The 57,671-nt window shown below is 68.7% G+C and carries 45 protein-coding genes (2 of these 45 only partly in view); 23 read left to right on the top strand and 22 right to left on the bottom strand.

Annotated features, from left to right (window positions below; genetic code table 11):
* The 7 genes from RIF23_RS19045 to RIF23_RS19015 form a co-directional block, all read right to left on the bottom strand.
* Positions 1-161, bottom strand: the 5' portion of a protein-coding gene (locus RIF23_RS19045; protein WP_310913962.1) for an alpha/beta fold hydrolase. The gene continues 31 nt to the left of window position 1, outside the view; the window shows 161 of its 192 coding nt (coding positions 1-161); its start codon is at positions 159-161; the stop codon falls past the left edge of the window.
* Positions 162-318: 157 nt separating this feature from the next.
* On the bottom strand, positions 319-2,109 hold the full coding sequence (locus RIF23_RS19040) for an ABC transporter ATP-binding protein (protein ID WP_310913961.1): 1,791 nt from the start codon (positions 2,107-2,109) through the stop codon (positions 319-321).
* Positions 2,110-2,119: 10 nt separating this feature from the next.
* Positions 2,120-4,009, bottom strand: a complete 1,890-nt coding sequence (locus RIF23_RS19035; RefSeq protein ID WP_310913960.1) for an ABC transporter ATP-binding protein — start codon at positions 4,007-4,009, stop codon at positions 2,120-2,122.
* 10 nt (positions 4,010-4,019) lie between these two features.
* Positions 4,020-5,564: an ABC transporter ATP-binding protein gene (locus tag RIF23_RS19030; RefSeq protein ID WP_310913959.1), complete on the bottom strand. Its 1,545-nt coding sequence runs from the start codon at positions 5,562-5,564 to the stop codon at positions 4,020-4,022.
* Positions 5,561-6,412, bottom strand: a complete 852-nt coding sequence (locus tag RIF23_RS19025) for an ABC transporter permease (protein ID WP_310913958.1) — start codon at positions 6,410-6,412, stop codon at positions 5,561-5,563. The genes RIF23_RS19030 and RIF23_RS19025 overlap by 4 nt, the downstream gene beginning before the upstream one ends.
* Entirely contained in the window at positions 6,409-7,398 is a 990-nt protein-coding gene (locus RIF23_RS19020; protein ID WP_310913957.1) for an ABC transporter permease, read from the bottom strand. The genes RIF23_RS19025 and RIF23_RS19020 overlap by 4 nt, the downstream gene beginning before the upstream one ends.
* Positions 7,395-8,954 (bottom strand): ABC transporter substrate-binding protein, encoded by a 1,560-nt coding sequence (locus tag RIF23_RS19015; protein WP_310913956.1) that lies wholly within the window; start codon positions 8,952-8,954, stop codon positions 7,395-7,397. Before RIF23_RS19015 ends, RIF23_RS19020 begins: the two co-directional genes overlap by 4 nt.
* A gap of 527 nt (positions 8,955-9,481) precedes the next feature.
* Between RIF23_RS19015 and RIF23_RS19010 the strand changes: the two genes are divergently transcribed.
* Both RIF23_RS19010 and RIF23_RS19005 read left to right on the top strand, forming a co-directional pair.
* Positions 9,482-9,685, top strand: coding sequence for a cold-shock protein (locus tag RIF23_RS19010; protein WP_310913955.1), 204 nt, complete (start codon positions 9,482-9,484; stop codon positions 9,683-9,685).
* A 282-nt stretch (positions 9,686-9,967) separates the two neighbouring features.
* Positions 9,968-11,383 carry a DEAD/DEAH box helicase gene (locus RIF23_RS19005; RefSeq protein WP_310913954.1) on the top strand — a complete coding sequence of 472 codons (1,416 nt, stop codon included), beginning with the start codon at positions 9,968-9,970 and terminating at the stop codon, positions 11,381-11,383.
* A 75-nt stretch (positions 11,384-11,458) separates the two neighbouring features.
* Here RIF23_RS19005 and RIF23_RS19000 read toward each other — a convergent pair whose 3' ends face one another.
* On the bottom strand, positions 11,459-11,725 hold the full coding sequence (locus RIF23_RS19000) for a MerR family transcriptional regulator (protein ID WP_407659510.1): 267 nt from the start codon (positions 11,723-11,725) through the stop codon (positions 11,459-11,461).
* A gap of 757 nt (positions 11,726-12,482) precedes the next feature.
* Here RIF23_RS19000 and RIF23_RS18995 point away from each other — a divergent pair.
* The 6 genes from RIF23_RS18995 (at position 12,483) to RIF23_RS18970 (ending at position 20,254) form a co-directional block, all read left to right on the top strand.
* Positions 12,483-12,911: a helix-turn-helix transcriptional regulator gene (locus RIF23_RS18995; RefSeq protein WP_310913952.1), complete on the top strand. Its 429-nt coding sequence runs from the start codon at positions 12,483-12,485 to the stop codon at positions 12,909-12,911.
* A 5-nt stretch (positions 12,912-12,916) separates the two neighbouring features.
* Positions 12,917-13,327, top strand: a complete 411-nt coding sequence (locus tag RIF23_RS18990) for a VOC family protein (protein WP_310914010.1) — start codon at positions 12,917-12,919, stop codon at positions 13,325-13,327.
* 2 nt (positions 13,328-13,329) lie between these two features.
* Positions 13,330-15,714, top strand: a complete 2,385-nt coding sequence (locus tag RIF23_RS18985) for an excinuclease ABC subunit UvrA (RefSeq protein WP_310913951.1) — start codon at positions 13,330-13,332, stop codon at positions 15,712-15,714.
* Between the two features lie 244 nt (positions 15,715-15,958).
* A complete protein-coding gene (locus RIF23_RS18980; RefSeq protein WP_310913950.1) occupies positions 15,959-18,475 on the top strand; it encodes a GcvT family protein in 2,517 nt (838 codons plus the stop codon).
* A gap of 19 nt (positions 18,476-18,494) precedes the next feature.
* On the top strand, positions 18,495-19,265 hold the full coding sequence (locus RIF23_RS18975; RefSeq protein WP_310913949.1) for an electron transfer flavoprotein subunit beta/FixA family protein: 771 nt from the start codon (positions 18,495-18,497) through the stop codon (positions 19,263-19,265).
* A gap of 2 nt (positions 19,266-19,267) precedes the next feature.
* Entirely contained in the window at positions 19,268-20,254 is a 987-nt protein-coding gene (locus tag RIF23_RS18970) for an electron transfer flavoprotein subunit alpha/FixB family protein (RefSeq protein WP_310913947.1), read from the top strand.
* A 112-nt stretch (positions 20,255-20,366) separates the two neighbouring features.
* Here the strand turns inward: RIF23_RS18970 and RIF23_RS18965 are convergent, their stop codons facing one another.
* Complete coding sequence (locus RIF23_RS18965; protein ID WP_310913946.1) at positions 20,367-20,963, bottom strand: NADPH-dependent FMN reductase; 597 nt, start codon at positions 20,961-20,963, stop codon at positions 20,367-20,369.
* 528 nt (positions 20,964-21,491) lie between these two features.
* Positions 21,492-22,172 carry a DsbA family oxidoreductase gene (locus RIF23_RS18960; protein WP_310913945.1) on the bottom strand — a complete coding sequence of 227 codons (681 nt, stop codon included), beginning with the start codon at positions 22,170-22,172 and terminating at the stop codon, positions 21,492-21,494.
* Positions 22,173-22,224: 52 nt separating this feature from the next.
* Here RIF23_RS18960 and RIF23_RS18955 point away from each other — a divergent pair, with 52 nt between their 5' ends.
* The 3 genes from RIF23_RS18955 to RIF23_RS18945 all read left to right on the top strand — a co-directional run bounded on the left by RIF23_RS18955 (position 22,225) and on the right by RIF23_RS18945 (position 24,722).
* Positions 22,225-22,605 (top strand): winged helix-turn-helix transcriptional regulator, encoded by a 381-nt coding sequence (locus RIF23_RS18955; RefSeq protein ID WP_310913944.1) that lies wholly within the window; start codon positions 22,225-22,227, stop codon positions 22,603-22,605.
* Positions 22,606-23,008: 403 nt separating this feature from the next.
* Positions 23,009-23,710: a CBS domain-containing protein gene (locus RIF23_RS18950; RefSeq protein WP_310913943.1), complete on the top strand. Its 702-nt coding sequence runs from the start codon at positions 23,009-23,011 to the stop codon at positions 23,708-23,710.
* A gap of 106 nt (positions 23,711-23,816) precedes the next feature.
* Positions 23,817-24,722 carry a universal stress protein gene (locus RIF23_RS18945; RefSeq protein WP_310913942.1) on the top strand — a complete coding sequence of 302 codons (906 nt, stop codon included), beginning with the start codon at positions 23,817-23,819 and terminating at the stop codon, positions 24,720-24,722.
* Between the two features lie 197 nt (positions 24,723-24,919).
* Here the strand turns inward: RIF23_RS18945 and RIF23_RS18940 are convergent, their stop codons facing one another.
* Positions 24,920-27,658, bottom strand: a complete 2,739-nt coding sequence (locus tag RIF23_RS18940; protein ID WP_310913941.1) for a bifunctional acetate--CoA ligase family protein/GNAT family N-acetyltransferase — start codon at positions 27,656-27,658, stop codon at positions 24,920-24,922.
* Positions 27,659-27,953: 295 nt separating this feature from the next.
* On the opposite strand from RIF23_RS18940, the gene RIF23_RS18935 reads away from it, so the two are divergent.
* Both RIF23_RS18935 and RIF23_RS18930 read left to right on the top strand, forming a co-directional pair.
* The gene (locus RIF23_RS18935) at positions 27,954-28,715 is read left to right on the top strand and encodes an HAD family hydrolase (protein ID WP_310913940.1); all 762 of its coding nucleotides are present in this window, start codon (positions 27,954-27,956) and stop codon (positions 28,713-28,715) included.
* Complete coding sequence (locus RIF23_RS18930) at positions 28,712-31,105, top strand: glycoside hydrolase family 65 protein (protein ID WP_310913939.1); 2,394 nt, start codon at positions 28,712-28,714, stop codon at positions 31,103-31,105. Before RIF23_RS18935 ends, RIF23_RS18930 begins: the two co-directional genes overlap by 4 nt.
* A gap of 100 nt (positions 31,106-31,205) precedes the next feature.
* Here RIF23_RS18930 and RIF23_RS18925 read toward each other — a convergent pair whose 3' ends face one another.
* The 4 genes from RIF23_RS18925 to RIF23_RS18910 form a co-directional block, all read right to left on the bottom strand.
* Positions 31,206-32,033 carry a formate/nitrite transporter family protein gene (locus RIF23_RS18925; protein ID WP_310913938.1) on the bottom strand — a complete coding sequence of 276 codons (828 nt, stop codon included), beginning with the start codon at positions 32,031-32,033 and terminating at the stop codon, positions 31,206-31,208.
* Positions 32,034-32,056: 23 nt separating this feature from the next.
* Positions 32,057-32,671: a CBS domain-containing protein gene (locus RIF23_RS18920; RefSeq protein ID WP_310913937.1), complete on the bottom strand. Its 615-nt coding sequence runs from the start codon at positions 32,669-32,671 to the stop codon at positions 32,057-32,059.
* Between the two features lie 456 nt (positions 32,672-33,127).
* The gene (locus RIF23_RS18915; RefSeq protein WP_310913915.1) at positions 33,128-33,688 is read right to left on the bottom strand and encodes a DoxX family membrane protein; all 561 of its coding nucleotides are present in this window, start codon (positions 33,686-33,688) and stop codon (positions 33,128-33,130) included.
* A gap of 430 nt (positions 33,689-34,118) precedes the next feature.
* On the bottom strand, positions 34,119-34,865 hold the full coding sequence (locus RIF23_RS18910; protein ID WP_310913936.1) for an SDR family oxidoreductase: 747 nt from the start codon (positions 34,863-34,865) through the stop codon (positions 34,119-34,121).
* A 484-nt stretch (positions 34,866-35,349) separates the two neighbouring features.
* Between RIF23_RS18910 and RIF23_RS18905 the strand changes: the two genes are divergently transcribed.
* Positions 35,350-35,583, top strand: a complete 234-nt coding sequence (locus tag RIF23_RS18905; RefSeq protein WP_310913935.1) for a hypothetical protein — start codon at positions 35,350-35,352, stop codon at positions 35,581-35,583.
* A 199-nt stretch (positions 35,584-35,782) separates the two neighbouring features.
* Here the strand turns inward: RIF23_RS18905 and RIF23_RS18900 are convergent, their stop codons facing one another.
* Positions 35,783-36,376 (bottom strand): TetR/AcrR family transcriptional regulator, encoded by a 594-nt coding sequence (locus RIF23_RS18900; protein WP_310913934.1) that lies wholly within the window; start codon positions 36,374-36,376, stop codon positions 35,783-35,785.
* An 86-nt stretch (positions 36,377-36,462) separates the two neighbouring features.
* On the opposite strand from RIF23_RS18900, the gene RIF23_RS18895 reads away from it, so the two are divergent.
* Both RIF23_RS18895 and ppsA read left to right on the top strand, forming a co-directional pair.
* The gene (locus tag RIF23_RS18895; protein WP_310913933.1) at positions 36,463-37,137 is read left to right on the top strand and encodes a haloacid dehalogenase type II; all 675 of its coding nucleotides are present in this window, start codon (positions 36,463-36,465) and stop codon (positions 37,135-37,137) included.
* Positions 37,138-37,696: 559 nt separating this feature from the next.
* A complete protein-coding gene (gene ppsA, locus RIF23_RS18890; RefSeq protein ID WP_310913932.1) occupies positions 37,697-40,078 on the top strand; it encodes a phosphoenolpyruvate synthase in 2,382 nt (793 codons plus the stop codon).
* A gap of 181 nt (positions 40,079-40,259) precedes the next feature.
* Here the strand turns inward: ppsA and RIF23_RS18885 are convergent, their stop codons facing one another.
* A complete protein-coding gene (locus RIF23_RS18885) occupies positions 40,260-42,995 on the bottom strand; it encodes a cation-translocating P-type ATPase (protein ID WP_310913931.1) in 2,736 nt (911 codons plus the stop codon).
* Positions 42,996-43,331: 336 nt separating this feature from the next.
* Here RIF23_RS18885 and RIF23_RS18880 point away from each other — a divergent pair, with 336 nt between their 5' ends.
* Positions 43,332-45,734 carry a heavy metal translocating P-type ATPase gene (locus RIF23_RS18880; protein WP_310913929.1) on the top strand — a complete coding sequence of 801 codons (2,403 nt, stop codon included), beginning with the start codon at positions 43,332-43,334 and terminating at the stop codon, positions 45,732-45,734.
* Between the two features lie 429 nt (positions 45,735-46,163).
* Positions 46,164-47,048 carry a universal stress protein gene (locus tag RIF23_RS18875; protein ID WP_310913928.1) on the top strand — a complete coding sequence of 295 codons (885 nt, stop codon included), beginning with the start codon at positions 46,164-46,166 and terminating at the stop codon, positions 47,046-47,048.
* A 263-nt stretch (positions 47,049-47,311) separates the two neighbouring features.
* Here the strand turns inward: RIF23_RS18875 and RIF23_RS18870 are convergent, their stop codons facing one another.
* From RIF23_RS18870 to RIF23_RS18860, 3 genes are all read right to left on the bottom strand, one after another.
* Entirely contained in the window at positions 47,312-48,139 is an 828-nt protein-coding gene (locus RIF23_RS18870; RefSeq protein WP_310913927.1) for an alpha/beta fold hydrolase, read from the bottom strand.
* A gap of 89 nt (positions 48,140-48,228) precedes the next feature.
* Positions 48,229-48,735: a hypothetical protein gene (locus RIF23_RS18865; protein ID WP_310913926.1), complete on the bottom strand. Its 507-nt coding sequence runs from the start codon at positions 48,733-48,735 to the stop codon at positions 48,229-48,231.
* Positions 48,732-48,947 (bottom strand): hypothetical protein, encoded by a 216-nt coding sequence (locus RIF23_RS18860; RefSeq protein ID WP_310913925.1) that lies wholly within the window; start codon positions 48,945-48,947, stop codon positions 48,732-48,734. The genes RIF23_RS18865 and RIF23_RS18860 overlap by 4 nt, the downstream gene beginning before the upstream one ends.
* 92 nt (positions 48,948-49,039) lie before the next feature.
* Between RIF23_RS18860 and RIF23_RS18855 the strand changes: the two genes are divergently transcribed.
* The 3 genes from RIF23_RS18855 to RIF23_RS18845 all read left to right on the top strand — a co-directional run bounded on the left by RIF23_RS18855 (position 49,040) and on the right by RIF23_RS18845 (position 53,762).
* On the top strand, positions 49,040-49,615 hold the full coding sequence (locus RIF23_RS18855; protein WP_310913924.1) for a TetR/AcrR family transcriptional regulator: 576 nt from the start codon (positions 49,040-49,042) through the stop codon (positions 49,613-49,615).
* Positions 49,616-50,032: 417 nt separating this feature from the next.
* Positions 50,033-50,980, top strand: coding sequence for a terpene synthase family protein (locus RIF23_RS18850; protein ID WP_310913923.1), 948 nt, complete (start codon positions 50,033-50,035; stop codon positions 50,978-50,980).
* Positions 50,981-52,397: 1,417 nt separating this feature from the next.
* Entirely contained in the window at positions 52,398-53,762 is a 1,365-nt protein-coding gene (locus RIF23_RS18845) for an acyl-CoA dehydrogenase family protein (protein WP_310913922.1), read from the top strand.
* Between the two features lie 596 nt (positions 53,763-54,358).
* On the opposite strand, the gene RIF23_RS18840 is transcribed toward RIF23_RS18845, so the two are convergent.
* Positions 54,359-54,835 carry a DUF488 domain-containing protein gene (locus tag RIF23_RS18840; protein ID WP_310914009.1) on the bottom strand — a complete coding sequence of 159 codons (477 nt, stop codon included), beginning with the start codon at positions 54,833-54,835 and terminating at the stop codon, positions 54,359-54,361.
* An 83-nt stretch (positions 54,836-54,918) separates the two neighbouring features.
* On the bottom strand, positions 54,919-55,314 hold the full coding sequence (locus RIF23_RS18835) for a RidA family protein (protein WP_310914008.1): 396 nt from the start codon (positions 55,312-55,314) through the stop codon (positions 54,919-54,921).
* 135 nt (positions 55,315-55,449) lie between these two features.
* Here RIF23_RS18835 and RIF23_RS18830 point away from each other — a divergent pair, with 135 nt between their 5' ends.
* Both RIF23_RS18830 and RIF23_RS18825 read left to right on the top strand, forming a co-directional pair.
* Positions 55,450-56,430 (top strand): helix-turn-helix transcriptional regulator, encoded by a 981-nt coding sequence (locus RIF23_RS18830; protein WP_310913921.1) that lies wholly within the window; start codon positions 55,450-55,452, stop codon positions 56,428-56,430.
* 134 nt (positions 56,431-56,564) lie between these two features.
* A protein-coding gene (locus RIF23_RS18825) for an alkyl/aryl-sulfatase (RefSeq protein WP_310913919.1) crosses the window boundary here: on the top strand, positions 56,565-57,671 show its 5' portion. It continues 735 nt past the right edge of the window; the window shows 1,107 of its 1,842 coding nt (coding positions 1-1,107); the start codon lies at positions 56,565-56,567; its stop codon lies beyond the right edge, outside the window.

The raw sequence follows: 57,671 nt of genomic DNA, 5'->3' as shown, positions 1-57,671 counted from the left end.
CCCGCGATGGCCCGGGTGAGCTCATCGGCGCGTTCGGTGTGCGGCCAGTGCCCACAACCCGGGCGCTCCACGCGATGTACCGGCCCGCCCAGGTGGCGTTGGGCCACGTCCAGCTGGTCCAGAGTGCCGTACTGGTCCACGTCGCCCTGAACCAACAGCACTGGGCACTCCACCCGGGTCAGGCGGTGCCGGACGTCCCACCCCGTTGCCCCGCCCCGGGACGGCCCGCCGCGGGGCAGGTAGCCGGCACACGCCCCCCACCATGGCGGTCCCCAACGGGGCACCTCGCGTGGCCGCTCGGGGCGTGCGCCGCCGAGCTCAGTCCTGTCCCTGACCCACGCGCCATCGGGCCGCGCGCTGGCGCTCGTCCCACAGGCCCGCGTAGCGCCCGGCCGTCTCCAGCAGTTCCGCGTGGGTGCCGCGCTCCACCACCCGGCCCCCGTCCAGCACCAGGATCTGGTCGGCATGCCGGATCGTGTTCAGCCGGTGCGCCACCACCAGCACCGTGCGGTTGCGGACCAGCTCCGCGAACGCCTCCTGCACCGCCCGCTCGTTGAGTGGGTCCAGGGCGGCCGTGGCCTCGTCCAGCAGGATGACCGGAGCGTCCTTCACGATGGCGCGCGCGATCGAGATCCGCTGTCGCTCCCCACCCGAGAGGGTGGCCCCACCTTCCCCCACCACGGTCTCGTACCCGTGCGGCAGCTCCTGGATAAACGCATGTGCCTGAGCCCGCCGCGCCGCGTTCTCCACCATCTCCCTGGTGGCCTCCGGACGTCCGAAAGCGATGTTGTCCCGTACGGTCCCCTGGAACAGGTACGGATCCTGGAACACGATCGTGAACATCCCGAACAGCTGTTCCTCGGTGAGGTCACGGACATCCACACCGCCCACCTGAACCGAGCCCGCGTCCACGTCGTAGAACCGGGCGAGCAGTGCGAGCAGGGTGCTCTTCCCGGACCCCGACGGCCCCACCACCGCGGTCATCGTGCGCGGGGGCACATCGAAAGACACCTCGCGCAGCACCGGGGTGTCCTCCTGGTACCCGAAGGACACGTCCACGCACCGGACCGACGGTTCGCCCGGATCCTCCCCGGGATGCTCCGGGGTCACCTGCGGGGCCAGGGCGTGCAGCGAGTCGATCCGGCGCAGCGCCGCGTCGGCGAGACGTGCCTGCTCGGCGCCGCCAGCCACCTCCAGCAGCGGCGTGTAGACACGCAGCACCAGCACCAAGAAGACGAGGACGGTGCCCGCGTCGATGCGCCCGCCGGCGTACCAGTAGCCCGCGGCCGCGATGGTCAGCGGGGTGCCCAGCTGCACCACGCCCATCGCCAGGAACGTGCGGGGCACCAGACGGGTGGCCAGGGCATTGTTGATCCGGCGGACATCCTCCACCGCCGCGCGGAACCGCTCCAGGCGCTGGGCGTTGCGGTCCAGTGCGCGGATGACGGCCAGCCCCTGGATGTACTCCGTGATGCGCCCGTTGGCGGTGGCCAGCAGGTTCGCCCGTTCCAGCGCGGTGGTGCCGAAGCTGCGGGTGGTCCAGATGTACAGCGGAGTGGCCACCAGGACACTCACCGCCACGGCCGCCGCCAGCGGCGGGTCCACCGTCAGCAGACCTACCAGAATGAACCCCGGAAGGGCCAGGGCGCCCAGCGTCTGCGGCAGCCCGTGGTGCACGTAGCCACTGACCGCGTCCATGTCGGAGGTGAGTGTGGTCGAGACGTCCCCCGAGCCGATGTCGCGCACCGTTCCGATCGGTAGGCGTTGCACATGCTCCAGGGTGCGTTCGCGCATGCGGCCCACCGCGCGGAAGGTCGAGGTCCACGCGATCCGGTAGCTGACGTAACTGAAGCCGTACTGGGCCGCAACCCCGGCAATCACCGTGAGGACGGCCGCGAGGACGCGCCCCCCGGTCAGGCCGTCGGTGCGGATCAGTTCGATGACCCAGACCAGGGTGACCACGGGGACGGCCGCGGCAAAGGAGATCAGCAGCCGCAGCCCCAGAGCGAAGGCGAACGGGCGCCGGTAGGGGCCGAACAGGGACCAGGCCGTGCGTAGCGGCCCTCGGGGAGATGGCTGATTGTGGTGTCGGGTAGCGCTGGAATCCACGTCGTTCTCCCTACTCGCCGCTGCCGGCCGATGCCCCGGCTACGGTCCCGTCATGGACCGCCCGGCCGAGGGCGATCTGTTCGGCGGACTCGAACGCCTGCCACATCTGGGCGTAGCGACCGTCGCGGCCCAGCAGCTCCGCGTGCCGACCGCGTTCCGTGACCTGCCCGTCGTCGATGACCAGGATTTGGTCGGCGCCCACCACCGTCGACAGGCGGTGCGCGATCATGATCACGGTGCGCCCGCGAACCAGCTCGTCGATGGCCGCCTGCGTCGCCACCTCGTTCTCCGGGTCGATGAAGGCGGTGGCCTCGTCCAACACGATGATCTGCGCGTCCTTGAGCAGCGCCCGGGCGATGGACAACCGCTGGCGCTGCCCGCCGGACAGCCGCGCCCCGTGCTCGCCGATCCGGGTGGCGTAGCCCTCGGGCAGCGCGGTGATGAAGTCATGGGCCTGCGCCGCGCGGCAGGCCGCCTCAACCTCGTCCGTGCCGGCTTCCGGCCGGGCCAGTCGCAAGTTCGCATCGATCGAGTCATCGAACAGGAAGGTCTCCTGGAGCACGAAGGACACGCGTTCCATCAGCTCGGCGAACGGCAACGCGCGGACGTCGCTGCCACCGACCCGAACCGCACCGGAGTCCACGTCGAAGAACCGGCAGACCAGCTGCGCGACTGTGCTCTTTCCCGCACCGGAGGGCCCCACGAGCGCGGTCACGGTTCCCGGATCGGCGCGGAAGCTCACCCCGTGCAGCGCCGCGCGGGTCGCCCCCGGGTAGCGGAAGGACACGTCCACGAACTCGACGGAGCCGTCGCCGGGATCCGCGGGGGCATCACCCTCGGGAAGCTCCTCGGCCGCCTTCAACTCCCGCACCACCCGCGCGGCATGGCCCAGCTCGCTGGCCTGGGCGCTGAAGCGGACCAGGGTGGTGACCTGGGCCCCGTACCCGAGGCCGAGCACGAAGAAGAAGAGCAGGTCGGCCAGGGCGATGCTGTCCGTGGTCCACAGCAGCAGGCCGACCGGGACCACGGTGAGCGCGGGCGAGGCGGCCAGCGTGAAGGAGGCGGTGAACGCGGGAAGCAACCGCAGCCCCCAGTCGGCCTGGTACTCGGCGGCGGCCCGGATCGCGTCCCGGGTCTCGGTGAAGGTGTCGCCGGTGCGGTTGAAGGTCCGCACGATGGGCATGCCGCGCACCATCTCCACCACGGAGCCGTTCATGCGGGCCATCGCCGCCAGGTAGCCCCCCATGAGCTGCTGGCTGCTGTGCACGGCGCGGCCCGACAGCCACAGGGACGCGGCGAGGCAGGCCACCGCCGCGAGCGCCAGCCTCCAGTCGATGAGGAACATCCACACCGTGGTGGCCAGCACCGCCACGACCGCTCCCGTGGCCTCGGGAACGGCGTGTGCCAGGAAGCCCTCGAGCCGCTCGACCTCATCGGTGAGGGTGCGCTGGATGGTGCCGGAGCGGCTTCCCGTCACCCGACCCATCGGCACCCGGGTGAGCCGCTGGCCGATCCGCGTCCGCAACCGCGCCAGCGTCCGGAAGGCCGCCCGGTGGGACACCAGCGTGGACACCGCGCTCAGCGCGTAGTAGGCGAGCAGGAACAGCAGCGCCGCCCCGGCCTGGGTCAGCATGCTGGACAGGGTCGCCTCGCCCGCGACCAGGTCCCGGATCGCCAGGTAGATCACGAAGAACGGCCCGAGCTGGCACAGCGTCCCCAGCGTGGCCAGCACGGTGGCCAGCACGTAGCGTCCCGCCTCCTCGCGCGTGAACGACAGCAGCACCGCGAACGCGCCCGAGCCGCGGGCGGCGGGCTCCGGGTCCGGGGCGGCCTCGTCGTCCACTGGCGTCCGGGCCTGCCCCGGGACGGGTTCCGCGCCCGCATCGGTGTCGGTGGTCATTGCAGGTCACCTACTCCTCTCCTCGGATGGACGCTCCGGCGGGGACCCCGCGCAGCGCGGGAACGCCGACCAGGGCGGCACTGGCCGCGGTGCGCGGATGGTCGAGAACGTCGGTGGTGGCACCGTCCTCGACGATCACTCCCGCGTGCAGCACCAGCGTCCGCTCGGTTCCGCGACGTGCGACGCCGACGTCGTGCGTGATGTGCAGGACGGCCAACCCACGGTCCGCGCGCAGGTCATCGATCAGGTCGACCATGGCCGCGGCGGTCTCCGCGTCCAGTGCGGACGTCGCCTCGTCACACACGAGCAGGCGGGGACCGGCCGCCAGGGCCCGCGCCAGCGCCACCCGCTGACGCTGGCCCCCGGACAGCTCCTGTGGGCGGCGGTCGGCCAACTCGGACGGCAGGCCCACCTGGCCCAGCAGCTGGTCGGCCTCCGCGCGGGCCCCCGCACGCGACAGCCCACGCAGCAGGTGCGCGGGACGGGCCACCGAGGCCCGCACGCTGCGCCGCGGATGCAGGGCGCCGAACGGGTCCTGTGCGACCAGCTGGATCGCGGCCCGCTGGTGTGCCGCCCGCTGCGGGGCGCGCGCCACCAGCGGCTCGCCGGCCAGGCTGACCCGGCCCCCACTGGGCACGTGCAGACCGGCGAGGACCCGCGCCAGGGTCGACTTACCGGCGCCGCTCGCACCGAGCAGGGCAACGGCATCCCCCTCGGCCAGTGAGAAGTCCAGACCCGCCAGCACCTCGGTGGTGCCCTGTCGGGCGCTGAGATCCGCCACCTCCAGCAGGGGCGCGGACGAGCGCGGCGGTCCGGGACGCGGGCGGTCATGTGCCACCCGCGGGGGTGCGCCGCGTGCCGCGCCAGGGGCGCCGCGGTCCGGGCTCCCGGGTGGACGCAGCCGCAGGGTCGCCGCGCACATCCGTTCCACCAGCTGCGCGTCGTGGGAGATCAGCAGGAGGGCGAACCCGAGCTCGCGGCGCAGCCGCTCGATCTCCGCGACCAGCACCTCGGCCGTGGCCCGATCCAGCCCGGCGGTCGGCTCGTCCAGGATCAGCAGCCGCGGCCGCGCCGCAAGGGCACGGGCCAGCGCGAGGCGCCGCTGCTGCCCACCCGAGAGCTCGCCGGGTCGGCGCCGCTGGAACGCGCGGTCATCCGGCAGCGCCACCGCCCGCAGCCGCTGCTCCACCGCCGCCGGTCCGGCACCCTCCAGCATCTCGGCGATCTGCCGGCCCACGGGCATGGTCGGGGTGAGCGCCGCGGCCGGATCCTGGCTCAGCCAGGCGACGGTGTTCCGGCGCAGGCGCCGCCGTCTGCGCTCCGGCAGGGTGCGGACATCCGTCCCGGACAGCAGCACGCGGCCCCCGGTCCAGTGCAGGCCCGGCCGCAGCGCGCCCAGCGTGGCGAGCCCGAGCGTGGTCTTACCGGCTCCGGAGTCGCCGACGATGCCGAGACTCGCGCCCGGATCCAACCGCAGGGAGCACTCGCTCAGCACCGGCGTTCCGGAGGAGTCCGTAACGGTGAGCTGGTCGACGGACAGGAGCGGGTGGGTCACCAGGACCTCCGGAATCGGTCGGCGAGCCGGTCGGCGACGAGGTTCACCGAGGTGGCGAAGGCGACGATGCACGCGGCCGGCACCAGGGCGGCCCACGGGTTGAGGGAGGCGCCGACCAGGTTCTCGGCAACCATGGCTCCCCAGTTCTCCCCGAGGACCGGGCCACCCAGGCCGAGAAACCCGATGGAGGCGGTGAGGTAGACCGCGCCCACGAGGCGCAGCCCGGCGTCGGCGAGCACGGGAGCGGCGATGGTCGGCAGCACTTCGCGGCACAGCAGCACCGTGGTGCGCTCGCCCAGCGCAGCCGCGTGCTCCACGTAGCCCCGCGCCACGACGGCCGTGGTCGCCGCCCACGTGAAGCGGGTCGTGGCCGGGGTGCCCAGGACGGTGATCAGGGCAACCAGGACAACGGCGCTGGCGTCGCCCGCCGCGTGCAGCACCAGGAGGGTCACCAGTAGCGGGGGGATCACCAGGACGAGCTCGGCGGCCCGTAGGGCGAGTGCCTCCACCCGGCCGCCGTGCCAGCCCGCCAGCATGCCCAAGGTGGTGCCGATCCCGGTGCTCAGTGCGGTAGCCAGGAGCGGTAGGAGGATCAGACCCGTGCCGGCGCCGCACACCACCGCCCACACGTCGCGTCCCCGGTGGTCGGTCCCCAGCGGCAGGTCCGGGCCGGGCGGCTGGAACGGCTGGCCGAGCGAGGTCGGGGGGTCGCCGGCGACCACCAGGGGGCCGCCCACGGCGAGGGCGATGGCGAGCAGCCCCGGCAGAGCCAGTGGAACCCAGGCACCCCAGCGCCGGGCCCGTCGCAGTACCAGGTGTGGCGTTGGTGCGCCTGGTTGCGGACTCACCGCCGAGCTCCCGCGCCGCTCGCGACGGCCACACCACCTGGGCGGCGCCGTGGGGGCCGCGCGACCAGTTCCGCGGCGAAGAAACCCACCACCGCGGTCGTGGCCAGCACCATCGCCGCTCCTCCCACCAGCACCGCGTCGCGGCGCGCGAGGCCCTCGGCGACCAGGGCGGCCAGCCCCGGATATCCGAAGGCGGTCTCCACCAGCAGCGCACCCCCGACGAGGTAGGGCACGGCGAGCGCCACCGCCTGGGCCACGGGGGCGCGCACCGACGGCACCAGGTGCCGGCACAACACGCGAATCTCCGGTATGCCGGCGATCCGGGCCGACTCGACGTGGGCAGAGGTCGCCGCCTCCGCCGTGGCGGCACGGGTCAGCCGCAGCACGAACGCGCCGGCCACCGCGGCCAGGGTGACTGCCGGGAGCACGAGCTTCTCCGGTTCCCGCAGGACATCCAGCCCTCCGCCGACGAGCGAGACCGGGGGCAGCCAGCCCAGGCCGTGGGCGAACACCGCGACGAGGACCGCCGCCAGCACGAATTCGGGTACGGACAGCAGCACCACGGCGCCCAGCGAGGCAGCCCGGTCCGGCGGGGAGCCCGGACGGCTCCCCGCCACGACGCCGGCGGGGATGGCCACGCAGAGCACGAGTGCCAGTGCGCAGCCGCCCAGGACCAGGCTGCGTGCGGCGTGTTCGGCCACGATCGGCCCCACGGCCTGCCCCGTGATGGCGCTGGTGCCCAGGTCGCCACGGACCAGCCCCGCAAGCCATTCCAGGTAGCGCTCCGGCACGGGCCGGTCCAGGCCCAGCTCCGCGCGTAGCGCCGCGACCCGTTCCGGATCGGCGTTCATGCCGAGCGCCTGGGTCGCCGGATCACCCGGCAGTACCTCGACCGCCAGGAAGGTGACCGCGCTGGCCCCGAGCAGCAGGACACATCCGCCGCCCAGGGCACGCAGCACGGCCATACCCAGGGGGCGGATGCTCACGACGTCCTCGAGACGCGCTCCAAGCGGGGCAGGGACTGGATGTAGTCGATGCCCTCGACCTCGGGCAGTGTGGCGTCCAGCTGCCCGGCGAAGCCCCAGATGACGTCACCGCCGTTCTCCCAGAGGTACTCCTGGAGCTCGTCGAGGGCCCGCTGGCGGTCGCCGTCGTCCGTGGTCGCCTGCATGTCGTCCAGGAGCTCGTCGTAGGCCTCGGTGGTCAGACCGGTGACGTTGAACCCACCGCGGGAGCCGGTGAACCCGGCGACGTGTGCCGTCGCCGGCCGGTTGGCCCAGAACATGGACTGGAACGGCGTGTTGAGCAGCGCCTCCATGTCGGAGTAGTAGGTGTCGGCGGAGTCCTCGTCGATCTCGACGGTCAGGCCGGCCTCCGCTGCCTGCTCGGCCAGCAGGTGCGCCGCGTCGACCATTCCCGGGGACAGCTCGGCCACCCGCAGGGTCACGCTGGAGACTCCGGCCGACTCCAGCAGGTCGCGGGCCCGGTCGACGTCGCGCTCGCGTTGCGGAAGGTCCTCGTTGAACCCGGCGAGCCCCTGTCCGACGACGTCGTTGCCCACCGTCCCCTCGCCGTAGAGGATCGTGTCGATCATCGCCTGCCGGTCCACCAGCAGCTTCATGGCCAGCCGGACGTCGGGGTCGTCGAAGGGTTCCTGCTGCAGGTTCATGTGCAGCGCCAGGATCCCCGAGTCGGACGGACCGCCCCGCACGATCTGCAGGGAGTCGTCCTCCTCCGCGGTGGCGGCGTCGGCCGGGCTGATCGCGTGGGCGTAGTCGATCTCGCCACCGCGCAGTGCCTCCATGCGGGTTTCGGCATCGTCGATGGAGCGGATCTCGACCTCGTCCAGGGCGGCGGTCTCGTCCCAGTAGTTGTCGTTGCGTTCCAGGAGTCGGGTACCCCCGTCGGTAGAGGACAGGCGGAAGGGACCGGTGCCGATTCCGTCCTCCCAGTCGTCGTCGCTGGTGCCATCCGGGAACACCAGCGAGAACACGGCCAGGCCGGCGGCCACGAAGTCGGCGCGGGGGCGGTGCAGGGGGACGCGAAGGGTGTGCTCGTCGAGCACCTCGAAGTTCTCGACGTCCAGGTCCGCGTAGAACTGCGCGAAGTTCGGGCTCGCTTCCGGGTCGGCGAGGGTGGTGAGGCTGTAGGCAACGTCCTCGGCGGTACAGGGGCGCCCGTCGTGGAACTCGACCCCGGTGCGGATCCGGATCGTGTACTCGGTCGCGTCGTCGTTGGCCTCGATGTCCTCGGCAAGCCGGAGGACCACCTCGTCGCCCTGGGTCACCACGAGTGGGTCGAACAGGGCGAACATGGCGATGTAGTCGGACATCGCTGAGGCGAGGGGCACGTTGAGGGTCTCTGTGGCCGCGCCGGCGGCTCCCACGCGCAGGAGACCGCCCGCGGCGCCGTCCGCGCCCCGCGAGCACGCGGCCAGGGTGCTGCCGAGAGCAGCCGCGGCGGCGAGTCCCAGCGACCCGGCCAGGAACCCCCGCCGGCCCACGCCGCGCCCGGGGGTGCGCATCTTGTCGTGGCTGGTCACGACACACATCCGATGAAAATGGTTATCATAACCATTAACCTTAACACGAGGGGCAGATCCCGGGACACGGCGCGGGGCGAGAGCAGAACCCTGGGGGTGTCCGAGCGGGAGCAGGTGCGGTGCACGTCGGTACTTCGGCGACTCCGGTGCGGCGCATGGCGCTGCCCCCGCAGCATGGTGCAGCGCCGGAGTACTCGCGGCGCGGCGCGAGCCCGCGGCGGCTGGGACGCTCGTCCAGGTCTCGGCCGGACAAAAAATCTACGGTGTCCACCATGGAATTTATTCGTGGGCATCCACAGAGATGATGCGTCGATCGGCTACGATCTGTTTGTCGTGTTGACAGTATGCGCTTCCGTGCTACGCTGGCCGACAGCTGCAGTTGTGGTTCCCAATGGATTTTCAGGATTCTCCATGCATGCCCGCGTAGGGTGTTCATGTATTTCGGTGCTTCCGGACGGGTGATCATGACGGCAACTCCGGGTTTCACGCGGTGTGGGACTCGGGATTCACCCTGAAGGAGATTTATTTTGGCAACTGGCACCGTGAAGTGGTTCAACGCGGACAAGGGCTTCGGCTTCATCGAGCAGGTGGACGGCGGCGCTGACGTCTTCGCCCACTTCTCGAACATCCAGGCCTCTGGCTTCCGCGAGCTGCTCGAAGGCCAGAAGGTGAACTTCGACGTCACGCAGGGCCAGAAGGGCCTGCAGGCGGAGAACATCGTCCCCGCCTGACGCTGGCGTAATTCAACGAATGTGGCCCGCACCTCCGGGTGCGGGCCACATTCGTGTGCTTTTTCGACTATCTTTTTTTGATCATGACCCGAGGTCCTTTTCGTAGGCGTAACAAGGATCGGAAGTCGGTTGGATCCGGTTTCCAGTAGTGCCTTTGTTCGATCCAGAGCTTCGGGGTTCGCCAATTTCATCGGCTCGTAATCGCGGGTACTCACGCCACTTCCCGCTGTCTGGAAACTTCCCGGTGCGTGCCGTACCCGATCAAGCCGAGAAAGGCTGTACATGAACCGCGCTACCGACACCCGAAGCCGTGCTCGCCGTCCCCGTGCGACCGGCTCCGGGCCCCGTTCGCGGTCGGGGGGCTCCGCTCGTAAGGACACGGAGTTCGCCCTGCCGCAGACCACCACCCCGGCCCTGCCTCCAGTCGAGTCCTTCGCGGACATGCCCCTGCCCGAGCCCCTGCGGGCGAAGCTCACCAGCCTCGGGATGACGGCCCCGTTCCCCATCCAGGCGGCGACGCTGCCGAACGCGATCGCGGGACGGGATGTCCTGGGCCGGGGCCGGACCGGGTCCGGCAAGACCCTTGCCTTCGGTCTTGCTCTCCTCGCCCGCCTTGAGGGCCGTACCGCGCGGCCCCGCCAGCCGCTGGCCGTGGTTCTCGTCCCCACCCGGGAACTGGCTCAGCAGGTCACCGACGCGCTCACTCCCTACGCCCGTGCGCTCAGGCTGCGGATGGCCACCGTCGTCGGTGGCATGTCAATCGGTCGCCAGACCGCCGTGCTGCGCGACGGTGCCGAGGTGGTCGTCGCGACCCCGGGCCGACTTGCGGATCTGGTGGAGCGGGGCGGCTGCCGGTTGGACCAGGTGGAAACGGCAGTCCTCGACGAGGCGGACCAGATGACCGACATGGGGTTCATGCCACAGGTCACCCACCTGCTGGACCAGACCCAGCCGCGGGGGCAGCGGATGCTGTTCTCCGCAACCCTGGACCGCAACGTGGACCGACTGGTCCGCGGGTATCTCCGGGACCCGGTGGTCCACTCTGTCGACCCTTCGGCCGGCACCGTGACCGCGATGGAACACCACGTCTTCCACGTCCACGCGGACGACAAGCGGGTGACCACCGTCCAGATCGCGGCGCGCGAGGGACGCGTGCTGATGTTTCTGGACACCAAGCACGCGGCGGAGCGGTTGGCCAAGCATCTGCTCGACAGTGGGGTCAAGGCGGCCGCCCTGCACGGCGGCAAGTCCCAGCCGCAGCGCAACCGCACCCTCGGCCAGTTCAAGGACCAGAAGGTCAACGTTCTCGTGGCCACCAACGTCGCGGCACGCGGAATCGACATCGCCGATCTCGATCTCGTGGTGAACGTGGATCCACCCAAGGACCACAAGGACTATCTCCACCGTGGCGGTCGTACCGCGCGTGCCGGTGCGTCCGGACGGGTGGTCACCCTGGTGCTGCCCAACCAGCGCCAGGAGATGGCCCGGCTCATGACAACCGCTGGAATCACACCGCGGACCCAGAACATCCGCCCGGACCAGACCGAGCTCGGCGAGATCACCGGGGCCCAGACGCCGTCCGGCCAACCGGTCACCATCGCGGCGGCCCCGGAGCGGGAGCCCCGGCCCCGCACCGGCGGGGCGCGCGGGCGCAGTCGCCGACCTGGCCGTCGTGGCGCGTTCGGCAACGCCGCCTGATCCCGAGCTGCCGCGGCGGTGGTCCCGGGAGGCCCCGTCGCGGCGCTTGCGCAGCACCCCTGTGTCTGCGGCGCGCTACGACTCCTCGTCGTGGCCGGAACGCATCTCCGCGTTGATGCGCTGGGCTTCCTCCAGCTGGTCCTCCAGGATGATGATGCGGCAGGCGGCCTCCAGCGGAGTGCCGTCGTCGACCAGCTCCCGCACCCGGGCCGCGATGCGGAGCTGGTAACGCGAGTACCGCCGGTGCCCGCCGGCAGAACGCAGCGGGACGATGACCTCCGTCCGGTCCAAGCTGCGCAGGAAGTTCGGTGTTGTTCCCAGCATCTCCGCGGCCCGGCCCATGCTGTAGGCCGGGTAGTCCTCGTCGTCGAACTTCCTGTCGATGTCCTCTGGTTCCGAGGCCACTACACCTTCCACGGGTCGAGGGCCCCGGCCGCTCTGTGCCGGGGCCCTGGGATTGGGCTGACTTCATCTACCGGCGCGAGCGCCGGTGCGTTGCTCCCGTACGTGTCCTGCACCAGGTGAGTACACGTCGGGACCGCGAATGCGGGACCGCAGACCACCCCCTTCACACGTGCCAGTACGACGCCTACTACGTAGTTCGCACTTCAGTGGCCAACGGGCGATCCGATGCGCCCGGCCCAACTCCCTTCTACCGGTCACATGCTCCGTCACTGTGGCTGCTCTCGGGTGAGCCCGGACACGCGCCTGGACTCGACCTGCCGGACAGTCCAGCACCGCGAGCGGAGGTACACCCCGCGTACCTCCGTGTGGCCGCCTACGGCGCAACACCCCCGTAGATCTGCGGCCCTCCGTTCGTGGAGATCCTCTCTCACCCAGAGACAGTCGAAATGTTATCGGTGCAGGATGCGTATGTCTACGTTCACCACAACAGGTTTTTTGCGTGGCCTAGCAGAAGACCGCGGTGTCGTCGTGCGGGGGATCGGCTGGTGCCCCCGCGCCCGTGGTTGCCCGGTGGAACCCGGGCCGGGGCCGGGCGGAACAGAACCCGGACACAGCGCGCAGCGGGGTCCACGGATGCTGGGCAACTCCGGGTCCACGTGCCATGATTGTGGATGTGACCAGCACAGACGGATCGATGTCGCGCTTGGAAGACCTCGCGCGGCTCCGCCGTGTTCGAGACCGGATCGACCGCGAGTACGCTCGCCCACTCGATGTCGAGGCGCTTGCGCGCGGCGCGCACATGTCGGCGGGGCACCTCAGTCGCGAGTTCCGGCGCGCCTACGGAGAGTCGCCGTACTCCTACCTGATGACGCGGCGCATCGAACGCGCGATGGCGCTGCTGCGCCGGGGCGACCTGAGCGTCACCGAGGTCTGCTTCGCGGTGGGGTGCTCCTCCCTGGGGACCTTCAGCACGCGCTTCACCGAGCTGGTCGGCATGCCGCCCAGCACCTACCGGCACAGCGAGGCACGTGCGACGCTCGGGATTCCACCGTGTGTGGCGAAACTGGTGACCCGACCGGTCAGGAATCGAGAAGCGCCCGCCATCGGGCCGCGACTAGCGTGACCGCCATGGACATCACCATTCACGCGAGCTATCTGCCGCACAACGACCCGGACACCTCCCTGGCGTTCTACCGCGACGCGCTCGGCTTCGAGGTCCGCAACGACGTCGGCTACAACGGGATGCGCTGGATCACCGTCGGTCCCGTGGGCCGGCCCGACACGAACATCGTCCTGCAGCCACCCGCCGCCGACCCTGGCGTCACCGACAAGGAGCGCCAGACCATCGCCGAGATGATGGCCAAGGGCACCTACGGCGGGATCATGCTGGCCACCACCGACGTCGACAGCGCCTTCGAGCGCGTGCAGGCCAGCGGAGCCGAAGTCATGCAGGAGCCCACCGACCAACCCTGGGGCGCCCGCGACTGTGCGTTCCGCGATCCCGCCGGCAACATGATCCGTATCCAGGAGCTGCGCTGAGCATGCCGACGAGTCCGGACACGCCGCAGCCGGCACCCCACGCCGCGGACACCCACGACCGGATCCGCGTGTACGGCGCCCGCGAGAACAACCTTGCCGACGTACGGGTCGAGATTCCCAAGCGTCGCCTGACCGTGTTCACCGGCGTGTCCGGTTCGGGGAAGAGCTCGCTGGTGTTCGACACGATCGCCGCGGAGTCGCGGCGCATGATCAACGAGACCTACAGCGCCTTCCTGCAGGGTTTCATGCCGAGCCAGGCCCGCCCCGATGTCGACGTGCTCGACGGGCTCACCACCGCGATTATCGTGGACCAGGAGCGCATGGGGGCGAACCCCCGCTCCACCGTCGGCACCGCAACCGACGCCAACGCGATGCTGCGCATCCTGTTCAGCCGGCTCGGACAGCCGCACATCGGGCCGCCCAGTGCGTTCTCGTTCAACACCGCCTCGGTCCAGGCCTCCGGGATGATCCGCAAGGGCGACGGCAAGGCGGAGAAGGCGACGTTCTCCCGCACCGGCGGCATGTGTACCCGGTGCGACGGCACGGGCAGCGTCACCGACGTTGACGTGACCCAGCTCTACGACGAGAACAAGTCACTGGACGAGGGCGCGATCACCATCCCGGGCTACAAGGCCGGCGGGTGGTCGGTGCGGTTCTACACGGAGTCCGGCTACTTCGACCCGGACAAGCCGATCCGGGACTACACCGCGACCGAGCTGCACGACCTCCTGTACCGCGAACCGACCAGGCTCAGGATCCACGGCACGAACATGACGTACCAGGGGCTCGTGCCACAGGTGCAGAAGTCGTTCCTCGCCAAGGAACGCGAGGCGATGCAGCCGCACATCCGAGCCTTCGTGGACCGCGCCGTGACTTTCGTGACCTGCCCGGACTGCGGTGGCACCCGGCTGGGCGCGGCGGCCCGGTCCTCGCTGATCAACGGGAGCAGCATCGCCGACGTCTGCGCCATGCAGATCAGTGACGTCACCACATGGCTCGGCCAGCTCGACGAGCAGGGACAGGCGGTGGCGCCCCTGGTGGCGAAGCTGCGGCACACCCTCGACTCGTTCGTGGAGATCGGGCTGGGCTACCTCTCGCTCGACCGTCCATCGGGCACGTTGTCGGGCGGCGAGGCACAGCGCACCAAGATGATCCGCCACCTCGGCTCGGCCCTCACCGACGTGACATACGTGTTCGACGAGCCCACCATCGGGCTCCACCCACACGACGTGCAGCGCATGAACGACCTGCTGCAGCGGCTGCGGGACAAGGGCAACACGGTGCTCGTCGTCGAGCACGACCCGGCGACGATCGCGGTCGCCGACCACATCGTGGACCTCGGTCCCGGCGCCGGAACCGACGGCGGCACCGTCTGCTTCGAGGGGAGCGTCGCCGGGCTGCGGGACAGCGGCACGGCGACCGGCCGCCACCTCGATGACCGGGCCACGCTCAAGGGCACCGTGCGCACCCCCACCGCCACGGTGGACATCCGCGGGGCCCGGCAGAACAACCTGCAGAACCTCGACGTCAAGATTCCGACCGGGGTGCTCACCGTGGTCACCGGGGTGGCGGGTTCCGGCAAGAGCTCGCTGGTGCACGGGAACCTCGCCGGGCGCGACGGGGTGGTCCTGATCGACCAGGGCGCGATCAAGGGATCGCGTCGCTCCAACCCGGCCACCTACACCGGCCTGCTCGACCCGATCCGCACGGCTTTCGCGAAGGCCAACGGCGTGAAGGCGGCACTGTTCAGTGCGAACTCCGAGGGCGCCTGCCCCGCCTGCAACGGTGCCGGCGCGGTCTACACCGAACTGGGCGTGATGGAGACGGTCGCCTCCACCTGTGAGGAGTGCGAGGGGCGGCGGTTCCAGGACGCGGTCCTCGACTACAAGCTCGGCGGGCGGGACATCAGCGAGGTGCTCGCCCTGCCGGTGTCCGAGGCCGCGGAGTTCTTCGGCTCCGGCGAGGCGAGAACGCCCGCAGCCCACACCATCCTGCGCCGCATGGCCGACGTGGGGCTCGGCTACCTGACCCTCGGCCAGCCCCTGCCCACGCTCTCCGGCGGGGAACGGCAGCGGCTCCGGCTGGCCACGCACATGGGGGACAACGGCGCCAGCATCTACGTCCTCGACGAGCCAACCAGCGGCCTGCACCTCGCCGACGTGGCGCAGCTGCTCGCGCTGCTGGACCGGCTGGTCGACTCCGGCACCTCGGTTGTTGTCATCGAACACCACCAGGCGGTCATGGCGCACGCGGACTGGATCATCGACCTCGGCCCCGGCGCCGGACAGGACGGTGGCCGGGTCGTCTTCGAGGGAACTCCCGCCGACCTCGTCGCCGCCCGCTCCACCCGCACCGGCGAGCACCTCGCCGACTACGTCGGAGCCTGAGCGCGCGATCCGCGCAGGGCACGGGGAGCGGAGCTGGCTGTGCGTCCCCTAACCCGAGTCCGCACGAAGAGGGGCCCCACAACCGGTGTTGGCGGCCGATTAACGGGCAGCATTCTGGTGACTACCTAATGTGGTTCGCGGGGCAGCGGCATGCGTGCCGAGCCACCCGCTCCGCGGACATGATCCGCGCCGTGCCCGCGCGCCCGCTCCCGGGGCACGCACCCTACCCTCCGTGGAGGTAGCCATGAGCACCCCTCCGGACCGCGCCGACCTCGTCGTGATCGGAGCCGGCATCGTAGGGAGCTCGGTCGCCTACCATGCGGCCGACCTCGGGTGGCGCAACATCGTGCTGCTCGACAAGGGGCCGCTGCCCGACCCGGGCGGATCCACCGGCCACGCCTCCAACTTCATCTTCCCGGTGGACCACTCCAAGGAGATCACCTGGCTGACCCTGGACTCGATGCGCCAGTACGAGCGGTTCGGCACCCACACCGCCAGCGGTGGTATCGAGATCGCCCGTACCGAGGAGCGGGTCGAGGAACTGCGGCGACGGATGTCCTCCGCCGTCGCCTGGGGCATCGACGCGGAGCTGATCGGTGCGGACCGGGTCGCCGAACTGTTCCCCTTCGTCGATCGGAACCTCGTCCGGGCCGGGTTCTGGACCCCGTCGGTGGCCGTCGTCGACCCCCTGCGCACCGGCGTGCTGATGCGCGAGCACGCAGGCGCGCTCGGCGCGCTCACCGTGTCCCCGAACACCGAGGTGACCGGTGTCGAGACCACTGCCGGCCGGGTCTCCACCGTGCGAACCGACCGCGGGGACATCGAGACGGACACGGTGGTGGTCGCCTGCGGCGTGTGGAGCCCGCGCATCGCGCAGATGGCCGGGGCCACCATCCCACTCACCCCGGCCGTGCACCAGATGGCCGACGTCGGACCGATCCCCGAGCTCGCGGACACCGGCACCGAGATCGCCTATCCGATCATCCGTGACATGGACACGCTGATGTACGAACGGCAGAGCGGCGCTGACCTGGAGATCGGTTCGTACGCGCACCGGCCGATCCTGCACGACCCCGCGGACATCCCCTCCGCCGCGACCGCGCAGCTGTCCCCCACGCAGCTGCCGTTCACCGCGGACGACTTCGACCAGCAGATGCAGGACGCCCTGGACCTCTTCCCGGATCTCCTCACCCGTGCGGGAGCTGGCATCCGCCACGCCATCAACGGCCTGCTCTCACTCACCCCCGACGGTGGCCCGGTGCTGGGCGAGACCCCCGAGGTGCGCGGCCTGTGGTCCGCGGCATCCGTGTGGATCAAGGAGGGTCCCGGGGTCGGCCGGGCGGTGGCGCAGTGGATGAGCGACGGCGCCAGCGAGATCGACCTGCACGGCGCGGACATCGCCCGCTTCTACCCCAGCCAGCGCACCCGCCACCACGTGCGGGCGCGCGCGGCGGAGGGATTCAACAAGATCTACGGGATCGTGCACCCGCGCGAGCAGTGGGAGTCCGATCGCGAGCAGCGGCTCTCCCCGTTCCACCGCAGGGAGACGGAGCTGGCGGCGCGGTTCTTCCAGGTGGGAGGCTGGGAGCGCCCACACTGGTACGAGTCGAACCGCCCGCTGCTGGAGGAGTTCGCCGACCACATCGAAGATCGGCCACACGAGTGGGACGCCCGCTGGTGGTCGCCGATCATCAACGCCGAGCATCTCGCGATGCGCCAGCGCGTGGCGATGATCGACCTGACCGCGTTCGCGCAGTTCGAAGTGACCGGCCCCGGCGCCCTCGACTATCTACAGACGATGGTGGTCGCCCAGGTCGACCGGCCGGTGGGGCGGATCATCTACACCCCGGTGCTCGCTCCGAACGGCGGCTTCCGCAGCGACCTCACCGTGGTCCGGCTCGGCACGGACCACTTCCGGGTCATCACCGGCGGTGCGGACGGCGCGCGGGACCGCAAGTGGTTCACCGACCACCTGCCCACGGACGGCTCGGCCGGCTTCGCCGATGTGACCTCCGCGGTGTGCACGGTGGGGCTGTGGGGTCCACGCGCCCGAGACCTGCTCGCCGCGGTCACCGAGGACGACGTGTCCGACGCGGGTTTCCCGTTCGGGAGCGGCCGGTGGATCAGCATCGGCAGCGTGCCGGTGCTCGCACTGCGGCTGTCCTACGTCGGTGACCTCGGCTGGGAGCTGCACGCGCCCTTCGAGCAGGGGCAACACCTGTGGGACACGCTGTGGCGGGCCGGGCAGCCGCTCGGCGTGCTCCCCGCGGGCATCGGCGTCTACGGCACGACCGGTCGCCTGGAGAAGGGCTACCGGCTGATGGGGGCCGAGCTGGATTCCGAGTACGGCCCCGTCGAGGCGGACCTGGCGCTGCCGTCGGTGAAGGCGCATCACTTCATCGGCAAGGAGGCCTACCTGCGGGATCGTGACCGCGCCCCGGCGGCGCTGATGTGCACTCTCACTGTGGACGAGCACACCGACCCGAGCGGCGTGCGACGCTACCCCCAGGGGGGAGAGCCGATCCTGTCGCCCGCGGGGGAGCGCATCGTGGACGAGCGGGGTCGCCCGTCCTACGTCACCAGCGCGGGTTCCGCACCGTCGCTCGGCGCGTACCTGCTGATGGCCTACCTGCCACCGCGGTACGCGGTGGAGGGCACCACACTCGCCGTGCAGTACATGGGCAACCGGTACCCGGTCTCGGTGGCGCGCGCTGGGCGGGTGCCGCTGTTCGACCCGGACAACCAACGGATGAAGGCCTGAGCCGACGGGAGAGGCAGCGATGGACGTGCTGGTGTGCGTGAAGCGCGTTCCGGCCACCGGCGGGACGATCCCGCTCACTGCTGATGGCAGGGACGTCGACACGCGCAGTCTCGGCTTCACGATCGGTCCCCACGAGGAGTGTGCCGTCGAGGAGGCCGCGCGGATCGTCGAGCGCTTCGGTGGCAGCGCGGCCGTGCTCACGGTTGGGCCGCCGCAGGCCGACGAGCAGCTGCGCTACGCCATGTCCATCGGGCTGCAGCAGGGCGTGCGGGTGACCACCGGTGAGGAGGAGACAGATCCGGAGGCGACCGCGGCGGCCATCGTGGACGCGGTCCGCACGCTGGAGTCCGAGACCCGGCCCTTCGACCTCATCCTGTTCGGCAACGAGTCGGCGGATGCCGGCAACTGCCAGGTCGGGATCCGGGTCGCCCACGCGCTGGCGCGGCCCGCCGTCGGCGGCATCAAGGGCATCGAGCCGCAGCCCGAGCACGGCACCGTCCGGCTGCGCCGAGAGCTGCCCGACGGCATCGAGGTGTACGCGGCGCCCCTACCGGCCGTGGCCGCGGTGCGGGAAGGGCTCAACCTGCCTCGCTATCCCGCCGTCACGGGGCGGCTCCGCGCCAAGCGGGCCCACATCCGCACGATCGAGCCCGAGCTGGTTCCGGGCGGGCTGCGCAAGGTGCGGCTGCGCCCACCCGCCGAGGCCGCGCGGGAAACCGTGGTCCTCGGCCACGGCGCCGCGGCGGCCGGACCCGTCGTCGACATGCTGGCCGAGCTCGGGATGGTGTGATCATGCTGGTGACGCTGGTGGAATCCGCGCAGGAGGGCCTCGCTGCGGGTTCCGCGAACGCCCTCGCCCACGCCCGTGAGCTGGCCGACGTCCTGGGCACGCACGTGGAGGCCGCGACGTTCGCGGGCGCACCGGAGGTGCGGGACGGGCTCGCCGGGTACGGGGTGTCCCGGCTGCACGTGGTCGAGCACGGGGAGTGCGTCGAGTACAGCCCGGAGTGCTGGGGCGAGGCGCTGGCGCAGCTGCTGGACGACACCCGCCCGGACGGCGTTCTCGCCGCGGCCACCGATCGCGGCAACGAGGTGCTGGCCCAGGCCGCGGCCCGCATCGGCCTCCCGCTGGCCACGAACTGCCTCAACGTGGCACCGGCGACCGGCGCCGCGGAGGGGGACCCCGCCTGGGCGCTCACCCGGCAGCGCGGCGGCGGCGTCTTGCTGGAGGACGCGGAGCTGAGCGCACCCACCAAGCTGGTCACCGTCCTCGCCGGCACCGTCGAACCGTCAGCGGGCGAAGCGGTGCCCGAGGTCGACGTGCGCACCTTCGTGCCGCAGCTCGACACCGACCCGGCACGCAGCAGGATCGTGGACCGCACCGCCAGAGAAGCGGGGGTTAGCCTCGCCACGGCCGCGGTGGTGGTCTCCGGGGGGCGCGGCGTCGGCAGCGCGGAGGGCTTCGACATGATCGAAGAACTCGCGGAGCTGCTCGGTGGTGCGGTCGGCTGTTCCCGCGTGGCGACGAACGACGGATGGCGCCCGCACAGCGACCAGGTCGGCCTGACCGGAACGAAGATCGCTCCGGAGCTGTACATCGCCTGCGGGATCAGCGGCGCCACCCAGCACTGGGTGGGCTGCCGGGACGCCCGACGCATCCTCGCGATCAACACCGACCCGCAGGCGCCCATGATGACCCGCGCCACCTACGCGGTCACCGGGGATGTGCACGAGGTGGTCCCCGCGATCATCGCGGAGATCCGCAGGCGCACCGAGTAGCGCCGTCCCCCCGGGGGAGGCATGGTCGGCGGCATCCTGCGCTGGCACGCCGGGCCACCCGCCGCCGTGGGTGGCCCGGGTCGTCGCTAGGCAGACCGAGGCCGCGGCAGAGTCAGGGGCGGTAGGGAACGCGCTCGCGGGCGTCGCGCAGGGCGTGGGCCCACCAGTCGAGCTGGTCCAGGAACCCCTTGGCGGCGTTCTCCAGCGACTCGCCGTCGGTGGTCTCGCCGTGTTCGTCGAAGCGCTCCCAGTAGTTGGCGAAGCTGATGGTGTTCCGGATGGTGGGCGAGTGAACCTCGTTGAACACTTGACGCAGCTGTTCGACGGCGTGCAGTCCGCCCCCGACACCGCCGTAGGACACGAATCCGACCGGCTTGGCGTTCCATTCGTAGAAGTACCAGTCGATCGCGGATTTCAGTGACGCTGGGTAACCCCTGTTGTAGACCGGTGTAACCACGATGAAGGCGTCCGCCTGGGCGAGCCGTGGCTGCAGGCGCTGCACCGGCTCGGGTAGGGGGGCGTCGGGGTCGTTGCCACCGAGGATCTCCGGCAGTGCCGCGTCCTTCAGGTCGATCAGGTCGACGGTCAGGTCGCCGCGCTGCCGGGCCCGCTTCGCGATCCACCGGGCCGGGGTGGGCGAGAATCGGTCCTGGCGCGTGCTGCCGATGATCACGGCCACGTGCAGGGGACGTTCGGTGGACGTGGACATAGTGATGCGCTCCTTTCGCTGTGCGTCTGCGAGCAGGCCATCCGGGATGGCCGCGCCGGTGCGGCTGTCCCGGTGGAACTCCGTCGCGGACGACGGTAAAAGTTAAAGTTGAATTTAAGTCAACAATTGGTCGAGAGGAGGGTCCGTTCGACATCCGGCACGGCGTGCCGGGCACGGACGGACGGCACCGCGGACGGATCGCCGCGGTGCGTTCCGGGTCCGGGGCACTGTCCACCGGGCGCTGCCGTTGCGGCCCGGCCGGCGATGACGGTGAAAGAACGGGTCATACAGCGACCACGGCTCCAGCGCCGCCTCGGTATCCAGCGGTGCGAGCGCGGCATCCGGCGGCACCGGCCCCGATACGGCCACCCCGGCGGTAACGAGGTGGGCGGCTGCGGCCTCGACGACCTCGGCCGTGAGCTCGGTTGGCATCCGGACCGGGGGTGGCCGCGGCACCGGCCCCGCCACCCCAGGTGCGGAGTCCCGCGCGGTGCCGGCGATTCCCGGACGCTCGCGCGGTGGGTTCCGTCAGGCGGTGGCCTCCTGCCACACCTGCGTCAGGGCCCGGTGGAACGTCTCCACCGGCTGTGCGCCCGAGAGCGCGTACCGCTGGGCGAACACGAAGGTCGGTACGCCGGTGACTCCCAGCTGGCGGGCCTGGGCCTCGTCGGCACGAACCTGCTGGGAGAAGTCGCCCCCCGCCAGCACGTGACGGGTGGCCGCGTCGTCGAGGCCGGCCTCTGTCGCGAGCTGGACCAGTACGGACGACTCGGAGACGATGGCGCTCTCGGTGGCGTAGGCGATGGACAGCCGTTCCCGCATCTCCTCGCCCCGGCCCACGGACTCCGCGTAGTGCATCAGCCGGTGTGCGTCGAAGCTGTTCGACGGCCGTGCCTCGGTGAGCCGGTAGTCCAGCCCGGCCTCGGCGGCCAGTTCGGTCAGGACGCGCAGCTTCTCCTCGGCCTGGGCGGGCGTAAGCCCGAGGTCCCGCTGCATGCGCTGGGGGATGGTGAGTTCGCCGCGGCCGGGGGACTCCGGGTCGAGCTCGAAACTCCGCCAGCGCACCGCGACGGCGTCGCCGTGCTCGAAGTGGGACAGCGCGGCCTCGAAGCGGCGCTTGCCCAGGAGGCACCACGGACAGACCACGTCGAACCAGACGTCGACGGTGATCTGCTCCGTGCGCTGCGTCGTGGTTGCTTGACTATCCATTTTTCCGTACCTAACTTAATCGGATACTACTTACCTTGAGGTAGGGGGCTGCATGACCAGATCCGAAGCGTCGGCGCCCAGGAGCGCGTTCGACAGTGACTGTCCCAGCCGTACCGTCCTCAACCACGTCGCCAGCCGGTGGGGAACCCTGATCATCACGTGCCTGCGCGGGGGGCCACAGCGCTTCTACGTGCTGCGGGACAGCATCGGTGGGATCAGCGAGAAGATGCTGTCGCAGAACCTGCGTTTGCTGGCCACCGACGGCCTGGTCGAACGACGGGTGGAGCCCAGCAGCCCGCCCCAGGTCACCTACGCCCTCACCCCTCTGGGGGAGGAGCTGGCGGAGCACCTCCAGTCGCTCGTGGACTGGGTCACCCTGCGCACCGACGAGATCCTCGCGACTAGGGCCCGCCACGGGGTCGGGGACAGCTGAGGAGTAGCCGATGGCGCACGGGTAACACGTGATCCGCATAGATTGCTAACCATAGGAGACTTGATAACTCCTGGGAAGTTCATACCTCTGGTTAATCAGCTATACATTCGTAAGTCGAGATGCTCGACCATGCGATCGTGGCCCTACAGCACAAACCTGAGCTGCGCTGGCACCCCTGGCGTAGCGCCCTCCGCACGCTTTCGCTGAGCGCTCGACCCGGCACAGCGTGTCCCGTACAGCCGCCCCCCCCATTCGAAAGGTGTGGCTCCCGGTCCAGGCTGTCGACCTGGGGCAGCCGCCGCGGGGGGAGTTGGTCCCCCAGGAGAGGGGTCTGAAGCCTCTGGGGAGGCCAAGCGCTGCTGCGTAGCGTGAGCGCTGAGGCTGCCAACGCTGAGGAGTGCAGATGAGCGCCACCGTTCGCGATCTGATGTCGACGAAGGTCGCGTCGATCGCACCCACCACGTCATTCAAGGACATCGCTCGAATGATGCTCTCGGCCGAGGTCACTGCGCTGCCCGTTGTTGCGGATGGCAGCGTCGTCGGGATCGTGACCGAGACCGACCTCCTGCACAAGGAGGAGTTCAAACGGGAGGGCAGCCAGGAGGATTACGAACCCCCGTTGCGCACGCGGATTCGTCGCGTACTTGGCGGCTCGGGCAGTGGCCGGCGCAAGGCGGCGGCCGTGGACGCGCGTGGCCTCATGAACCGGGAAGTGATCACCGTCCTGGCCGGGGACAGCGCGATCAGCGCGGTCCGGGCCATGGAGCGTCGTGATGTCAAACAACTGCCGGTGGTGGACGAGTCCGGTGCCCTGGTTGGCATGGTGAGCCGTCGGGATCTACTACGGATCTTCGCCCGCCCCGACGAGGACATCGCCCGGGATATCGGCATCGCCCTGGCCCAGACGCCCCGCTGGCTGAACGCCGGCGCGCTGACGTTCGCCGTGCAGGACGGTATCGCGACCCTGGAGGGCACCTTGGAGCAGCACAGCAGTGTCGTGCTGGTCAACCAGATGGTCCACGGGGTGGACGGCGTGGTCGGCGTGTCCAGCAACATCACCTGGGAGGTCGACGACCTCCTGCCGCCTCGTGCCCGGGTGCGGTGACTCAGACGGACACCGCGGATGGCCCGGGACTCCGCGCAGGTCAAGCCGGTCCGAGGAGACCTGACCTCGGCCGGAGGTACCACTACTCAGGAGGGTGGGAGAAACCATGTCGCAGCCGGCGCCGGTGGTGGTGGGTGTGGACGGATCAGAGGAGGCCCTGGCAGCCGTGACGTGGGCGGCTGGCGAGGCAGAGCTTATGGGGCGGCCACTTCGGGTGGTGCACGCTGCCAAGTGGGGAGACTTTCCGATGCGGTTCGGGTCTCCCCCAAAGCCACCGGAGTGGTCCGGGTTGGCTGACGTCGTTCAGCAGGTCGTCGCCGAGGCCGAGCAGCACGCGCGCAAGAGCAGGCCGGGGCTGGAGGTTACGGGTGAGGCCATCGACGGCTTCGTGCGACCGGTGCTGCTCGCCGAGGCGAACGAGGCCGCGCTGATGGTGGTGGGTTCCCGCGGACTCGGGGGCGTTGGTTCAGTGCTGATCGGCTCCATCGGTGTGGAACTGGCGGCGCGTGCGGCGTGTCCCGTGGTCGTGGTGCCGCACGGGCCCACGGCGGAGCCTGATGCCGAGATTGTGGTCGGGGTGGATTGTTCGGACTCGTCACGGCCCGCTGCGGAGTTCGCGTTCGCTGAGGCGCACAGGCGTGGGGTCAGCGTGGTCGTGACCATGGCCTGGGAGGGGCCCGGTAGGCACGCCGATTCCAGAGACGAGGAGCCACCGGCGGAGCATGAAGCCACGCGCCAGACCGCCCAGAAGCGGTTGGACGCGTTCGTGGAACCGCTGCGCAAGGAGTATCCAGGGGTGGTCGCGCACGTGGGGGTCCGGTTCGCCACTGCGCGCACCTTCCTCGCCGAGCGTGCCGAGCACGCCGGGATGCTCGTCGTGGGTTCCCGGGGCTACGGCGCGGCCAGAGGCCTGTTCATGGGCTCGGTCAGCCAGGCCGCGCTTCATCACGCCCCCTGCCCGGTCGCCGTGGTGCCCTTCACGGCGCTGGTCGACGAGACCCCGGAGGACTGAAGCGCGACATCGCCGAAGTCGAGTGTGGTCGCCACGCATGCGGCGTCCGGTGCACCCGACTGGTGACGAATCGTTGGCTTAGGTCGTAAACGGGATCGCCACCACGCGGGCGGTACGTCGTGAAGCCGTGCCGCTCGCGTGCCCTCGCGTGGTCAGGGGCACGCACTGCGGTGGCCTCCCACCGCCGACCGACCAGCTCAGGGGAGACGGCGCAGGTAAGGGTCGGTCCTGGTGACCGGTTCCACGCGGATGCGTACGTCCACGGCCTGGCAGTCCTCCTCGGTAACGATCACCGGGTTGAGGTCCAACTCCGCGACTTCCGGCAGGTCTGTGGCCAGCTGCGACAGTCGAAGCGCGATGTTCTCGACAGACGAGGTGTCCAGACCTGCGGCGCGTCGAGACTCGGGCTTGCCTGGCACGTTCTCGGGTGCTGTTGCCGGCAGGGTGGCGATCAGTTCGGCCGCGTCTGCCGTAGTGAGCGGGGTCAGGCGTGCCTGGCGCAGGTCGAGGGCGTCGGCGTGTACCCCGCCCAGGCCGTACACCAGCACCGGGCCGAAGACCGGATCGTGATGCACTCCGAACAGCAGCTCCAGTCCGGGCGTGGCCATGCACTGGACGAGCGCTCCATGCATCCTGTCCCCGAAGTGCTGCTGCAGTTCGCGGTAGGCGTCGACAACCGCCGCCGGGTCACCGAGGTTGAGCCGGAGCGCCCCCTCCCGGCCCTTGTGCACGACTCCCTCGATCTCCGCCTTGACTGCGATTCGCCCGCCCAGGTCGCGTGCGGCGCTGCCTGCCTCACGTGGAGATCGGGCCCAGCGCCACGGCATGATCGGGATGCCGTAGTTCGCGCACAGGGCCAGCGCGACGGATGTCGGAAGCCACCCCCCGTCAGGGTTCCCGGCAAGGAACGTCTCGACAGCCTCGCGCGCCGGTTCCGCGGCGACGCCAGACAGGTGGGGCACCTCACCCCGAGGGTGCGCACGCCAGCGGGAGTACTGCCAGGCGTGTCCCAGGGCCCGGGCGGCGGCCGTGGGGTCGCCGTAGCACGGAAGCGGTGGCCCACCGGGAATCGCGGGAGCGGTCACCGTCTCGGCCTGACCAAGGGCCACAGCCAGGACGGGCTTGCCGGTCTGTGCAACTTGCGGGGCCATGGTGGCCGGGTCCAGCTCGGTGAGGGCGGTCGCCACGGTGAGGACGATGACCGCGTCTACATCGGGGGACGCGGCGAGGGTTCGCACGGCCGTATGGAACTGGCTGGAGGTGGCATCGGCGCCGGTGTCGACGGGATTGGCGCACTCGGCCCGAGCGGGCAGTGCCGCGGTCAGCCCCTGTCGGGTCATACCTCCCAAGGAGCGGACGGTCAGGCCTGCCGCGACACAGGCGTCGGCAGCCAGGACACCGGCTCCACCTGCGTTGGTCACGATTCCCACCCTGGGTCCCTGCGGCAAGGGCTGATGTGCGAGCAGCGCCGCCGTACCCACCAGCTCCCCAAGGTCACGCGTGGTGACGATTCCCGCCTGGTGGAACAGAGCCCGAGTGGTGCGCGCGGAAGTAGCCGCGGCCGCGGTGTGCGAGGCCGCGGCCCGTTGGCCCGGTTCCGACTGCCCGGCGGCCACGGTGAGCAACGGGATGCGCCGGCCGACCTGGCGCGCCAGCCAGGAGAACTTGCGCGGATTGCCGAACGACTCCAGGTACAGCACTCCCAGGCGGGTGGCCTCGTCCGCATCCCACCACATCAACAGATCATTGCCACTGACGTCGACCTTGTCGCCGAGGGACACGAACGAAGAGATTCCCACCCCCAGTCGGGACAGGTGATCCAACACGGTGATGCCAACACCACCGGACTGCACGACGACGCCCGCGCTGCCGTGGACGGGATGCGTGGCACCGAACGTGGCGTCAAGGCGGATCCCCTCCTCCGTGTTGCCCATGCCGAAGCAGTTGGGCCCCACCAGGCGCATGTCATGCGTACGGCACAGCGTGCGTAGCGCCTGTTGCGTCTTCAGGTCCAGGCCTCCGGTGATGATGACGAGCCCGCGTACGCCCCTGTGCGCGCATTCCCAGGCCACATCAAGGACCGCCGCCGCGGGCACGGCGACCACTGCGAGGTCCGGTGTCTCGGGAAGTCGCGTCACGCTCGGGAACGCCGGAACGTTGTCGATGTGGCTGGCGTGCGGGTTGACTGCGTAGAGACTCCCGGTGAATCCACCGGAGCCGATGTTGTGCAGTACGGCCCGTCCCACCGAGCCCGCGCGCCGGCCGGCGCCGATCACCGCGACACTGCTGGGCCGCAGCAGGCCATCGAGGCTCGCCCGGTCGGCGAGCCCCTCCCGCTCGTGCGTCGCGGTCAGATAGCGCTCGTCGGTCGTCAGCGGGAAGGTGACGTGAATCTCACCCTGGGTGACCTGTCGCTGCATGGGAAGCCCCGCGGCGGCGAACACCCCCATCATCTCGCCGTTCGTCAACAGTACGTCTGCGCGGAACTCGCGGATACCGTTGCTGCGGGCGTGCGAGGCGAGATGCTCCAGCAGCAGCGTGCCCACACCGCGCCTCCGGGTGTCGTCAGCCACCGCCATCGAGACTTCGGCGCATCCCGGCTGGCCAGTCGAGTCATACTGCGCCACCCCGATGATGCGCTCCCCACGTGTGGCGACCAGCGCGCCGCGTCCAGCACCGTCGGCCAGGCAGATCCTGTGGGCGAGCCCCGAAAGCGCCGCGTTGTTGGGTACCCCGAAGAAGCGCAGGTACCGGCTCTCCGGCGTGAGCGCGGCATGGAGCCGATAGACGGCGTCCAGGTCGGACTCGCGTGGCTCCCGAATGGCCACCGAGGTCCCGTCACGCAGTAGTGCGTAGTCGAGGCAACCGTCCGAGGCATTCTCGGGGGCGCCTGTAGTGCCGCTTCTGGAGGCGGACGACGACCGCGGCCGAGCCATCGTGGATCTCCCTTCGACACCGACGCTCGTCCCATCAGGCTCCACCACCTGCCCGAGCGCGCACAGCGGCCCTTGGCCCTCTCAACCCGTGCCAATAGTCCCCCGTCCGCACCCGGACGTGCCTGTCGAAAGGTTGGCGCCCGCGCGAAGACGCGAACGGTCGCTCCGGTCCGCTGCCTACGAACCGAGCGCCCCACCGCGACCAAGGGTCCACAGGGTGGGGACCAAAGCCTCTGCCCGCGCGCAGCACCCTCGGGTTGCGTGGAGTGTGGACGGTCAGAAGGGTACGGTCAGCATGCGTTCCATCGACGACTGCGTCGGGGTGATCCTGGATACCGACGGCGTGATCACGAACACCGCCGGGCTGCACGCCGCGGCGTGGAAACACGCCATCGACGAGTTCCTCCTGGAACGCGCCCATCACGGGCATGGCCGATTCCGTCCGTTCGACATGCAGGCCGACTACCTGCGCTACGTCGACGGCCGGAGTCGTGGCGACGGGGTGCGCACCTTCCTGGCCTCTCGCTCGATCACCCTGCCGGAGACGGCGCCCCCGCAGGATCCCGGAGCAGTCACGGTCAGTGGCCTCGGTGACCGCAAGGACCGTTACTTCCTCCAGCAGGTTCAGGAGTACGGAGTGGCGCCGTTCGCCTCCACCATCGCCTTCGTCCGCCGGCTGCGTGAACGCGGTGTGGCGCTGGCCGCGGCCTCGGCCAGCCGCAACTGTAAGACGGTCCTACGCGCCGCGGGAGTTGCCGACCTGTTCGAGGTTCGGGTTGACGGCTGGGACGTCCTGCGCCTCGGGCTGGCCGGTAAGCCGGCACCGGACCTGTTCCTGGAGGCCGCCAGGCGGCTCGGTGTACCAGCTCAGGAGTGCGCCGTGGTCGAGGACGCGACGGCCGGGGTAGAAGCGGCACGACGCGGAGAATTCGGGCTGGTGGTCGGGATCGACCGTGGTGGTTGGGGGGCCGAGCTCTACCGCCACGGCGCGGATATCGTCGTCACCGACCTCTCCGGAACAGCGCTGGCAGCCGCACCGTCGCGGGACGTGTCATGAGCCGCTGGTTGTTCTCCTACCCCGATGTCGGGCCGGACTCCTGCGGCTCTGGCCTACGCGAAGCCCTGTGCACGCTGGGGAATGGACGGTTCGCCACGCGGGGTGCCGCGCCGGAGGCAGTAGCCGATGAAACCAACTACCCGGGCACCTACCTGGCCGGCTGCTACAACCGACTGACCTCCACCGTGGCCGGTCGCGAGATCACCAACGAGGACATGGTCAACCTGCCCAACTGGCTACCGATGACCTTCCGTATCGACAACGGCCCCTGGTTCGGCCCGGCAGCCTCTTGGCAGACAGCCGAACAGACCTGGGAACTCGACGTACGTCGTGGTGTGCTCACCCGCCTGGCGCTGATCCGCGACGACTCCGGACGCGAGACGCGGCTCACCCAGCGCCGCCTGGTGTCAATGGCGGAGCCCACCCTCGCCGCGCTGGAGACCACCCTGGTACCCCTGAACTGGAGCGGGCGCCTCACCGTGCGTTCCGCCCTCGACGCCAGGACACGTAACACGGGCGTGGCCCGCTACCGGGACCTGGCCTCGGAACATCTACACCCCCTGGGCGCCGGCGCCGAGTCCTCTGGTATCGCGTGGCTGCATACCCGAACCGTCACCTCCGAGATCCGCATCGCCATGGCTTCCCGGACCGTCAGTGACGCGGGGGCCGAACAGTCCTGCGAGACCACCCCGGACGGACGCTGGGCGGCCCACCACGAAAGCCGTCTGGTCGCCGAAGGCACTCAGTTCACCGTGACCAAGGTCGCCTCCGTGCACAGCTCGGGTGACCGTGCTGCCGCCGACTGCCTCGACGCCGCGCTGCGAGAGGTACAGCGGGCTCACACCTTCGAGGCGCTGGTGGAACGGCACACCGTCGCCTGGAGGCACCTGTGGCGGCGCTGTGGGGTCGAGGTCGCGGACCAGGAGACGCAGCGCGCGGTGAACCTGCACGTCTTTCACCTGTTGCAGACACTCTCCCCGCACACCGCAGACCTGGATGTGGGTGTCCCGGCCCGTGGTCTGCACGGAGAGGCTTACCGCGGGCATGTCTTCTGGGATGAGCTGTTCGTCTTCCCGTTCCTGTGTGCGCGACTTCCGAACGTCGCACGGAGCCTGCTGCTGTACCGCTGGCGCCGCCTGCCGGAGGCGCGCGCAGCCGCAGCCGCCACGGGGTTGCCCGGCGCGATGTTTCCCTGGCAGAGCGGCAGCGACGGTCGCGAGGAAACCCAGACCGTCCACCTGAACCCGATGTCCGGACGCTGGTTGCCCGACCGCAGCCACCGCCAGCGACACGTGGGTATCGCTGTTGCCTACAACGTGTGGGAGTACTACCGGCTCACCGGGGACCGCAGGTTTCTCGCCGACTACGGTGCCGAGCTCGTGCTGGAGGTCGCCCGCTACTTCGCTGGACTCGCGACCTACAACAAGGCACTGAATCGCTACGAGATCCGCGGGGTGATGGGCCCGGACGAGTACCACGACGGCTACCCGGACCGGACCGAGCCCGGGCTGGACAACAATGCCTACACCAACATCATGACCGCCTGGCTGCTGCGGCGTGCCCTACACATCCTGGACCTCATCCCCGGGCGCCGGCGCAGCGAGCTGGTCGATGCGCTGAGTCTCACCGACGCAACACTGAGCCGGTTCGAGGAGGTGAGTCGCAAGCTCCGCGTGCCGTTCCACGGCGGAGTCATCAGTCAGTTCGAGGGTTATGCGCATCTGGAGGAGCTGGACTGGGACCATTACCGAGCGACGTATCCCGATGTGCAGCGACTTGACCGCATCCTGGAGTCCGAACACGGGGCGGGCGCCGCCAACCGGTACAAGGTCTCCAAACAGGCCGACACCCTGATGCTGTTCTTTCTCCTGACCGAGGAGGAGCTCGCGGAGCTCCTCGACCATCTCGGATACGGCATCGACACCGGGCTCATCCCCCGCACGGTGGAGTACTACCTCGCACGAACCTCACACGGATCCACCCTGAGCGCAGTCGTCCACGCCTGGGTGCTCGCGCGCACCGACCGCGCGAACTCCTGGACGTTCTTCAGCCAGGCACTGCGCTCCGACATAGACGACACCCAGGGCGGCACCACCGCCGAGGGAATCCATCTCGGCGCGATGGCCGGCACCCTGGACCTGCTCACCCGCTGCTACACCGGACTGGCACCCGACCCGGAGGCCCTGCGGCTGGACCCCCGCCTCCCTCGCGGGCTGCACCACCTCGCCTTCGAGATCGACTATCACGGACATGCCGACGTTCGTGTGGACATCACCGAGGGTCGCCTCCGGGTGGAGCTGCCCACCTCGGACGCACCGCCGCTGCAGGTCGCGACTACCCGGGCGAGTGTCTCCCTCGCACCGGGGTCGTCCTGCGAGCTCCCGTGCTGAAGCGCGTGACGATGGCGTGGGTCGGTGCTGGGCGGGCTGCCCCACGGCGCGTGGCGTACCGTGGCAGGCCCCGTTCCCGCCCCGGTCCCGATCCGGGCACCTAGCCGGGGATGTCGCGGTTGGACCGGTCGGATCCCGGACGCAGATAGATCACGTAGTAAACGAGCGCCACCATCAGACTGCCACCAACGATGTTGCCCAGGGTGACCGCAACGATGTGCACAGCCGCGCCGGCGAGGGCCACCGGCGGAAGTCCGGCAGCCGCCTCGGGAACGAGCCAGGCGACCATCAGACCCCGGGGGATGAAGTACAGGCTGGCGGCCACGTGCTCCAGCCCGAGCGCACCCAGAGCGGACAGCGGCAGGACGGTTCCGACCACCTTGTCCGTGACCGAGCGACCCGCCATCGAAACCCACACAGCCAAGCACACGAACAGGTTGCCGAGCACCCCGAGAAAGAACGCTTGCATCCACGGCAGCGCCGCGCGATCCACGGCCATCTCGACGGCGCGGGTGCCGACAGCGCCGTCCTGGGCCGCCGGCAGGCCGGACAGGGTGAACAGGGCAGCGAGCCCCGCCGCCCCAACGCCGTTGGCGACGAGAACGAGTGACCAGTTCCGCAGCAGCCGCCGGCCACTCAGCCTGCGCGACGCCCAGGCCATCGTGAGCAGGTTGTTGCTGGTGAAAACCTCCGCGCCCGCGAGGATCGCCAGCATGTAGCCAGTGGAGAACACCAGGCCACCGGCGAGGAGATGCCATGTCGTCTCGCTGGTCGTCACGACCGTGTAGTACAGGCCGCCGAGACCGATGAAGCCCCCGGCCAGCACTCCCAGCATGACGGTGCCCAGCAATGGCGCATGCGCCTTTGCGATTCCGAACGCCTCAACTCGCTCGGCGACCTGCGGCGGAGAGTAGGCGTCCAGGCTCATCGGGCTTCGCGCTCCCGTCAGGATCAGGTGTTGTCGACGATGACGCGACTGACGCCGGGCACCGTGCGGGCGATGCTCGTCACCAACCGGCGCTGCTGCGCACTGATGTTCTCGCAGTCGAGATGGACGAAGCCGTCGCGGACCTGCGCCGAGCACTGCTCCACGTACGGAGCCCCCTCGGCCAGGGCCGCACGCAGATCGGCCAAGACCTCGGCATCCGTGCGGTAGTGCATCCGCAGCAGGTCACCACGGCTGAGCATGCCCACCACACGGCCCGCGCGCAGCACCGGCACCTCCCGCAGTCGCCGGCGCACCATGAGGTCGACCAGGTCGGCCACGTCGTTGTTCTCGGCGATGGTCACCACCTCGCGCGTCATGACGTCGGTGACGGACTCCGGCGGTGCCGGAGGCGACGCGTCGACGGGCCGGGCCCAGGCTCGGGGGTCGGCCTCGAATCGATCCCGTAGCAGGTCGATCTCGGTGACGATCCCCAGCAACGCGCCAGTGTCGTCGACCACGGGTGCCGCCGTCGCCTCCTGCTCGGCGAACAGCCGGGCTGCCTCCCGCACCGTCGTGTGCGGTGCGAGCACCATGCGCGGTGCGGTCATCATCTCCTTGACCAGCAATGTTTCCCCCAATGATCCTCGGTGGCCGGACCGGGGCGGCCAGGGGCTCCAGGTTCGCGAACACACTCTGCCCGCAGCCGGTCGACCTTCCCCGGTGGGCTGGCTCGGCCAGTCCCCGTCCATGCCCGGTACTCGTCCCGGCGTTCGGGCCACGGTGGACCATGCTCCGTTTCCTCTCCTAACGTCCACCTTCGGTCGAGCCACCGCCCTGCCGCCAGGGCCCACCGACCCTGCTCGAACGGACCTTCGTACCTGACGATCGCTTCACCGGTCCGAGCCGAGGTGACCGGCGGGCCCACCGGGAGCACTGGATACGAACGTGTGAAGCTCGGTGCTCCGGGTCTCCACAAGCACGGGTCCATCCCATCTCCCCGGAGTCGAGCGGCGGATGTGGGTGCCTGACTCCGGGCACGTACGGCTGCCCCCGGGGCGGGACGCGGGTGGCGCGTCCGCCCCGGGAGTCTTCGATCAGCGCAGGGCTGGGAAACGGCGTACCAGAGGCAGGGAGTCCCACCAGCGGCCCAGGCCGACCGTGTGGCCCGCGTGGACCATCGCCAGGGCCACCATCGCCAGGGCCATGATGAGGTGGTCGTCCATGAAGGGATTGGTGTCGGGGGGCAGGACCGCGCTCCACATCAGCACCAGCATCAGCGCCCCGGAGGCCGCACCGATACGCATGCCGATGCCCAGCAGGAAGGCGGCACCGATGCCCAGCAGTCCGACCATGAACAACCAGTCGGCCCAGGCGGCCCCGGCGAAGGACTGATACATTCCGGCCAGTGGCCCGGATGTGGCCCCAGTGAGAAACCCGTGGGTAGGGCTGCCGCCATTGATCCAGGCGCCTTCCGGGGGAGTGGAGTATCCCAGCCCGAACATCTTGTCCACGAACGCCCACAGGAAGTACCAGCCGAGGGACAGCCGCAGCACGGCGAGGACACCACGCGCAGCGGGAGAGGCGGGTTCAGCTGTAGCGGTCTCGACGGCGCGGTGACGTACGGGGGGCGAGGGCTGGGGGGACTGTGCTGACATCTGCGTGTTCCTTCCGAGGGGGGATCTTCGATGGATCCAGCTGACCATGACGCCGGCGCCCCTCGGCAGAGTCGGCGGTACCGCCTCAGCGGAGCACAAGTCCTGGTTCCAACAGGACTTCCGCACCCGGGCTGGATGGCACGGCCACGTCGTCGACCTGCCAGACGCGGTGTGGGGAGCCGAGTGCCGTCGGGTGATGGAGCCTGTTCGGTGGTTCCGTGGGCAGGGGGTGCGTGCCCCGGCCTTGGTGGCGTGGCAGCGGGTGGTGGCGGTGTGGCGGATGTTGTTTGCCGGAGCAAGGTGGCCGGGTCCGCGCGCACCGACAGCACGGTGCAGCGCCTCCGCGCAGCGCTGGGTGGGGAGCGCGGGCCACCCCACCGGCCCGCCCGCGCCGGGAAACCGCCCGTCACGTCGATCGGTGGATCGGTTCCTATGTGGTGTCCAGTGGCAACACGGCACCCGCGATGGCGCCCCCGTCGACCACGAACTCGCTGCCCGTTGAATATGTCGCCTCCATGACGAGGAAGCCCACCATACGGGCGACCTCCTCGGGACTGCCGAACCGCGGGATGGGTTGGCTGGCCACGACAGCGTCTTCCATCTCGGCGGTCATGGGAGTGCGGATCGGCCCCGGGTGGACCGAACACACACGAACCCCGTCGGCGGCGAACTCCAGCGCCGCAGTCTTGGTGAGCCCGCGGATCGCCCACTTGCTGGCCACGTAGGCACCGATTCCGGCATACCCCTGCATGCCCGCGGTGGAGGAGAGATTGACGATGCTTCCCCCACCGGACCGCCGCAGGGACGGCAAAGCGGCACGCATGCCAAGCCAGGTGCCCAGCAGGTTAACGTCGAGAATCCGGCGGAAGCCCTCCTCAGAGTGGGTCTCGATTGGCCCGAAGTCCAGGATTCCGGCGTTGTTCACCAGGGATGCCAGCGGGCCAGCCGCACCTTCAGCCACAGCTACCGCGTCCGCCCAGTCGCTGGCGCTCGTGACGTCCAGGTGGACGTAGTGCGCACGTTCACCAAGTTCCTTCGCGAGCTTCCTGCCCTCCTCGTCCAGGATGTCGGCGATGATGACGGATGGGCCCGCATCGTGAACCATGCGGGCCACAGCCGCCCCGATACCGCGAGCGCTCCCCGTCACCAGGACCGGGGAGGTGTCGTCTTCACCCATCACTAGCTCCGTTCGAATTGCCTGGTCCCACACTGCGTCTCGCGCCGGTCCGGGAAACAGTGCCGTTGGGCCCGAGGGAGGCAGGCCTGCGGGCCGGTAGCGGCCGGGATCATGCCCGGATGCGTCTACCGCGGGCTGTCCGGGCCGGGACGCAAACTTCACCCGGGGACGTAGCCCTGCGATGAGCACCATCGGGCCGTTGCCGAGGTCCCGGGCCACGGGCAATCGCCGCATCCACGGACACCGCGGGTCGAGTCGCAAACCAGCCGGACGCCTCGACGGCGGCGGCTGTGGCGTCCCTTGAACCGAATCACGCCGGTCCAGCCGCGCGCGTGGGTGTGTTCGCGCTCAGGAGCGGTAGCGGTGGTGTCGGCGTCACTCGCACCAGCACCGAGAGTCTCCTTGCCCGTGCTGTGAGCGGCCCACCTACGACTCGTGGGTACCGCCGGCCTTCATCCGTAGAACACCGGTGCCGGGCCGCGCAGTGCGCGCATCCGCGGTCGTCAACCAGTGCATCAGGCTCGGCTCCCGCCACTGCGGCAAGCTGGTCACCGTCGTAGTCGAGGACACCCACCTACGGGTCCTGCGCGGGGAAGAAGAGATCACAGCGCGCCCCCGCAAGACCCCGGGACCCGTCACCCGGCTCTACGTCAAAGGCATGGGAACCCGGGAGAAACGTCGAGCAACTCCCGATGACAAACTGTCAGGTAACTCCTGAGACCACGCCCCGACACGTGTCCTTGACGAGAACCCAGCGAACGGTCGCTGATTCGACGGGTGCGGACCACCTGATCCTGGCTTGTGCACGTACGGCCCTCGACGTCGACCTTACCGAAGTTGCTCACACGCGAGTCACGGACACCGCGACACGCATCAACTCCCCGTCGCCACCGCCAGCGGGGTGGGGAGCGTGACCCTTACGCGCTCGCACCGGCGGTTGGCAGCAGGCGGAAGGCGGCTCGACGGGCCTGGCCGAAGGGTTCGGTTCCGTTCCGTAGCGATGCGGTCACTGTGGCTCCTTCCAGCAGGAGGAACCATTCCTCGGCCACCGCTACGGGGTTTCGGCACTCGGCTGCGACTGCGATTGCTTCGAGGCACGACCGGATACCTTCCTTGTGGTCGCTGATGACGGCGTGGCCGGGATGGTCGGGCGCAGTGAGCTCGGCGGAGGCGTTCACGAAACCGCAGCCGCGGAAGTCGCCCGCCAGGGTCCAGTCCCGGTAGGCCCCGAACATCGTCTTCAACCGCTCCTCGGCGGTCACGCACCCGGCCAGACTCTCGTCGAGTTCCTTCCACCACCGTTTGTTGCGGGCCCGCAAGTGCGCTGTCACCAGCCCGTCCTTGGTTCCGAAGTGGGCATAGAGGGTGGCCTTCGTCACGCCCGATTGCTCGGAGATCGCATTGACCCCCGTAGCTCGGATGCCGCGCTCATAGAACAGCGCTGAGGCAGTAGCCAGGATGCGATCCGCCGTCGCGCGTCCTTTGGCAGGCCTGCCCTGCGGTTCAGCCACTGTCGTTTCCTTCCAGCCCAAGTACTATACAAACCGGTTTGTATAGTACTTGGCAGACAGCTGAGCCACCAACTGAAGGAGCTTTCGTGACCGCTCGGCCGAACGCCGTTGCCTTCGATGTCCTCGAGACCCTGCTGGACCTGGACCCGCTCCGCACTCGCCTGGAGGAGATCGGCCAATCCGCGCAGCTGTTGCATCCGTGGTTCATGCGCTTCCAGCGCGATTCGATGGCACTGACCCTCGCCGGGGATTTCGGGTCGTTCGAATCGGTGGCACGACAGGCGCTGCGTACCGACACCCACCACACCGCCACCGAAAGCGACATCGACCACGTACTTGACGGGTTCGCCCACCTGCCCCCACACCCCGACGCCGAACCGGCGTTGCGACGTCTGTCCGAAGCCGGGCTGCGGGTCGGATGCCTCACCGTTGGCAGCGCGGAGAACACCGCTCGATTCCTGGAACACGCCGGGCTGGCGCACCACGTGGATCACGTGATCACTGCGGAGAAGGCCGGTACATGGAAACCCGCACCGTCGATCTACCGCGTCGCTGCCAGTGAACTCGGAACATCGCCAGACACCATGGCACTCGTCGCGGTCCACGCCTGGGACTGCCATGGAGCCAAACGCGCCGGCTGTCTCGCTGGCTGGTGTGCGCGGCTGGAGGGGCAGTACGGGGACGTCTTCACAGCGCCGGACGTGAGCGGTGCGAACCTGGTGGAAGTCGCCGAGGGTCTGCTGCGCCTCTCCTCCCACTGAGGTCGTCCCACAAGGCGCCGACCTATCGAATCAGCCCGCCGGGGCTGCTGGCCCGTACCAGGCCCAGCCCCGGCGGAAGCGGGCGAGTTCCCGTGCTCGGGTTCCACCCAGCTGGCAGATCGCTAGATTGACCCGCCCAACTGAGGGCATCCGGCGGTCCTGCTCGCACGTCGAGTGTGGGGAACAGGTAGAGCACGATGACCGCGGACCCGCAGACAGTCGGACTCGCCCTACAACCGCACCACGGTGTATTGCCCTGTGAGGTTGGTGACGCGTGTGGTGCGAGGGCCGCCTGGCCTACCCCAGGTGTTGATCTTGGTCGATTCGCAGCTATACGGAGGCCCTCCCTTGCTGTCGACCCAGACGCGGACTGTACTCAACCTCCATGGCTAGGGACGTTGGTCCGTCCGTACTTCTGCCAAGGGTCCCTGCGGCAATGGCCGTCGGACCGTGGCCATCGCCACGCTTAGGAGTTTCGCTGGAGGTAGGCCTTCGGTGGCCGGTCGCCGCTGTGTCGCCGACACGGTGCGGCCCGGGCACAGCAGAGAGCAGGGGAACCATGCCAAGCATCCGCTACGTCCGCGACCTGGACGATGTCGGGATCGGGGACGTCAAGAGCGTCGGAGGCAAGAATGCGTCATCGGGGGAGCTGCTGCGGGAGCTCGCGGCAGCGGGCGTGTCCGTGCCCGGGGGATTTGCCACCACAGCCGATGCCTACTGGGAGTTCCTGGACGCCAACGAGCTTCGCGGCTTCATCGCGGACCAGGTTGCGCGCCTGGGGCAGGGGGAACCGGTCTCCTCCGTAGGCGACGCTGTGCGCTCGGCGATGCTGGCCGCGCAGCTCCCGGATGACCTGCGCGAAGCTATACACGCGGCATACCGCCAATTGGGGCAGCAGGTCGGGCGTCGTGACCTCGACGTCGCGGTGCGCAGCAGCGCCACGGCTGAGGACCTGCCCAACGCGAGCTTCGCGGGTCAACAGGATTCCTTCCTCAATATCTCTGGCGAGGCAGCGTTGTTGGCGGCATGCAAGCGCTGCTACGCCTCACTGTTCACCGATCGGGCGATCAACTATCGAGAGGACCAGGGCTTCGATCATCTCGATATCGCACTGTCGGTTGGCGTCCAGCGCATGGTGCGCTCCGACCTTGCTGGATCCGGGGTCCTGTTCACCATCGACCCCGAGAACGGGTTTCCACACCATGTGGTGATCAGTGCCGCCTACGGTCTCGGGGAGAGCGTCGTCCAGGGCCTGGTAGATCCGGACGAGTACACCGTGTTCAAGCATCTGTTGCGCGAGAACACCCAGGCGCGGCCGATCACCTCCAAGGCGCGGGGCCGCAAAGAGTTCAGGATCGTCTATGGCAGCGGCGAAGAGCGCCTCCAGACCGAGGTCACTTCCAGCAGCGAACGGACGTCCTACGTTCTCCACGACGAGGAGATCTGCACCCTGGCCCGCTGGGGGGTTCTGATCGAGGACCACTATGGCACCGCCATGGATGTGGAGTGGGCCAAGGACGGCCGTACCGGTGAGCTGTTCGTTGTCCAGGCCAGACCGGAGACAGTGCAGGCGCATCAGGGACCAGGGAGTCTGCACACCTTTCACCTGACGGAGTCGGGGCAACGGCTCGTCTCGGGCATAGCCGTCGGCGGCGCCATAGCGGTCGGGCGGACCTGTGTGCTGCGCGATCCCACCGAGATTGATCGCTTCGAGTCCGGCGCCGTGCTCGTCACCACCAACACCGACCCGGACTGGGAACCCATCATGAAGCGTGCGGCGGCCATCGTCACCGACCATGGTGGGCGCACCTCGCACGCCGCGATCGTCAGCCGCGAACTAGGTGTTCCGGCACTGGTCGGCGTCGGCAACGCAACCCGACGCCTCGCACCGGAAGCCGAGGTAACCGTTTGCTGCGCCGAGGGGGAGACCGGTCATGTCTACGCCGGGCGTCTGGCCTACGAGAAACGCGAATTTGACCCGAGAACAGTACCGGAGACGCGGACCAAGATTTCCCTCAACATCGGCAATCCCGATGCGGCACTGCGCTGGTGGCGACTGCCAGCGGACGGAGTAGGTCTCGCCCGGATGGAGTTCATCGTCGCGAACCACATCCGCGCCCACCCCATGGCGTTGTTGCATCCTGAGCGGCTCACCGCGGGTGACCGGACGCGCATCGCAAGACTCATCGAAGGCTCGCCCAGCGGTGCCGACTACTTCGTGGAGCGCCTCGCACACGGTGTGGCGCGAATCGCGGCCTCGCGCTGGCCTCAACCGGTCATCCTGCGGATGAGCGACTTCAAGACCAACGAGTACGCTCGCCTGATCGGTGGTGGACCGTTCGAACCAGCTGAGGAGAACCCAATGCTGGGATGGCGCGGCGCGTCCCGCTACTACACCGAGGGCTACCGCGAGGGATTCTCCCTGGAGTGCCGGGCTGTCCGCCGGGTCCGCGACGACATCGGCCTGACCAACCTGGTTCTTATGGTGCCCTTCTGTCGAACCCTGCGCGAGGCCGACCGGGTTATCGACGTGATGGCCGAGGAGGGGCTGCGGCGCGGCGAGAACGGCCTTCGCGTGTTCGTTATGGGGGAGATCCCGGCCAACGTCGTCCTGGCCGCGGAATTCGCGGAGCGCTTCGACGGATTCTCGATCGGCAGCAACGACCTCACGCAACTGCTCCTGGGGGTAGATCGAGACTCTGCTGAACTCGCGGAGCTCTTCGACGAGCGGGATCCAGCGGTGATCGCCAGCATCGAGCAGCTGGTCGCGGCAGCGCACGCCAACGAGCGTCCGGTAGGGATGTGCGGACAACGGCCGAGTGACGACCCCGACTTCGCACGGATACTCGTCTCCATGGGTATTGACTCGATCTCAGTGACCCCAGACAGTTTCCTGGCCGTCAAGGAGCATGTCCTCGCCGCAGAGCTCGAGTCTGGGTAGTCACCGGATATCGCCATCGCTAGCTCCCACGACCATGGGGCCGCATCCCTTGCCGCCGCGCCTGAGCCGGTGGGGCGCATCCCGCGCGCACGACCAAACCAGGGCGCCCGGCGCGAATCGGCGTGCGAGGCCACGCTCCGGCGAGCAGCTCGCTGGCCCGAGAGCGTTCAAGAAGCACTCCCTAGGCTCCTCGGCCCGAACCCGGACCCGATGGGCCATCCGGCGGCGAATCCGCGTCGTGTGTAACCCGGCGCCGGACGGCCTTTTCCGCCTCGACGACAACGAGGACGGCAGCCGCCACCGCGATCATGATCGGCCAGTAGTGCAGTGGCAGCGGCTCGACGCGCAGCACCAGCTGGGTGGGTGGGAAGTACAGGGCGCCCATGTGCAGTGCCAGGGTGCCAATGGTGGCCCAGACCAGAAACGGGTTGTCGCGCAGGGAGACGGTGAACACGGAACGGTATTCGGATCGGGCGTTCCCAGCTTGGAAGGCGGAGAACAGCACCATTGTGGTCAGCGCGACTGTCTGGGCGGTGGCGATGGAACCGGTGTCTTCCAGGACCCAGTAGAACAGGGCGAGTGTGCCGCCAGCGCGGACAATGGAAGTTCCGGCAGCGCGCTGCCACAGCAGGGGCGACATGATCCCCTCCCGTGCGCTGCGCGGGGACTTGCGCAGCACGTTGCGGTCCCCACGTTCGAACGCCAGGGCGACATCCTGGAGTCCGCTGGTGACGAGATTGAGCCACAGCAGTTGTGCGGGCACCATGAGCAGTGGCCACCCGGCCGCCACCGTCACGATCAGCGCGACGATCGTGGCCATGGACGTGGAGACGAGAAAGAAGGTCGCCCGGCGCACGTTGTCGAACGTGATCCGGCCCTGTTCGATGGCACCGACGATACTGACGAAGTTGTCGTCGGTGAGCACGATCTCGGCGGCCTCGCGGGCCACGTCGGTGCCGCCCTCCCCCATCGCGACCCCGATCGAGGCGGACTTGAGCGCGGGGGCGTCGTTGACCCCGTCACCGGTCACCGCCACGACCTCGCCGTGCGCCTGGAGGGCACGGACGATGCGCAGTTTGTCCTCGGGGGAAACGCGCGCGAACACGTCCGTGCCAGAGACGGCCGATCTCAGCTCGTCCTCGTCCATTCCTTCCAGGTCACTCCCGGTGACAGTCCGCCGTGAGTTACTGGTGATCCCCAGTTCGGTGGCGATGGATCCGGCAGTGAGCGCGTGGTCCCCGGTGATCATGACGACCCGGACCCCGGCGCTGTGGCAGGCCGCGACGGCCTCGCGGACACCCTTGCGAGGTGGGTCCATCAGGCCGACCAGCCCCACCAGGACCAGACCGCACGGCTCCTCAAGATCCAAGGGCGGGTCCCCGCTCCGGCGGCCACGGCTGACCGCCAGTGCGAGAACCCGTAGCCCATCGGCGGCCATCGAGCGCGCCGCGGCGTTCGCCTCGGCCACGTCGAGCGGCGCCTCCGCGCCATCTGCGAGGACGGAGTCGCACATGTCCACCACACGTTCCGGTGCTCCCTTGGCGAACAGCACCTCGGTCCCGTTCCACGCACGTATGGCCGCGGAGAACCGTCTGCTCGGCTCGAACGGCAGGTCGGCGATGCAGGCGTAGGCATCCCGCTGTGGTTCGGGGGCTAGGCCTGCCTCGGCCGCGGCGAGCAGCAGGGCGATCTCGGTGGGATCGCCCTGCGCCTCGACTCCGTCCGTTGTGGTCTGCATCACCGCCTCATTGGTGAGCACGCCGGTGAGGAGGGTCAGTGTGGCGGCATCTTGCGCCAGGGGAGAGGAAACCCCAGCGCCGAACCCACTTCGCGCGGAGACACTGACGGGCAACCGAACCTGCCCCGCGGCCCAGATTCGGCGGACAGTCATGCGATTCTCGGTCAGGGTGCCGGTCTTGTCCGAGCCGATGACGGTAGCGCTGCCCAGCGTCTCCACCGCCGGCAACCGGCGCACGATCGCGTTGCGTCGCGCCATCCGGGTAACCCCGAGCGCGAGGGCGATCGTCAGGACGATCGGAAGGCCCTCGGGCACCGCGGCCACTGCCAGCGCTACCGCGGCCATCAGTAGCTCCCGAACCTGGCCGCCGGTGGCGAGCCCGAGCACGAACACCAGAGCGCAGGAGGACAGCACCGCGAACATGATCAGCCGGGAGAGGCGGGTCATCCGCTGCTGGAGTGGGGTCGCCGCCTGGGGCTCCGAACGGAGCAGCTCGGCGATGCCGCCCAGCACCGTGTGAGGGCCCGTAGCGAACACCAGACCCGCACCTCGCCCGCTGGTCACCATCGAGCCGGCATGCGCGACCGAGCCCCGGTCTCCGAGGGGAAGGTTCGACGCCAGTGCCCGGGTGTGCTTGACCACAGGTTCGGACTCGCCCGTCAGCATCGACTCGTCGACCAGCAGCGCCTGTGCGCGGATCAGCCGCATGTCCGCAGGAATCCGGGCCCCCGACTCCAGCAGTACCAGGTCACCGGGTACCAGATCCCGACCGTCGACCTCCACCTCCCTGCCATCGCGTAGGACACGAGCCCGCGGCACCGCCATCTCCATCAGGGCACGCACCGCCGCGTCGGCCTTGCGCTCCTGGACGAAGCCGATCGACGCGTTCAGCAGCAACACGAAGGCGATCACGCCAGCGTCGATCCACTCCCGGAACACCAGGGTCACCGTGGCTGCCGCCAGCAGGATCGCGATGAGCGGGCTGCGGAACTGGCGCGCGAAGACCAGCGCGGCCGAAGGCGGCCGCAGATCCTCCAGGACGTTGGGGCCGTACTGCCGGATTCGGCGCGCACTCTCGGGAGTGCTCAGTCCCTGGAGCCCCGAGTCGAGCACGTCGATCGCCTCGGCCGTCTCGGTGGCGTGCCACGACCGGTCGGCGTGTGTGTGAGGCAGTGTCACGGATCCCTCTCCTCCGGAGCGGGCACATATGCAGGTACGGCTCCTCCATGCTTGCGGCTCCCGCGCCACATCGGCAGGGGCCAACGGCCCGCAGGGTCGGGACGGTGGGCTCTCGCGAGCTGGTGAAGATCCAGGTGAGATGGGAGTTCACGCTCAGGAACGGGGGACGATGGTCTGCATCGCGGAGCCCGACAGGGCAGGCACCACAGATGCCGAGCGCGCGCCGAGACGCGCTCGTTCCGGTCTGCCCAACGAGGCGGGACATCGCCTCATACAGCCGCTCCACCCGGCCGTCCGATTCGGCGAGGTCACCCGCGAGACACCTGGTGAGCTGCAATGACGACGCGACTGCTCTTCTGGCTGTGTCTGGCGGGTCTTGGCGTGGGAGGGGGTGCGTGGCTCGCTGATGCGCCGAGGGCCACCGCCCTGGCGTGGTTGATCACCACGGCTCTGGCGAGCGTCCCCGCCCTGTGGTGGGTGGTCGACGGGTTGCGGCAGCGGCGCCTGGGGACTGACGCGATCGCGGTGTTGGCTCTGCTGGGTACCGCTGCTGTCCAGGAGTACCTGGCGGGCGCCATCGTCGCGGTGATGCTCACGGGTGGACGACTCCTGGAGCAGCGCGCCGAGGGTCGGGCGCGGCGCGATCTCAGCGCGCTGCTGTCCCGGGTGCCCAAGGTCGCGCACCGTCTGGAGCACGGGAAGATCGTTACCGTGGATGCCTCCGAGATACGTCCCGGAGATCTGCTCCTGGTGCGGTCGGGCGAGGTGGTGCCGGTCGACGGCCGGATCGAGGACAGCCAGCAGTATGCTCCGAGGGACCGGCGAACGGACGATGACGGTGCTGCCTGGCCATCTGCCGGTTCCCGGGTTGGCGCTGGGCAGCACGGCGATGCCCGTAGCCGTAGCAGCAACGCGGTCGCAGCCTTGCTCGACGAGTCCGCCGTCACCGGTGAGCCGCTGCCGGTGGAGCACGGTGCAGGCGACAGCGTGCCCAGCGGCGTCGTCAACGCGGGGGAGCCCTTCCCCATGCGGGCGACCACGGATGCCGAGACGAGCACCTATGCCGGAATCGTGCGTCTGGCACGGGAGGCCCATGCGCACAGCGCCCCGCTCGTACGCATGGCGGACCGCTACGCCGCGCTCTTCCTGCCGCTGACGCTCCTGCTGGCCGGGGCGGCGTGGCTGGTCGCCAATGATCCGGTCCGTGCGGTGGCGGTGCTGGTCGTGGCGACGCCGTGCCCCCTGATCCTGGCTGCCCCGATCGCCTTCACCAGCGGCCTGTCCCGCAGCGCGCGCCGCGGGGTGATCATCAAGGGCGGAGGCGCCCTGGAGCGGCTTGCCCGCGCACGGGTCCTCCTCTTCGACAAGACCGGAACGGTCACCGCGGGCCGCCCGCGGCTCAACCGGGTCGTGACCGGACGGGAACCCGGCACTGAGGAGGAAGTACTCAGGCTTGCCGCATCGCTCGACCAGGTCTCGGCGCACGTGCTGGCCACGCCGATCGTGCGCGCGGCCGAGCGGGCCGGCCTGCGGCTGGCGCTGCCCACGAGTGTGACCGAGACACCTGGCCAGGGGATGCGCGGGAACGTGGACGGGCGCGCCGTCGCAGTGGGCAAGGCCACCTGGGTAAGTTCCGGCACCCCGCCCGCGTGGGTAGACGAGGTGCGACGCCGGGCGGTAGCCACCGGTTCGTTGACCGTCTTCGTCGGAGTCGATGGCCACGTCGCTGGAGTCCTGCTGCTCGACGATCCGCTGCGGCCCGAGGCCCCCCGCACGTTCCGGCTGCTGCGCCGGGCCGGTATTACCCGCACAGTCATGATCACCGGCGACCGCCAAGTGGTAGCGGATGCGATCGCGGACGTCGTCGGGGCCGACGAGGTTCACGCCGAGCAGTCCCCGGACGACAAAGTCGCGGTCGTGCGCCGCGAGAGTGATCGGGCAGCCACCGTCATGGTGGGCGACGGGATCAACGACGCACCTGCCCTGGCGAGCGCCGGAGTTGGCGTCGCGCTGGGCGCCCGCGGGGCGACGGCGTCCTCAGAGGCGGCCGACATCGTGATCACTGTGGATCGCCTGGAGCGACTGGCCGAGACACTGGCCATCGCCCGCCGGTCGCGCACCATCGCCACCCAGAGCGTCCTGGCCGGCATGGGCATGTCTCTGGCCGCGATGCTGGTCGCTGCCGCCGGCATGCTTCCGCCGACAGCCGGGGCGCTGCTGCAGGAAGGCATAGATGTCGCGGTGATTCTCAACGCGCTGCGTGCCCTGGGCCCCGGACTGGGTGGCGGGGCGCCCCGGCTACGGGGCGACGTCGCAGAGCTGGTGCGGCGCCTGGATCATGAGCACCAGCACCTCTGGCCCGGAATCCGCCGGCTACCGCGGATCGCCACCGCTGTCGCTGGAACCTCGGCGCCGCTGCCCCCGGAACTCCTCGACGAGATCGAGGACTTCGCGCGCACCCTCACCGCGCATGAGCACGACGACGAACGCCTGCTCTACCCGGAGGTGGCCAAGGCGCTCGGTGGCGCCGATCCCACCGGTACCATGAGCCGCGCGCACGCCGAGATCACCAGCCTGCTCCGGCGGATCCGCGACCTCACCACGCACCTCCGCAGCGACGCTGCGGACATCGCGAGCCGGCAAGAGCTGTCCCAGGTGTTGCTGGAACTGCACGCAATCCTGAAACTCCACTTCGTCCAGGAGGAGGAAGCCTTTCACTCCCTGGCCGAGGAGACGTGACCGCGGACCGAGGCGCACCCTGGTCGTTCGCCGACCTCACGGCCTGCCCGTACAGGAAGCCAGTACCCAACGCCCAACCTGATTGGCGATCGGCGCTCAGGTGTCCGGTGTCGGGTACCGGGCGGTGCAGCGCGCTGGTGGTTAGCCCGCCAGGGCGCGGGGCAGACCTAACCCGAGGCGCAGCGGACGGTGAAACTGGCCTCCGCGAGCTGGACAGCGTGCCGTTGCCCGTGCCTGCGGACGGTACCCCGCCAGTACGTCGTGACAAGCTCGCCCGGCTGCGGCCCTGGGCCAGTGCCGCCGACGACAGGCGAGGCGGGATCCGTCGCACGCACGAGCGTGGTCCGCGCACCACAGGTTGGCTTTCGCGGCCGGTTGGCCCCTGCCGAGCAGCGCCTCCCGCGTAGGTGAGGAACCAGGAGGCCAGTGATGACAGCAGGATCGGCGGTGCCACACCGGCCAATCGTGGTCGGGGTGGAGGGCTCGGAGACCGACGAGACCACCGTGGCATGGGCGACCAATGAGGCGGTACGCAGGCAGACGTCACTGCAGCTGGTACACGCCCAAGCGCTCCCCTCCTGGTTCGGCCGCAATCACCGACTCACCGACGAGGCGAAGGAGTACGCAGACGCACGGGTTGCGGAACTTCTTGAGCAGGCCAGGGCATATGTGAACGCGAGGGAGCCCGCGATGGTTACCGAAAGCCATCACGAGTTCGGGGCGGTGGCCTCGGTGCTGTCGAACGCCGCGCGGGAAGCGTCGCTGGTGGTTGTGGGCGCGTCCCCGACTCCAGAACAGAAGCACACGCCCCTTCGTTCCGTGGCTGGCCATGTGGCGGCCCACGCGCCGTGCCCGGTCGTTGTCGCGCATGACCCTGGAGATGGGCCCGGCAGTGGCGACATCATCGTCGGTGTGGATGGCTCTCGCGCTTCTGAGGCGGCGGTGGCCTTCGCCTGCGAGGAAACTGTGTATCGGGGCATCGGCGTAGCCGCGGTGTTGGCCTGGGAACCCACGGTTTCTGGCTGGCCGGTGCTGCCGGATGCCCCCGAGGCCCAGCGCGATCTCGCTGCGGACGCGCTCGCCGGCGCGGTTGCCCGATGGCAGGACCGCTACCCGACAGTGCCGCTGGAGCAACGACTGGTTCAAGGCCCCCCAGTGCGGGCACTCCTCGACCTGGCGCCGCACGCATCGCTCCTGGTCGTCGGATCGCATGGGCACGGATGGTTTCCGGGGTTGCTTCTGGGCTCGGTCAGCAACGCGCTTATCCGCCATGCGCCCGTTACCGTCGCCGTAGTGCGCGGATCGGGTCACTAGACCGCAGCCCCAGCCATGGGCACGGCCCGGCCGGTGTCGGTTCCTGGGGCACTGCCACATGCTGGCGGCGCGCCTGGGGTGCGCAGCGGAAGCACAGTACCGCCGACACACTGATGGTCTCCCGCCGTACTCGGGTGGCGAGGTGCCGGGGTCGGCTCTCCTGTATCGGCCTCGACGCCGTTACCGTCGTCGCTCGTGTGGCCGCCGAGCCACACCACGTTCGCCAGCGCCGTCCGTGCCTCAGCGATCCGGTTTCCCGGGACTCAGTACGCCCCGTTGCCGTCACCCGCGGGGTGGGGCAACCTGGCGAGGAAGGCGCGGATCGAGGGCGCGACGGTATCCGCCAGACCTTCGGCCGTGCGCAGCGCGGCGGAGATCTCGACGGGAGCGAGGACGCTGCCGGGGATGACCCTGGCGCATCGCTCGGCGAGCGCCCGCGGGTGCCGAGGGTAGTTTCCGGGAATCACCAGGGTCGGGGCAGCCACGTGTCGCAGCTCCGCAACGTCGGCGAACGAGCGGTCGTGGCCGATCGCCGCGGCGGCGACGATGCTGTCCACGCTGCTGCGCGGGATGGCATCGCGCACCATAGCGCCGACAACCTCGGGAAACGTCGCCAGGATCGGTTCCCACGCCGCGTGCAGTCCCTGTGCGGCGGCGCGTGCCGCGAACGCGTCGAGGAAGGCGATCTCCGCGGCCTTGGCCGCGTCGTCCTCCTCGATGTCCTCGACCCCGATCAGGACCACCCCGGAGATTCGGTCGGGCTCCTGCAGCGCGGCGCGCAGCGAGACCGTCGAACCGAGTCCCGCCCCGCCCACCACCGCCTGCCTCATGTCGAGGTGGTCGAGGAGCGCAATCAGGTCGTCAGTGTAGCGCCGCCACGTGTGCAGAGCGGGATCGGCGCAGGTCGACTGCCCGTATCCGCGGATGTCGGGCAGGATCACGGTGGCACGGTCCCGCAGTAGCCGCGCCAGCGGCAGCATGCTCCATCGGTCGGGGCCTCCGGCGTGCAGCAGTACGAGCGGTGGCCCTTGGCCCAGGACGGTGGCGAACAGCCTGTAGCCGTCGTCGGTGGGAAAACTGAGTTCTTGCACTGTGCCCTTCCGTCTCTGGGCTACCGCGGTCGTGCGCGCAGCGGGGTGGTCTCCGTTCTGGGCAGGACTGGGCAGGAGGGTGCGGGGACCTACGGCACCGCGGCGGTGCGGCCCCCACGGGGGAGCCGCCCTCTGGGCTTGTACACCGCCAGGAGTGTGTTCAGCAGGAGCACCAGTAGGCCGCCGGCGGTGTGCAGTACCGCTGATCCGGCCAGCGCGCGTATCTCGGCACCGGCCCCCGTCGTGGCCGCCAGGCCCGCCAGGTGGTCAACCGTCGGCGTGTACATCAGTAGGACGCCGGTCGCCAGGACGGTCAGCCCGAGTTTGGCCACGATCCAGTAGTGCCGGAACAGGCCCCACGGGGTACCGAGCGCCTGCACGATCCCGGTCAGCAGCGCAGCGACGGCCAGCGGCACGAGGATGTACCGGGTGATCGGCGCCATCGCGATGTAGGCGGCGCGTGCCACCTGCGCATCCGAGCCGGCCAGACCGATGACAGCCAGCGTCAGAACGGTGGCGACCGCGCCAGCCCAGCCGACTGAGGAGAGGATGTGCGCGGTCAGTACAGCTCTGCGCAGGCGGCGCGGCATGATCATGTGCGGCCATCCGGGAGAAGCCCGCCGTGGTCGGGGGATGCCGGTTCGGTCCACGCGTGCAGGGCGCCCTGCGAGGTGTGGCGCGCTGGCCCGTGCTGTCCCAAGCCGCCACTGCTGACCAGCACGAGAACCGCCAGCAGGATCAGGACACCAAGGATGACTCCCGATACGCGTACCCAACGTGGCGTTGCTGCGGTGGGTCGGTCAGCCATAGCACCTCCTCCAACGTGTACCGAGATTTTCATAGACAAAGTGTCATTGTCAATACAGTATGTCGTATAACGTCACCTCGTATGCTGGCAGCGTGCCGAAGCTGTGGAACGAGACGATCGAGGACCACCGCCGCACGGTGCGCGAGGCGATCCTGGACAGCACCTGGACACTGGTGCACGAGCACGGGCTGGCGTCCGTGACGATGTCGCAGGTCGCCGCGCGGGCCGGCATCGGCCGCGCGACGCTGTACAAGTACTTCCCCGACATCGAAGCGATCGTCTTCGCCTGCCACGAGCGCGAAATCACCCGCCACCTTGCACACCTCGCGGAGCTCCGGGATCAGCCCGACGATGCCGACGCACGGCTTCGGGCCGTGCTGGCGGCCTTCGCGCGAATCTCCCACCAGCAGCGGAGCCGCGGCGCCGAGCTCTCGGCGCTCCTGCATCGGGATGAGCGCGTTTCCCAGGCGCAACAGCAGCTCGTGGACCTGATCCACGGCCTGCTGGCCGAGGTTGCCCAGGCCGGTCACCTGCGTGATGACGTTCCGCTTGCGGAGCTCGCGAACTACTGCCTGCACGCCCTGACCGCGGCGGGAAGCCTGCCCTCGACGGCTGCGGTGGATCGGCTCGTCACGGTCACTCTGGCCGGAGTGCGCCCGCAGGAGTGACGCCCTCGCGTCACTGATGCGGAACCCCGGCGGATTTGGACCTTGGCCAGCCCTGTACCGGTGCTGCCCGACCGCAGGGCATCATCGCCACTCGCCTCGCGAATTTTCTATTTCGGAGAAACTTATTTCGGGTGACTTTTCAGAATTGATACGGAAGTCCGAAAAGTTTCAGAGCAATACCGTCGAAGGCGTCGTGCTGAATCCACTAATCTCTCAAGGTCCAAGCTGGGTTTAATTAGGATGAGAGTGGGCATCCTAGCCTTGGCTATCGTTCTCCTGGATAATCCGTGTTGAAGTGTTGTTAGTGATCTGCGTTCCTCATTGATGCGTATTTAGTCCATCTAATAATCTAGCGATCTTCTTCGTTTATGATGTAGAGTGATAATCGTCGGATGGCCAACTGATGGGGTGACTGATGTGTCCGCGAAGCTGACCTTGCCAGACATGACTGTGAATATTCCTGCGAAATGTCATCCAGACATCGATCGGATCGAGCGGGACGCCACATCGTGGGCAGCGGACCGAGTGCAGCCCGATACCCTGAGACGGATTCGCAATACCAGGGCCGGGCGCATAGTGGCCCGTACTGTGTCCTCGGACTGTCCCCGCAGTCTGCTTGATGCCTACGCCCATTTTCTGGTGTGGGGTTTCTGGTTCGACGACCTGTGTGTCGATGACGTCGAGCCAGACGCTCCACTACGCACAGCCGCAATCGCCTCGGTGCTTGAGATCCTCGACACCGGCAAGGGAACCGGTGCTGCCGGGCATGGGGTGGAGGCAGCTCTGGCAGAGGTTCTCAATGAGCTGGAGGCGGCACTTTCACCAGCGCAGATGGCTCGCTGGCGACAGGAGATGCGCACCTGGTTCTGCTCGATGGTGTTTCAGAATGCCATGCGTCAGCAGACTCCCACTATCAACTCCTACAAAGCACTCCGTCGCTACTCTGTGTGTACTTACCCATGTCTGGTGTTGATCGAAGCGTCCCACGGCGCCCACGTCGACAGGGAAGCGTGGCCGCATACCGGGCTCGAAGAGCTGCGAGTACACTGCTCAAATCAGGTCGGATGGTCAAATGACGTGGTTTCATACCATATGGAACGGGAACACCCAGGTGGGTTCTGGAACCTACCTACGGTCTATCAGGCCCACGGCCTGACCGAGCGAGAGGCTGTCCAGCGGTCTGCCGACGATTCCGTCGCCGAGGCACAAATTTTCGCTCGTAAGGAGAGCGAGCTCCGGGGACATCTCACTGCGGGTCAACTTTGTAGCGTGGATGCGATGCGGTCGTGGATGCGAGGGTGCCTGGATTGGCATCTGGAGGCAACGGACCGCTATTTTGGATGGGCTGCCGAGGAGAGAGTGTAGATCGCCTCCGAGAGAGCACCCGTTGTCATGGAGAATTCCGACGAGAAGCAGGCTCCCGATTACGGGTCGAATGGAAACTTCGACGTGACGGGCGTTCCGGAGCACTGGCAGCCTGGATATGCTCACATTGTTTGTTTCATGTGTGCGGTGGAAACGGCCTTACAGCGAATTCTTGGGTAATCAACTCCGATTTCATATTACCCGTTAGTTTTATCGAGAATTCCCTTGAAATTCTTCCTGGTTTCAATGAATTTAATGTGCACCCGGAAGGCGAGTCCGAGAATTTGTCAGGATGGACTGTTGCCTCTACTTTCTGCGTTTCGCAGGCGTAGTAGGGTAGATTCAATCCGTTATGCGCGTGCAGGAGAAGTTGGAGGATCGGTAACAGTAGTTGCTTTCTTGTGCGTGCTATGGAGAACTCCCGCATCGGACTCTTTCCGAGGAAACCGTGGTTCGCCGCCATCCACGGGCACCTTGCGAACCTCAAGGTGAGTCCGAGGAGTTTTCTCGCGGACCGACCTGGAGGGTAAGGTCGCAGGCTTCGTGTTGGACAAGGTTACAAAAGACTATCCAGGAGGTTAATGATTTCGATGTTTTCTTTGACTGGAATGGGGTAGAACACCAAAGGAGAGTGAAGCCCCTCGATGTGTAGACCAGATTCACAAACTCTCCGTTGAACGATAGAGTGATCCACTCTCGAAAGCTACAGATTTCTTCTTGGGTGAATGTAAGCCAATATCCTTATTCTGGCCTGGAGTGAATAAAGCGCTTCGGATATCTCTTGTCAGGATTGCGGATCGACGCAGCCAGTTTGAAGATTATTGCATCGTTGGGCTTCGAATTTGGTCGAAATGGTGAGAGGATTGACTGCCGTGTCTCTAGCAGAATGTCACTCGTTCTCTTTGCTTGGTTCAAGGGTCGTTTCCGTGGTGGTGATAGTTTGTTTCGCGGATTGCGGCCATGGTCTCCCATGCTTCTTGAAGTATTTGCATGGTTCTAAGGAGAAATAATGACAGCTGCCCATGATTCATCGCCATGTAACGCGCGGACCACTGCTCTACGTGATTTCATTTACGGAGGGAAATATGAAGAAGTGCATATGGGGATGCGCGCGATTGTCATGGAGCTGGATAATATTCCAGCCTCGGGCCAGACTTTCGCAGAGCGGGCCGACTTGTCCTACGGGCAGCTGCGTGAGCTTACGATGCGGCTCGGGTCGGCCAGGGAAATCGCTTCTGACAGCCGACGCATGGGAGCACTCTTCGAATGGTGTGCGGTTGCCGCTCCGGACCTGTTTCCGATACTGAGTGGGCATTTCAGCCTCAGCATGGGAACGATTCTTCGACTCGGTCGAGACAATGCACCAGAACGGTCCTGGCTGAATCAGCTAGACGATGCAAGTTCACTCGGAGTGTTCTTGATAACCGAACTGGGGTACGGAAGTAATGTTGCCGCACTGCGTACACAGGCAATATGGAAATCCGAGCGTCGCCATTTCCTTCTTCATACACCTGAGGAGATCGCTACCAAGTTCATGCCGAACGTGGCGGGCAAGGACCTGCCATTACTGACTGTGGTAGCCGCCAGGTTGATCGTGGACGGGGAGGACGAGGGAGTGTTCCCGTTCGTGGTTCCCCTGCGTACCGAGGACGGGACCGCGCCCGGGGTACACATTCTTGAGATGCCCGACAAGGGGTTCGCTCCGATGGACAACGCACTGATCCGATTCAACCAAGTTCCAGTACCGGAGCATGCGTGGCTGACCGGTGGTACGGCATGGTTCGACGCAGCGGGCCGTTTCGCCTGCTCGATTCCCGATCTGAAGGACCGGTTCCGCCAGACAGTGCAACAGTTGCGGACGGGGCGGGTGATGCTCGCCGCCGGTACGCTCGCTGCGGCGCGGGCCGGGCTATGGCTGACCTATGACTATGCGCTCCAGCGCCGGACCGCAGGAGATGTTCCGATGATCGAGCGGGACAACGTGGCGCTGGGGTTGCTCTCCTGCCTCTCGCGGGTCTACGCGGCGAGCGCGTTCGGCAACGCGGTGCGGGCCCGGCTCCCCGCCCAGGAAGAAGGTCGGCTTACCGGCCCAGAGGAGGATGCGAAGACCGAGCTACTCTGCAGCCTCGCTAAGCCGTTACTGTCCTGGACAGCGCGGGACGTTCTCCAGGAGTGCCGGGAGCGCTGCGGGGCACAGGGCATGTTTCGCGCCAACCGCATTCCGGACTACCTCGGTATCACCCAGGCCGTCATCACAGCGGAAGGGGAGAACCAGGTACTGCAGATCAGCGCCGGTAGGAGCCTCGCGGCGCGAGTCGAAGGGGAGTCCGGCTGGGCAGTGGGTGCCGATCAGCAGGGCACGAGCCAGTGGCATGGGCTGCTCCGCCTACGCGAGCGGATACTGGCTGAGGAGTCCGCTCATGCTGGCTGGGCCAACACGCACGCGCTGGACTTGGCGGATGCCGCGGCTACGCGGATGGCCGCACAGAGTCTGCATGAGGAGGCAGAGCGGGCACCCGACGCGGCCCGAAGACTGCTGCACACCCTGGGCGTGCTCTACGCGGCGGAACAGGTCCGGGCCCGGGCGGGCTGGTTCGCAGCCCACGCAGAACTCTCGGCCGAACGGGCGGAACAACTCACTCGAGACATCGACCAGGCACACACCGAGCTGCTGCCCCGGATGCCCGAGTTGATGGGCGCCTTCGGATTCGAGCGCGGCAGCCCGCGATCCCTGATGGGGCGAAACGACGTCGACGAGTGGGTGCGGCTCATCCATACCTGACCGCCCCTTGGACGCCAGACCGGTTGGTGAGGCAGCCCAGGACGGTTCGAACGGGGGAGTTCAGCCGGGAGCGGGGGAACGTGGGTGAGCAGGCAGATGTGGCGGGACGGGCTGCCATAGTCGAGGGCGCTTCGGAGGTAGATAACGAAGCGGCGATACGATCGCAGGCGTACTGGAATGACTCCACGTGGTCGCTGACGGCACTCTCCCCACTCCCCCAGAAGCGCGGCCGGGCCCGGGCCTCGCTGGACCGTAAGCATCCTGCGCCATGGCCATGATGACGAAACCCTGGTCACCTACCACTGCCGGGATACAGGGCAGCAGCTTCTCCGTCGAAGCAATCGACCGAGGCCGCACTCATGGGTTGCGGTGTCGGAAACTCGTCACGGTCACCCTGTCCGGAGTGCGTCCGCAGGAGTGACGCCGCACCGCCCCTGACGCGGGAGTCCCGGCCTGCACAGGCAGCAGGTCGCTGCGATGATCAGCCCTGCCAGCTCGGGCGGGTACCGGAGGGTAGGTGTGCTTTCTGTGCAGGGGCGACAACCGGGCCGTGGGACATCTACCGGACGCCCCCCCGCCGCCGCGGGATACCTGTGTTACAGCGGGTGCAGGTGCTCGATCGTCACCCCGTACCGTTCGGTGAGCCGCTGCGCGAGCAACGATCGGTGGCAGGCGGCGGGATCGCGCTCGACACAGAGCAACGCTGCGGCCCCGTTGCTCGGCAGCGCCGACACGATCGGCGTGAGATCGGCGCTGCCGAGGATCTCGGTCGTATAGCGACGGGCGTACGCCACGGCCAGCTCGCGCCGCGAGCGCTTGCCGACGCCACGACGGGCATCCTCGGCGTACTGGAGCTGGCGTAGCTCGGTGGTTGGTGCGACCTCGGGATGGTGTGCGTAGGCGATCCCGGCCCCGGCGAGGGCCGCCTGCAGTCGACGTGAGTTCGCCCAGGCGTACTCGGATCCCCGGACACCCCGGCGCTGGCGGACGTCGAGCACCAGGCGGACGTCCGCCGCCCGCAGCCGGTCCAGGAAGGCCGGTCCGTCGAAACCGTAGACGCCGATCGTCACCATCCTGAGCACCGAGATCACCCACCTACCAACCGGCCTGTCGCCCGTGGTTCACCTGACGGTCTCGCGGCACCGTCGCGGTGCCGTTACGCCACGGCGGTCCCTTCAAGCTCGACCATCAGCTCCGGGAACGCCAGTCGGGTCACCCCGAGCATCGAAGTGGTTGGCGCCACCCTGGCGGCGCCCAACCGTGACGCCAGCACGCCGTAGTGCTCGAACAGCCGATCGACGTCGGTCGTGTAGACGGTGAGCCGAATGACGTTCGCCAGCGACATGCCGGCCTGGCCAAGCACGGCCTCCAGGTTGTCGAGGCTCAGCGCCAGCTGCGCCGCCATGTCCCCGGCATGCTGGGGTTTGCCCTCGCTGCTCATCGCGGTCTGCCCGGAGCAGTACAGCGTCCGGGTGTGCCCGGAGACGATCTCCCCCTGGTTGTACCCGGCCGCCACGGACCACGTCCACGGGTTGACCGCCGTTCGCTCCATCACCACATCAGCTCCATTCGATTCATCGAGAGTTCGGACGTCCATCGGCGCGGTGGGTGCCGGCTCTGGCGTCGCACGAGAAGCCTCTCGACAAATCACGACATCCTGTGTCGTGTATCTGGATAGAGTTTCCGCATGCGTGCCGACCGCCTGGTTTCCCTCGTGCTGCTACTGCGCCAGCGCGGCCGGCTGACCGCGGCAACGCTGGCCCGCGAGCTGGAGGTGTCCCCCCGCACCGTGCTGCGCGACATCGAGGCACTGTCCGGGGCCGGGGTGCCGGTCTATGCCGAACGCGGCCGGCACGGCGGTTTCGCGTTGCTGCCCGGGTTCCGCACCGAACTCACCGGGCTGGACCACGAGGAGGCCGTTGCCCTGCTGACCGCCCGATCGGGGCGCGGCGAACAGGTACTCGGCCTCGGCTCGGCGCTGGCGTCGGCCATGCGCAAGGTGGTGGACGCGCTGCCCGAGGGCCATTGGAGCACCGCGAGTGACGCGGCCCAGCGATTCCTCGTGGACCCGGACACCGACCTGCTGTCCCGCCGGGTGGTCACCGACGAGGTACCCGGCACCGCGATGCGCGAGATCCGGGGCGCGGTGCTCGGCGGGCATAAGCTGCGCATCCACTACGCGACCCCGGGCCAGGCGCCCCAGTGGCGCACCGTGGACCCGATCGGTCTGGTCACCGTCCGCAACCGGGCCTACCTACTGGCCACGCGATCCGGCGCAGACCGCACCTACCGGCTCTCGCGGGTGCTGGCCGCCGAGGAACTCCCCGAACCGGCGCAGCGGCCGGACGAGGTCGACCTGGACCGGCTCTGGCAGGAACGACGCGCGCAGTTCCTGTCCGGCAGCGACCAGATCACCGCGCTGGTTCGGGTGCACCCGGCGCGGCGGGAGGAACTGGCGAGTACCGCGCTGGCCGTCCGCGCCGAGCAGCCCGAGGCCGACGCCTGGCTGTGCCTGGAGGTGACCTTCCAGGATCTGCGCCATGCCGAATGGGCGCTGTGGCAACTCGCCACGGACGCGGAAGCTCTGACTCCGCCTTCGCTGCGCACCGCCCTACACGACCGGTCCGCCGCGCTCGCCGCCCGCTACGAAGCGTCATCCAGAGCGTAGTCGCCCTCTGCGGTGCGTCTTCCACGCGGTCCGGACCACCGGACCAGGTCACTGATCCGCGCGTCTGGGCTGGGACACGCCGCTGTTGGGGGGGCCTTTGCCCCACCTTGGCCTTCGGCGAGGGGGTCGGGGGAATGAGCAGCACGACGGCTATGCAAGGGGGGACTGTGGACGCCGAAGTGATGCTCCAGGAACGCACCGATTTCGACAACGCCGACAGGGGTTACCTGGGGTCGGTCGCGTATACGACGATCACGGACGGGGCGGGGCGTGCGGTCTGGGAGCTGGATGCCTACGGTTTCCTTGGGGAGGAGTGCCCGGAGACCGCGAACCCGAGCCTGTGGCGCCAGTCCCGACTCACCGCCAGGCACGGCCTGTACCAGGTGACCGAGGGTGTCTACCAAGTACGCGGGTTCGACCTGTCCAACATCACCTTCGTCGAGGGCACGCGGGGCGTCCTCGTGATCGACCCCCTGCTGTCGGTCGAGACCGCCGCCGCTGCCCTGGCGCTCTACCGCGAGTACCGGGGGTCGCGCCCGGTAACCGCGGTGATCTACACCCATTCCCATGCCGACCACTTCGGCGGTGCCCGCGGCGTGGTCGGTGACGGCGAGGATGTCCCCATCCTCGCCCCGGCGGGCTTCCTGGAGCACGCCGTGTCGGAGAACGTGTACGCCGGCACGGCGATGAATCGGCGGGCCATCTACATGTACGGCGCGGAACTGCCCAAGAGCCCGGCCGGCCACATCGGCACCGGGCTCGGCCAGACCACCTCCACCGGCACGATCTCCCTGATCGAACCGACCCGGTCGGTCTCCGAGTCGGGACAGCGCGAGGAGATCGACGGGGTGCGCATCGAGTTCCAGCTCACTCCCGGCACCGAGGCGCCGTCCGAGATGAACTTCTACCTCCCTGATCTTCGTGCGCTCTGCATGGCTGAGAACGCCACCCACAACCTGCACAACGTGTTGACGCTGCGCGGAGCGCCCGTGCGGGACCCGCGCGTCTGGGCCCGCTACCTCACCGAGGCGATCGAGCGGTTCTCCACCCGTTCCGAGGTGCTGTTGGCCTCGCACCACTGGCCGACCTGGGGCACCCGTGAGCTCACCGAGTTCCTCTGCCAGCAGCGGGACCTGTACGCCTATCTGCACGACCAGACACTGCGAATGCTCAACCAGGGCCACACCGGTACGGAGATCGCCGAACGGATGCAGATGCCCCCCGCTCTGCAGCGGGCCTGG

The organism is Lipingzhangella rawalii (assembly GCF_031628175.1).
Classification (GTDB): domain Bacteria; phylum Actinomycetota; class Actinomycetes; order Streptosporangiales; family Streptosporangiaceae; genus Lipingzhangella_A; species Lipingzhangella_A rawalii.
This window is presented reverse-complemented; position numbering and strand designations above follow the sequence as displayed.

Coding starts and splice junctions, on each gene's coding strand:
- RIF23_RS19035 (WP_310913960.1), bottom strand. CDS start 4,009: ATGACCACCGACACCGATGCGGGCGCGGAACCCGTCCCGGGGCAGGCC.
- RIF23_RS19005 (WP_310913954.1), top strand. CDS start 9,968: ATGAACCGCGCTACCGACACCCGAAGCCGTGCTCGCCGTCCCCGTGCG.
- RIF23_RS19000 (WP_407659510.1), bottom strand. CDS start 11,725: ATGGGCCGGGCCGCGGAGATGCTGGGAACAACACCGAACTTCCTGCGC.
- RIF23_RS18995 (WP_310913952.1), top strand. CDS start 12,483: ATGTCGCGCTTGGAAGACCTCGCGCGGCTCCGCCGTGTTCGAGACCGG.
- RIF23_RS18990 (WP_310914010.1), top strand. CDS start 12,917: ATGGACATCACCATTCACGCGAGCTATCTGCCGCACAACGACCCGGAC.
- RIF23_RS18985 (WP_310913951.1), top strand. CDS start 13,330: ATGCCGACGAGTCCGGACACGCCGCAGCCGGCACCCCACGCCGCGGAC.
- RIF23_RS18980 (WP_310913950.1), top strand. CDS start 15,959: ATGAGCACCCCTCCGGACCGCGCCGACCTCGTCGTGATCGGAGCCGGC.
- RIF23_RS18975 (WP_310913949.1), top strand. CDS start 18,495: ATGGACGTGCTGGTGTGCGTGAAGCGCGTTCCGGCCACCGGCGGGACG.
- RIF23_RS18970 (WP_310913947.1), top strand. CDS start 19,268: ATGCTGGTGACGCTGGTGGAATCCGCGCAGGAGGGCCTCGCTGCGGGT.
- RIF23_RS18965 (WP_310913946.1), bottom strand. CDS start 20,963: ATGTCCACGTCCACCGAACGTCCCCTGCACGTGGCCGTGATCATCGGC.
- RIF23_RS18960 (WP_310913945.1), bottom strand. CDS start 22,172: ATGGATAGTCAAGCAACCACGACGCAGCGCACGGAGCAGATCACCGTC.
- RIF23_RS18955 (WP_310913944.1), top strand. CDS start 22,225: ATGACCAGATCCGAAGCGTCGGCGCCCAGGAGCGCGTTCGACAGTGAC.
- RIF23_RS18950 (WP_310913943.1), top strand. CDS start 23,009: ATGAGCGCCACCGTTCGCGATCTGATGTCGACGAAGGTCGCGTCGATC.
- RIF23_RS18945 (WP_310913942.1), top strand. CDS start 23,817: ATGTCGCAGCCGGCGCCGGTGGTGGTGGGTGTGGACGGATCAGAGGAG.
- RIF23_RS18940 (WP_310913941.1), bottom strand. CDS start 27,658: ATGGCTCGGCCGCGGTCGTCGTCCGCCTCCAGAAGCGGCACTACAGGC.
- RIF23_RS18935 (WP_310913940.1), top strand. CDS start 27,954: ATGCGTTCCATCGACGACTGCGTCGGGGTGATCCTGGATACCGACGGC.
- RIF23_RS18930 (WP_310913939.1), top strand. CDS start 28,712: ATGAGCCGCTGGTTGTTCTCCTACCCCGATGTCGGGCCGGACTCCTGC.
- RIF23_RS18925 (WP_310913938.1), bottom strand. CDS start 32,033: ATGAGCCTGGACGCCTACTCTCCGCCGCAGGTCGCCGAGCGAGTTGAG.
- RIF23_RS18915 (WP_310913915.1), bottom strand. CDS start 33,688: ATGTCAGCACAGTCCCCCCAGCCCTCGCCCCCCGTACGTCACCGCGCC.
- RIF23_RS18910 (WP_310913936.1), bottom strand. CDS start 34,865: ATGGGTGAAGACGACACCTCCCCGGTCCTGGTGACGGGGAGCGCTCGC.
- ppsA (WP_310913932.1), top strand. CDS start 37,697: ATGCCAAGCATCCGCTACGTCCGCGACCTGGACGATGTCGGGATCGGG.
- RIF23_RS18880 (WP_310913929.1), top strand. CDS start 43,332: ATGACGACGCGACTGCTCTTCTGGCTGTGTCTGGCGGGTCTTGGCGTG.
- RIF23_RS18875 (WP_310913928.1), top strand. CDS start 46,164: ATGACAGCAGGATCGGCGGTGCCACACCGGCCAATCGTGGTCGGGGTG.
- RIF23_RS18865 (WP_310913926.1), bottom strand. CDS start 48,735: ATGATCATGCCGCGCCGCCTGCGCAGAGCTGTACTGACCGCGCACATC.
- RIF23_RS18860 (WP_310913925.1), bottom strand. CDS start 48,947: ATGGCTGACCGACCCACCGCAGCAACGCCACGTTGGGTACGCGTATCG.
- RIF23_RS18840 (WP_310914009.1), bottom strand. CDS start 54,835: ATGGTGACGATCGGCGTCTACGGTTTCGACGGACCGGCCTTCCTGGAC.
- RIF23_RS18835 (WP_310914008.1), bottom strand. CDS start 55,314: ATGGAGCGAACGGCGGTCAACCCGTGGACGTGGTCCGTGGCGGCCGGG.
- RIF23_RS18830 (WP_310913921.1), top strand. CDS start 55,450: ATGCGTGCCGACCGCCTGGTTTCCCTCGTGCTGCTACTGCGCCAGCGC.